The 57,671-nt window shown below is 61.8% G+C and carries 42 protein-coding genes (2 of these 42 cut by a window edge); 25 read left to right on the plus strand and 17 right to left on the minus strand.

Annotated features, from left to right (window positions below; translation table 11 throughout):
• Both HY696_02270 and HY696_02275 read right to left on the minus strand, forming a co-directional pair.
• Positions 1-155: the 5' end (the start) of a CehA/McbA family metallohydrolase gene (locus HY696_02270; protein MBI4237228.1), read on the minus strand. 3,175 nt of this gene lie to the left of the window's left edge; 155 of the gene's 3,330 nt are visible here — the first part of the coding sequence; its start codon is at positions 153-155; the stop codon falls past the left edge of the window.
• Between the two features lie 68 nt (positions 156-223).
• Entirely contained in the window at positions 224-1,435 is a 1,212-nt protein-coding gene (locus HY696_02275) for a hypothetical protein (GenBank protein ID MBI4237229.1), read from the minus strand.
• 156 nt (positions 1,436-1,591) lie between these two features.
• Between HY696_02275 and HY696_02280 the strand changes: the two genes are divergently transcribed.
• The 5 genes from HY696_02280 to HY696_02300 all read left to right on the plus strand — a co-directional run bounded on the left by HY696_02280 (position 1,592) and on the right by HY696_02300 (position 6,282).
• Positions 1,592-2,215 carry an HlyD family efflux transporter periplasmic adaptor subunit gene (locus HY696_02280; protein ID MBI4237230.1) on the plus strand — a complete coding sequence of 208 codons (624 nt, stop codon included), beginning with the start codon at positions 1,592-1,594 and terminating at the stop codon, positions 2,213-2,215.
• Positions 2,216-2,218: 3 nt separating this feature from the next.
• Positions 2,219-3,469 carry an ABC transporter permease gene (locus HY696_02285; protein ID MBI4237231.1) on the plus strand — a complete coding sequence of 417 codons (1,251 nt, stop codon included), beginning with the start codon at positions 2,219-2,221 and terminating at the stop codon, positions 3,467-3,469.
• The gene (locus tag HY696_02290; protein MBI4237232.1) at positions 3,469-4,131 is read left to right on the plus strand and encodes an ABC transporter ATP-binding protein; all 663 of its coding nucleotides are present in this window, start codon (positions 3,469-3,471) and stop codon (positions 4,129-4,131) included. Before HY696_02285 ends, HY696_02290 begins: the two co-directional genes overlap by 1 nt.
• A 79-nt stretch (positions 4,132-4,210) precedes the next feature.
• Positions 4,211-5,425 carry an ATP-binding protein gene (locus HY696_02295; protein ID MBI4237233.1) on the plus strand — a complete coding sequence of 405 codons (1,215 nt, stop codon included), beginning with the start codon at positions 4,211-4,213 and terminating at the stop codon, positions 5,423-5,425.
• A 110-nt stretch (positions 5,426-5,535) separates the two neighbouring features.
• On the plus strand, positions 5,536-6,282 hold the full coding sequence (locus HY696_02300; protein ID MBI4237234.1) for a ribonuclease Z: 747 nt from the start codon (positions 5,536-5,538) through the stop codon (positions 6,280-6,282).
• On the opposite strand, the gene ftsY is transcribed toward HY696_02300, so the two are convergent.
• Complete coding sequence (gene ftsY, locus HY696_02305; GenBank protein MBI4237235.1) at positions 6,272-7,210, minus strand: signal recognition particle-docking protein FtsY; 939 nt, start codon at positions 7,208-7,210, stop codon at positions 6,272-6,274. The two genes, HY696_02300 and ftsY, sit on opposite strands and share 11 nt — an antisense overlap.
• 180 nt (positions 7,211-7,390) lie before the next feature.
• Between ftsY and HY696_02310 the strand changes: the two genes are divergently transcribed.
• Entirely contained in the window at positions 7,391-7,837 is a 447-nt protein-coding gene (locus HY696_02310; GenBank protein ID MBI4237236.1) for a nucleotidyltransferase, read from the plus strand.
• An 80-nt stretch (positions 7,838-7,917) separates the two neighbouring features.
• Positions 7,918-8,838 (plus strand): hypothetical protein, encoded by a 921-nt coding sequence (locus HY696_02315; protein MBI4237237.1) that lies wholly within the window; start codon positions 7,918-7,920, stop codon positions 8,836-8,838.
• A gap of 149 nt (positions 8,839-8,987) precedes the next feature.
• Here HY696_02315 and HY696_02320 read toward each other — a convergent pair whose 3' ends face one another.
• Positions 8,988-11,252: a hypothetical protein gene (locus HY696_02320; GenBank protein MBI4237238.1), complete on the minus strand. Its 2,265-nt coding sequence runs from the start codon at positions 11,250-11,252 to the stop codon at positions 8,988-8,990.
• Between the two features lie 278 nt (positions 11,253-11,530).
• Between HY696_02320 and HY696_02325 the strand changes: the two genes are divergently transcribed.
• Positions 11,531-12,178 carry a transposase gene (locus tag HY696_02325; GenBank protein MBI4237239.1) on the plus strand — a complete coding sequence of 216 codons (648 nt, stop codon included), beginning with the start codon at positions 11,531-11,533 and terminating at the stop codon, positions 12,176-12,178.
• Between the two features lie 78 nt (positions 12,179-12,256).
• Here the strand turns inward: HY696_02325 and smc are convergent, their stop codons facing one another.
• Complete coding sequence (gene smc / locus HY696_02330) at positions 12,257-15,856, minus strand: chromosome segregation protein SMC (protein MBI4237240.1); 3,600 nt, start codon at positions 15,854-15,856, stop codon at positions 12,257-12,259.
• Positions 15,857-16,018: 162 nt separating this feature from the next.
• Between smc and HY696_02335 the strand changes: the two genes are divergently transcribed.
• From HY696_02335 to HY696_02355, 5 genes are all read left to right on the plus strand, one after another.
• Entirely contained in the window at positions 16,019-17,389 is a 1,371-nt protein-coding gene (locus HY696_02335; protein ID MBI4237241.1) for a hypothetical protein, read from the plus strand.
• Between the two features lie 14 nt (positions 17,390-17,403).
• Positions 17,404-19,059 carry a Na/Pi cotransporter family protein gene (locus tag HY696_02340; protein ID MBI4237242.1) on the plus strand — a complete coding sequence of 552 codons (1,656 nt, stop codon included), beginning with the start codon at positions 17,404-17,406 and terminating at the stop codon, positions 19,057-19,059.
• 136 nt (positions 19,060-19,195) lie between these two features.
• Positions 19,196-19,984, plus strand: a complete 789-nt coding sequence (gene pyrF, locus HY696_02345) for an orotidine-5'-phosphate decarboxylase (GenBank protein MBI4237243.1) — start codon at positions 19,196-19,198, stop codon at positions 19,982-19,984.
• Positions 19,981-20,604 (plus strand): phosphoribosyltransferase, encoded by a 624-nt coding sequence (locus HY696_02350; GenBank protein ID MBI4237244.1) that lies wholly within the window; start codon positions 19,981-19,983, stop codon positions 20,602-20,604. Before pyrF ends, HY696_02350 begins: the two co-directional genes overlap by 4 nt.
• A 99-nt stretch (positions 20,605-20,703) precedes the next feature.
• Entirely contained in the window at positions 20,704-22,113 is a 1,410-nt protein-coding gene (locus HY696_02355; GenBank protein MBI4237245.1) for an ATP-binding protein, read from the plus strand.
• Between the two features lie 16 nt (positions 22,114-22,129).
• Here the strand turns inward: HY696_02355 and HY696_02360 are convergent, their stop codons facing one another.
• Together HY696_02360 and HY696_02365 are read right to left on the minus strand one after the other, a co-directional pair.
• Entirely contained in the window at positions 22,130-22,786 is a 657-nt protein-coding gene (locus tag HY696_02360; GenBank protein MBI4237246.1) for a hypothetical protein, read from the minus strand.
• Positions 22,787-22,899: 113 nt separating this feature from the next.
• Positions 22,900-23,919: a hypothetical protein gene (locus HY696_02365; protein MBI4237247.1), complete on the minus strand. Its 1,020-nt coding sequence runs from the start codon at positions 23,917-23,919 to the stop codon at positions 22,900-22,902.
• Positions 23,920-24,086: 167 nt separating this feature from the next.
• Between HY696_02365 and HY696_02370 the strand changes: the two genes are divergently transcribed.
• From HY696_02370 to HY696_02385, 4 genes are all read left to right on the plus strand, one after another.
• Positions 24,087-24,482 (plus strand): HEPN domain-containing protein, encoded by a 396-nt coding sequence (locus tag HY696_02370; GenBank protein MBI4237248.1) that lies wholly within the window; start codon positions 24,087-24,089, stop codon positions 24,480-24,482.
• Positions 24,461-24,775, plus strand: a complete 315-nt coding sequence (locus tag HY696_02375; GenBank protein MBI4237249.1) for a nucleotidyltransferase domain-containing protein — start codon at positions 24,461-24,463, stop codon at positions 24,773-24,775. The genes HY696_02370 and HY696_02375 overlap by 22 nt, the downstream gene beginning before the upstream one ends.
• Positions 24,776-24,833: 58 nt before the next feature.
• The gene (locus tag HY696_02380; protein ID MBI4237250.1) at positions 24,834-31,259 is read left to right on the plus strand and encodes a hypothetical protein; all 6,426 of its coding nucleotides are present in this window, start codon (positions 24,834-24,836) and stop codon (positions 31,257-31,259) included.
• Between the two features lie 73 nt (positions 31,260-31,332).
• Positions 31,333-32,676, plus strand: a complete 1,344-nt coding sequence (locus tag HY696_02385) for a putative DNA binding domain-containing protein (GenBank protein ID MBI4237251.1) — start codon at positions 31,333-31,335, stop codon at positions 32,674-32,676.
• 6 nt (positions 32,677-32,682) lie between these two features.
• On the opposite strand, the gene HY696_02390 is transcribed toward HY696_02385, so the two are convergent.
• The 3 genes from HY696_02390 to HY696_02400 are packed head-to-tail and all read right to left on the minus strand — an operon-like array spanning position 32,683 to position 36,009.
• A complete protein-coding gene (locus HY696_02390; GenBank protein ID MBI4237252.1) occupies positions 32,683-33,174 on the minus strand; it encodes a hypothetical protein in 492 nt (163 codons plus the stop codon).
• Between the two features lie 8 nt (positions 33,175-33,182).
• Complete coding sequence (locus HY696_02395) at positions 33,183-33,569, minus strand: hypothetical protein (GenBank protein ID MBI4237253.1); 387 nt, start codon at positions 33,567-33,569, stop codon at positions 33,183-33,185.
• Positions 33,570-33,606: 37 nt separating this feature from the next.
• Positions 33,607-36,009, minus strand: coding sequence for a hypothetical protein (locus HY696_02400; GenBank protein MBI4237254.1), 2,403 nt, complete (start codon positions 36,007-36,009; stop codon positions 33,607-33,609).
• Between the two features lie 142 nt (positions 36,010-36,151).
• Here HY696_02400 and HY696_02405 point away from each other — a divergent pair, with 142 nt between their 5' ends.
• Positions 36,152-37,531 carry a tryptophanase gene (locus HY696_02405; protein MBI4237255.1) on the plus strand — a complete coding sequence of 460 codons (1,380 nt, stop codon included), beginning with the start codon at positions 36,152-36,154 and terminating at the stop codon, positions 37,529-37,531.
• Between the two features lie 9 nt (positions 37,532-37,540).
• Positions 37,541-37,987 (plus strand): tRNA (cytidine(34)-2'-O)-methyltransferase, encoded by a 447-nt coding sequence (locus HY696_02410; GenBank protein MBI4237256.1) that lies wholly within the window; start codon positions 37,541-37,543, stop codon positions 37,985-37,987.
• A gap of 33 nt (positions 37,988-38,020) precedes the next feature.
• On the opposite strand, the gene HY696_02415 is transcribed toward HY696_02410, so the two are convergent.
• Both HY696_02415 and HY696_02420 read right to left on the minus strand, forming a co-directional pair.
• The gene (locus tag HY696_02415; GenBank protein MBI4237257.1) at positions 38,021-38,767 is read right to left on the minus strand and encodes an ABC transporter permease; all 747 of its coding nucleotides are present in this window, start codon (positions 38,765-38,767) and stop codon (positions 38,021-38,023) included.
• Positions 38,764-39,492 (minus strand): ABC transporter ATP-binding protein, encoded by a 729-nt coding sequence (locus tag HY696_02420; GenBank protein MBI4237258.1) that lies wholly within the window; start codon positions 39,490-39,492, stop codon positions 38,764-38,766. Before HY696_02420 ends, HY696_02415 begins: the two co-directional genes overlap by 4 nt.
• Before the next feature lie 179 nt (positions 39,493-39,671).
• On the opposite strand from HY696_02420, the gene HY696_02425 reads away from it, so the two are divergent.
• Both HY696_02425 and HY696_02430 read left to right on the plus strand, forming a co-directional pair.
• Complete coding sequence (locus HY696_02425) at positions 39,672-40,481, plus strand: prohibitin family protein (protein ID MBI4237259.1); 810 nt, start codon at positions 39,672-39,674, stop codon at positions 40,479-40,481.
• Positions 40,481-43,495, plus strand: coding sequence for a PD40 domain-containing protein (locus HY696_02430; GenBank protein MBI4237260.1), 3,015 nt, complete (start codon positions 40,481-40,483; stop codon positions 43,493-43,495). The genes HY696_02425 and HY696_02430 overlap by 1 nt, the downstream gene beginning before the upstream one ends.
• 16 nt (positions 43,496-43,511) lie before the next feature.
• On the opposite strand, the gene HY696_02435 is transcribed toward HY696_02430, so the two are convergent.
• The 3 genes from HY696_02435 to HY696_02445 all read right to left on the minus strand — a co-directional run bounded on the left by HY696_02435 (position 43,512) and on the right by HY696_02445 (position 46,728).
• On the minus strand, positions 43,512-44,282 hold the full coding sequence (locus HY696_02435) for a fibronectin type III domain-containing protein (GenBank protein ID MBI4237261.1): 771 nt from the start codon (positions 44,280-44,282) through the stop codon (positions 43,512-43,514).
• A 205-nt stretch (positions 44,283-44,487) separates the two neighbouring features.
• A complete protein-coding gene (trpS, locus tag HY696_02440; protein ID MBI4237262.1) occupies positions 44,488-45,504 on the minus strand; it encodes a tryptophan--tRNA ligase in 1,017 nt (338 codons plus the stop codon).
• 57 nt (positions 45,505-45,561) lie between these two features.
• Positions 45,562-46,728, minus strand: a complete 1,167-nt coding sequence (locus HY696_02445) for a hypothetical protein (GenBank protein ID MBI4237263.1) — start codon at positions 46,726-46,728, stop codon at positions 45,562-45,564.
• A gap of 276 nt (positions 46,729-47,004) precedes the next feature.
• Between HY696_02445 and HY696_02450 the strand changes: the two genes are divergently transcribed.
• A complete protein-coding gene (locus tag HY696_02450; GenBank protein MBI4237264.1) occupies positions 47,005-49,671 on the plus strand; it encodes a hypothetical protein in 2,667 nt (888 codons plus the stop codon).
• 109 nt (positions 49,672-49,780) lie between these two features.
• Here the strand turns inward: HY696_02450 and HY696_02455 are convergent, their stop codons facing one another.
• Together HY696_02455 and HY696_02460 are read right to left on the minus strand one after the other, a co-directional pair.
• Positions 49,781-49,975, minus strand: a complete 195-nt coding sequence (locus HY696_02455) for a hypothetical protein (protein ID MBI4237265.1) — start codon at positions 49,973-49,975, stop codon at positions 49,781-49,783.
• A gap of 11 nt (positions 49,976-49,986) precedes the next feature.
• On the minus strand, positions 49,987-50,322 hold the full coding sequence (locus HY696_02460) for a hypothetical protein (GenBank protein ID MBI4237266.1): 336 nt from the start codon (positions 50,320-50,322) through the stop codon (positions 49,987-49,989).
• A 246-nt stretch (positions 50,323-50,568) separates the two neighbouring features.
• Between HY696_02460 and HY696_02465 the strand changes: the two genes are divergently transcribed.
• The 3 genes from HY696_02465 to HY696_02475 form a co-directional block, all read left to right on the plus strand.
• Entirely contained in the window at positions 50,569-55,614 is a 5,046-nt protein-coding gene (locus HY696_02465) for a hypothetical protein (GenBank protein MBI4237267.1), read from the plus strand.
• Positions 55,615-55,706: 92 nt separating this feature from the next.
• Positions 55,707-56,924 carry an ATP-binding protein gene (locus HY696_02470; protein MBI4237268.1) on the plus strand — a complete coding sequence of 406 codons (1,218 nt, stop codon included), beginning with the start codon at positions 55,707-55,709 and terminating at the stop codon, positions 56,922-56,924.
• Between the two features lie 92 nt (positions 56,925-57,016).
• A protein-coding gene (locus HY696_02475) for a hypothetical protein (GenBank protein ID MBI4237269.1) crosses the window boundary here: on the plus strand, positions 57,017-57,671 show its 5' end (the start). The gene runs 8,690 nt beyond the window's last position; only the first 655 of its 9,345 coding nucleotides appear in the window; its start codon is at positions 57,017-57,019; its stop codon lies beyond the right edge, outside the window.

The following is a 57,671-nucleotide window of genomic DNA, read 5'->3' on the forward strand; positions in this document are numbered from 1 at the left end:
CCGCCGATCAGCTCCGCTGCGGACTTCGCGGCATATGGATTGGACGTCGGCGCGGGCGCAATTAGCGTCAGCGACGGCTGATCGGACGGCAGCGTCCCCCCCGCACACGCGGACAACACGAACCCCAGCACCCCGACATAGCCAATGCGTCGCACACTCCTATATCGGCAGTTGGTGGAAGAAGTTGCTAACGAGCGAGTGGGGGTGGTGTCGCGGCGGCTGCTTACGCCTGTTCGATATCCTCTGCGGTATCGCCCAGCTTGCGCCCGACTGCCGCGGCGGCATTTTCGATCTCTTCGAGCTGGTCAGCATCCATGCCGTGGGCGGAGAGTCGTGCCGCCGTGTGCCGACAGAGTTGATCGATGTCTGTGATGTTGCGTTCCTCCAAGACCTCCGCGAGCACAGGGCTCATCCCGGGTAAGTCGCGGACCGGCCAGAGGACGGGGTCGTCGCGCAACGTCAACCCGTATCCCCCCAAGGTGCGTCGGAGCGCGACCAGCGCGTGGCGGCCAAATCCACGCGGTCGTCCCGCCGCATCCGGTATGCGGATGCTCCTGGTGACACGGAAGAGGCCTGCCGGTGATTGCTCGCAGAGTTGCCGCAGCGTGGTGATGTCCGCTTGGCCGAGGATCGCCGCCGAATGGTCGTTGATTCCGAACTCCCACAGCGAGACGTCGCCGAGCAACGGTCCGCGCCACGCCTCAAAGGCAAAGGGGATGACCGCGAGCGGATACTCCAATGCCTCGGCCGCGCGTCCGGTGTATCGGAGCACGCCGAAGTAGCCAAGGGAACAGAGGGCAACCAACAAGTCGTAGTCGAGTGGAAACTGCGTGTTTCCCTGTTCGTACGCCAGCACTAGCGCGCTGAGGATCGGTTCATAACCCTGGCCCGCGAGCGGGACGACGCCCCGTGCGACATAATCGGCCGTCGATGCGACGATTCCCTGCAGGGCCTGGGCCGCATTCGCGCGTGTGACAGGGGCTTCGGAGGCGCCTCGCAACATGCGCCGCAGATACGTCAGTCGATTGCACGTCTGCGGATTCAAACAGCGCACCTCTCCGAGGATCGTCGGTGCGATCTCCGTCGGGCTCCGGGTTCCGGGCGCCCATGGCGTTCCCGCATCCGTGTCAACCTCCGACAACATTTCAAAGACGGAGAGACAGGCGGCTAACGAAATGCTTTCTCGTCCCTGCACCAATAGCTGGAGCGTGTCGCATTGCCCCGAAGTCAATCGCGGCTGAATGTCGGCCGCGAAGCGCGAGCTTCGTACCATATCGATCGCGCGGGCCCCGGCCGAGCCGACGAGCCATTGGATCGATTCCCGTCCAGCGGAGGTCTGGCGGGGAAGCAGTGGCCGGCGTGCCAAAAAACGGGCGATGACCGGATCGGTCGCGCGCGCGACGCGCGGATACCGTGCAAATTGGATGGGACACATCCTGCACCTCCTGTTTTTAGTTGTCGGTCATTCATCCATCGGCACGCCGCCAAAAAGGTTGCTAACAAAATGGGTATTCAATATTCAGGGCCTGCGCAACCGCTACGACGTGCTCGCATCCTTGCCAAACCGTGCCTGGGGTTCTACAAGCGGCGCATGGCTGGTCGGCGTCGGTGGTGGGGGAAGGGGCAAATGCGGGGGGCGGTCGCGCTGGCGCTGTTGGCGGGCATTGCCGCCGCGTGCGCACGAGCGGCCGCACCGGTGGACGCGCCACCCGCGGCGGCGGAGGTGGCAGCCGTGTATGGGATCGGCACCGTCACTGCGACGCATACGTTTCAACTGAAACTCGCCGACGCGGCCACGCTGAAGACGCTGCATGCACAGGAAGGGGACTGGGTCGCGGCGCAAGCGCCGTTAGTCACGTTGCTCGACGGGCGCACGTTCCGCGCGCCGTTTCCCGGCACCGTCACGGCCCTGCCGTTCAAGCCGGGGGAAAACGTCTTTCCGCAACTCCCGATCGTCACCGTGACCGATCTGCAGGATCGCTACGTGCTCGTCTCGTTGGAACAACATGGCGCGCTCCGGGTCCGGGAGCGGCAACCGGTGCGACTCAGCTTCGAAAGTCTGCGCGCAGCGCGATTCACCGGCACTGTCCGCGCCATTTATCCGCACGAGGGCCAATTCCTGGTGCACATCACTGTGGCCGAGTTGCCGCCGGCCATCCTCCCCGGCATGACCGCCGACGTGGCGATCGAAGTGGATCGATCGTCCACAGAGTAGCCTATGTGGTTTCTCGCCGTTCGCTATTTGTGTTCGCGGAAGCGTCAGTCGGTGCTGATCCTGATCGGCATCTTGCTCGGGAGCGGCGCGTTCGTGACGATCTCCGGGATGATGCTCGGGTTCCAAGAATTCCTGATCGAACAGCTGGTGAACAATGACGCGCATATCCGCATCTCGGCGCGCGAGGAATTGATTACGCCGGACGCGCTGCAACCGCTGCTATTCCCGGAACGCGCGCGGGTCGCGTGGATCGTGCCACCGTCGGGACGGCGCGATTACGCGCGGATCGATCATCCGCAAGGCTGGTATGACCGGCTGGAAGCGGAGCCGAACGTGGCGGCGTTTTCGCCGCAGTTCGTGGCGCAAGTGCTCGTGCGGCGCGGCGTGGCGACGCAAACGGGCCGGCTGATCGGCTGCGATCCGGAACGGCAAACACAGGTGACCAATTTCGCCGACTACATGATCGACGGCACGTTCGAAGCGATCGGTCGCAGCGGCAATCGGATTATCGTCGGGGAAATGTTGTTGCAACGACTCGGCGGACGGCTCGGCGAGACGCTGCTGGTGTCGGTCGGGAAGGGCGTGCCGGCGCCGTTCAAAGTCGTCGGCGTCTATCGTACCGGGATGCAGCAGATCGACGAAGTCGCGCTCTTCGGGAGCTTGAGCGACGTCCAGCAACTGCATCAGACGCCGAGCTACGTCAGCGACATCGCGGTGAAGCTCCATGACTACACCACGGCGCGCGCGTTGGCCGCGCAGTGGCAAGCGGCGAGCATCGACCGGGTGCAGAGTTGGGACGTGATCAATTCCGGGACGCTGTCGATCTTTCGCACCCAGAATTTCGTCCGTTCGTTAATGACCGGCTCGTTGCTGTTGGTTGCGGGTTTCGGCATTTACAACGTGCTGAACATGATGATCGCGCAGAAACGCGGCGAAATCGCGATCCTCCGCTCCATGGGTTACGAGGCCGGTGACGTGCGGCGCTTGTTCCTCTATCAAGGATTGGTGTTGGGGATCATCGGCGGGCTGGTCGGTCTTGTGATCGGCTATCTGGCGTGTTGCTACATCGCGACGATTGAAGTCGATCCGGGTCGGTTCAATCGCGGCGGCCGGATGCTCGTCTCATTCGATATTTGGATCTACGTCCGCGGGATCGTCCAGGCCGTGGTCGTCGCGATCTTCTCCAGCCTGTTTCCTGCGCGCTCGGCGGGACGGCTGTCCCCGGTGGAAATCCTGCGCGCGGAGGTGGGTTAATGGCGCTGCGCCTCCAACAGATCGAAAAGGTCTTAGGTGATCCACCGACCACGATCTTGCATGGGATTTCGCTCGAAATCCCGGCGGGAAGTTTTGTGACGATCACCGGCCGGTCGGGATCGGGCAAGACGTCGCTGATGTATCTGATGAGCACGCTGGATCGGCCGACGCGCGGCAGCGTGGTGATCGATGATCGCGACATGGCCACGCTCTCCGCGAGCGCACTGCACCAATTTCGCAATCAACAGATGGGATTCGTGTTTCAATTTCATCATCTGTTACCGGAGCTGACTGCATTGGAGAACGTGTTGCTCGCGCCGCGTAAGGCGGGACAACTTGCCGCGCAGCGCGACTGGGCCGTGGAACTCTTGGCCCGAGTCGAATTGGCCGACAAACAGGAGCGATTGCCGAATCAACTCTCGGGCGGCGAGCGCCAACGCGTCGCCATTGCGCGTGCGCTGGCAATGCGGCCACGCTTCGTGTTCGCCGACGAACCGACCGGCAACCTCGATTCGCAGAGCGGCGACTTAGTGATGCAGATTTTGCGCGACATCAATCGAGACCTCGGCACCACGGTCGTCTACGTCACCCACGATCCCGACTACGCCGCGCTCGCCGCCCGCCAGATCCATTTAGTCGACGGCCGCGTCGTCCCGATTTGAAGAGTGCCCGCCAGTGGGAGTGTTCATATAAGGCTAAAAAAGTCGTGACTTTTTTATTGGTATATGAAAACATCCGTGCATGCCACTGCGCTATGCCGCGCCGTTGATCCAGCAGTCGCTCCACGATGACCGCGTGATGGCCTTCCTCTGTGGGCCGCGCCAAGTCGGCAAGACGACGCTCGCGAAGGCCTTGCTCCGCACCGCAGCTGCCTATTTCAATTGGGACATCGCGACCGATCGACAGCGCATCATGGCCAACCCCGAACGCTTCTGGGAAATGGAAGCCGGCCCCGGTCAGCGCATCGTACTCGACGAGATTCACAAATATCCGCGTTGGAAGCGTTTTCTCAAGGGGTTGTTCGATGCCGTCGCTCCAGAGATCGAGATCCTCGTGACCGGCAGCGGTCGGCTGGATGTCTACCAACGTGGCGGAGATTCCCTCGCCGGCCGTTACCATCTGATCCACCTCTATCCTTTCACGGTCGGAGAGCTTCTGCGCGCGGATCGTCAGAGTCTCCGCACTCCGGACGAGGCCTTCCGGGCCATCTTCGACCATGCCCCACCAGCCGGCAACACGGCTGCCCTGAACCAGATCGATCGTTTCAGCGGCTTCCCCGCCCCCCTCTTCGCCGCCACGGAGACCCGATTGCGTCGGTGGCGCCAGACCTATCGACAGGTCGTCGTGCGCGAGGACCTCCGTGATCTGACCCGCATCCGTGAACTGGGCCTGGTCGATCAACTGATGCTGCTTCTACCCCATCGAGTCGGCGCCCCTCTCTCCATCAATGCACTCCGCGAAGAGCTGGCGGTCGCCTTCACGACCGTTCAGTCGTGGTTACTCGCCCTCGCGCGGCTCTACGTGTTGTTCGAATTGCGCCCCTTCGCCGGCAAGCTCGCCCGCACGCTCCGGCGGGAGGGGAAGATTTACCTCTTCGATCACACCCTCCTCGAAGATCCCGGCGCACGGTTCGAGAATCTCACGGCCCTCCATTTGGCCAAGGCCTGCGCGGCCTGGACCGACGCCGGATTTGGTGAGTTCACCCTCCACTACGTGCGCGACAAGGAACAGCGCGAGGTCGACTTCCTCATTTGTGAGGCGCGCCGTCCGTACGCCCTCATCGAATGCAAGCTGAACGATGCCGCGCCATCCCCCCATCTTCGGTATTTTCACGAACGGTTGCGCCCGAAATACGCCCTCCAACTCCTTCGCCAACATGCCACCCCGAACTTCCTCAGCCACCGGAAGCCCCTGTGGCTCTGCACCGCCGCCCGCTGCTTCGCCCAGTTGCCGTAGTACCAGTGGAGATTGGTCATGAAGATCGTAGGCATGGATGGCCGCGTGGCGTGAGAGGGTGAGTGATTTTTCTGATGCAGCGCCGCGATTTTTCCGGCATAACGCCGACGATGCAGATCCATTTCCTTGGCACCAACGGGTGGTTTAATGCGGAGACCGGAGAAACGTCCTGCGTGCTGGTCGACGCGCAAGAAGCGTATGTCATCTTCGATGCCGGCAACGGACTCCGTAAATTAGAGCGGCATATTACCGATCCGGCGAAACCGATCTATCTCTGCCTCAGCCATTTTCATCTCGATCACGTCTACGGCCTGCATATGTTGCCGAAGTTCCGCTTTCCGCAAGGGATCACGATCCTCGGCCAGCCGGGGACGGAGCGGACATTGCGTTCGCTGCTCGGCAAACCGTGGACCGCGCCGCTGGAACGGCTCCCGACCGCCGTCCGCTTCCAAGAAGTCGGCGAAGGCAATTACACCGCACCGTTTCCGCTGGTGGTGCGATTCCTGGTCCACTCCGACCCGTGCATCGGATTCCGCGTGACGCTGGAAGGGAAGACGATCACGTATTGCACCGACACCGGCACCTGCGAACAGCTCAGCGTGTTGGGGCACAACGCCGACTGTTTCATCACTGAATGCTCGTGGCGGGTGCCGCAACAGCAACCGGGCTGGCCGCATTTGGCCCCGGAAGATGCCGCCGCTGCGGCCCGCGCGGCCAACGCGCGCCAACTGGCGCTGGTCCACTTCGAAGGCTACACCTATCCCACGCTGGAAGCGCGCACCGAGGCCGAAACACGCGCGCGCGCGATTTTCCCCGCCACCCGCGCGATGCACGACGATGACGTGATTACGTTGTAACGGCAGTGTTCCCCAACAACCGTTCGATGAAGGCGGCTGGTGTGAACGGCGCGAGGGATTCGATCTGTTCGCCGGAGCCGATGAAGTGGATCGGGAGTGGAATGGTGCGGGCCAACGTAAACACTGCGCCAGCCTTCGCGGTGCCGTCGCATTTCGTCAAGATCAGGCCGGTCAGGCCCATGCGTTCGTGAAATTGCTGCACTTGCGCGAGCGCATTCTGGCCGATCGTTGCGTCGAGGATGCACCAGCGTTCGTGCGGCGCCCCCGGCAGCGCCTTGCCGATCACGCGTTGCACCTTCGCGAGTTCATCCATTAACGGGACGCGCGTATGCAGCCGGCCTGCGGTGTCGATCAGCACCACGTCGTGGCCGCGCGCGACCGCCGCGCGCACGCCGTCGAACGCGACCGCGCCCGCGTCGGCGCCGGGAGTGCTGGCAATCACCGGCAATTGTAATCGCCCACCCCACACTTGCAATTGCTCGATCGCCGCCGCACGAAACGTATCGCCGGCCACGAGCAACGGTCGTCGCCCGTGTTGCTGAAAGTGATGCGCGAGCTTCGCGATCGTCGTGGTCTTTCCCGCGCCGTTGACGCCGAGGATTAAGATTACGTACGGCGCAGGCGTGGGTGCCGCATCGGCCGCGGGAGGCGACGGCGTGAGCGGTGCCAGCGCGGCATGCATCAAACCCCGCAGCGTCTGATCGACCGTCTCCGGTGTCTTCTCCTTGCGCACCTGCGCGAGCCATTCAGCGGTCAACGTTGGTCCGACATCGCCCGCCAACAACGTGTCTTCCAGCTCGGCGAAGAACGCCGCGTCGGTGATGCGTCGCGTGAAAATCCGTTTGAGCCGTTGCCACATCGCGCCGAGCTGCTTAGCAAACTCATGCGCCAGCGCAAGGCCCGCCTTGCGAAACTCGATGATCGACATCCCCGCGGGTCTTTGTTAGCATCGGAGTCGATATGAGCCATCCCTTCCCTCGCCTCGATCGTCGCTGTATCAGCGTTGGGACCTTGTCAGCAGGGGATGACACCAAGGCGTTTTGGGCCGCAAAATCGCCGCAGGAGCGATTGCAGGCCCTCGAATTGAACCGGCAAATTTTCTTCGCTTATGATCCAACTACCGCCCGACTTCAGCGAGTTCTTGAAGTTGTTGAACGTCCATGGCGTTAAATATCTGCTGATCGGGGGCTATGCCGTGGCCTATTACGGTTACCCTCGCGCCACAGCCGACATGGACGTCTGGATTGCCATCGATCCGACGAACGCAGAAAAAATGTGCGAAGCCGTGCGCGCATTCGGGATGTCCGGCGCGATGTTGAAGGCCGATCTGTTTTTGGAGCAGGATAAGATCGTACGGATGGGCGTTCCGCCGCTGCGTCTTGAAATCCTCACAACCATCTCTGGCGTCACATTCGACGAGGCCTATGCGGCGCGGCAATCGGTGCAGATTGCCGGGACACCTGTTTCTCTGATCAGCAAAGAGCATCTCATCCAGAATAAGCGTGCCAGTGCCCGCCACAAAGATCTGGCCGATGTGGAACAGTTGAGTTCTTGATCGATCGCGTATCTCAAGGGTGCTGAAGTCGTCTAGGCCGACTCAGGCAACATTATTGCCGGGATGCCGATAATAACCATATGCGGGTCGGATGGTCCCAGTGGCGGGCAGTCGGGCGGAGTCTCGTGGGGAGGGGGAGCGGGGCAGCCGCGCAGCCGTGCCCGGCGCGCGATGCCACGCGGCCGGCAGCGCCACAGCCCTCCGTGGCACGACACCCCGCCACCATCGAGCGCATTGCCTGTACGGGACGTGATGGCAGTCGGATTTGGCTCCCGCAGTTGACCGAAGCGGCACGGACCCAGTTGGGACTCCCGAGTGCATTGGAATGGGATGCACTTTTTCATCTGGCGTATCGTCTTTCATCACATGGCGAACCGTTGCGTCTCCAAGGTGCGCCGCAACCGCGCGTAGCCGCACTGCTCCGCTTGCTGCGGCGGCTCCATCCGGATCAATCCCGGCTAGTGGAACACGGGACCGGATGCGTGATCCGCAACCTGGTTGCAGCGGCCGAAGCGGGGTTTACTGACCTATTCGCCGTAGAATCTCGTGACACAGATCGTTCGTATCTTGAGAGGACTCTCCCGACGGCCGACGTGCTCCCGGACACCTGCTCGCTGACGGCCATGGACCCGGATGACTACGACGAACGTCCCGCTGCGGCCCGCGACACGGCCGTCAGCATCTGGACCCACCCAGCCATCCAGTGCGCGCTCGACGGCAGTGAATACCCCTATCTCGGTCCCTACATGCGCCGTCATGTCCTCCCCGGTGGCGATGTGTTGCTGCAAACCGATCTGCCGGAGATGGTCTGGGCCGTGGTACACGGCGCGTTCCCGCTCCAACGTCCGCGGTGGTGGCAACGGTCGCGCCCCGAGCCCCTCGAATGGGTCGTTGTCCACACCGCCCGCGATCCGGTACTCGGCAGTCCGTATGCCGAACGCGGCGTGTGGGTGATATGGCTCCGCCGCTTAGCGGAGCCGACGGTGTTTCTGCCGGTGTAGGGTCCGGGTCCGGACGAGAAGGCGATAGCAGCGCGTGCCGCGCGCTCAGCAGATGTTGGCCCACATTCTAAATCATCAGAGCGGGGACAGGTACCTTCAAATGGCCGATCGATCGGCATTTGAAGGTACCTGTCCCCATTCAAATGAAGTTACGCGGCGGTGGGTGACGCCGGCAACGCGACCAAATCGGCCGGCACTTTGGAACCGGCGGTCCATGCAGTATGCAGCGCAGGACCGAGCGGGTGATCACGGTTGATCCGGATAGCGCAGGCGGCGAAAAATCCGTATGGCCCGACATCTCGGACGATCTCAAGCAGCAGAACACCGCCGCATTGGAGCCGGATCCGTTCGGGGAAGCGCGCGGCGGCGATCTCGGCATCGATGGCTGAGGGGCGACTGGCGCGGATGACGCCGGCGAGCATCCCTCCAAGCACCCACAGATGCCCAGTGCTCGCCAGCCACCATGGAAAGGCCACGTAAGATTGCGCGAGCAGCTGAAGACCGCCGAGTGCGATGCCGCCCAGAGCCCAATGGGCCATCGGGCTGTGCAACATCTCGCGCCGGACCTGTCGCTGCACACCGGCCTGCAGGTGTCCGCGATCGTGTGCAATCGGGGCCACGACCGCCCAGATCGCTTCGAGCATACGCGGCACGGGCTCGCCCTCTATCGCGAGGTCGATCGTGACATCGAGCGGGCGCGGCAGCTCGATCGCCAGCGCGCGCAGTTCCGCATGGAGCGCGGTCCCCAACGTGGCGGCGGCGTGTTCCGCAGCCGGGAGGTCGTGCTGTAGCCGCACGGGTGGGGGATACGTGGCGTGCGCTTCGAAGATTGTCGGCGCGCTGCGATCGTTGCGGTCCAGCAACAGCAGTGGCGGCAGACCGCTGCATTCCATCAGTCGTGTCAACTGTTCCCGCAGTGCCGGTGTGACGCCAGCCGGATCGGTCGTGAATGCAATGCCGTCAAGCCCGAGCGACACCGGACGATGGGCATCCGGATAGGCAAGCGCGCCGATTGCCTCGATCCACGCGGGAATGCGCGCAACGTCCGCCGCATCGGCCAAATCGATCCGCCACCAACGGTTGCAGTGCATATGGACCCGATCGCGATGGCTCCGTTCGACCTGGAGGCGGCCGTATGGTGCGACGAGCTGTTGGATCGTGTCGGACAGCGGCGTTGCGACAAGTTCTCCCCGATACAAATCCGACGTGGGGAGCGCCGGCTGCCCTGTCGTGGGAAGCGATGCGACGAGCCGCGCGCGTGCTTGCAGTACGGCAAGTTGTTGGAGCTGTCGCTGCAATTGGCGCCGCAGGCTACGGGCGCGACGACCGGTGGTCTCGAGTAACAACGGGGCCAAGGCCTGCCGCGCGGCCGCCGCATGGTGTCGGCCGATCGCTTCCAGTGCCCGCTCTGCCGCGCGTTGAATGCCGCGCCGCGTGTCGTGTCGGCGGATACGATGCAACGCCGGAATCGTTGCTGCGGCATACGCGTCCTGCGCCATCGCAATCGTGTGTGCCAGTTGTCGCCGAGTTAAGAGTTCGGGCCGCGCCAACAACTGGAGCACCTCGTCGTCGCGTTGACCGCGTGCCGTCTGCAACCATGCGTCGAGTTCCGACATCGTGCCGACGCGGTCCAGCAGGTCCTGACATTGGAATGCCCGCGCAAGCCCAACCAGCGCTGGGAAGCGATCGCGCTCGGCCTGCCAGACATAATGCGCGGCCGCGTCAAATTGGGTGTCGAAATGTCCGGGCAAGGTCTCGAGCGCGTCACGCAGCAGTCGTTGCGGACGATGCTCAGTGGGGATGGCGTCCGAGGGGGCGAGCAAACGGCTGCTGCCGTAGATCGCCAGTGGCACGTTGCCCCACGGCGTGTTGATGGCGACGCGCGTGTCTGTGAGGACTGCGGCCAGCAGCGTGACGGCCGCTGCGCGATCGGCTCCTGTGGCCGTAAACGCCGCCGTCTCCAAGACCTCGAAGAGGGCCAGCAGCTGCGGGGCGTCGTGCTCCACGCGCGTCGCAGGCCACCAGGTCGCGTGGATGCGTGCCGCGCCTGCCGCGCGATCCTGCGGTGCCGCAGCGGCCAATGCGCTCAGTTGCCCGGTCAGGAGTGCGGCGTGGTGTCCAGTGGAGGCGAGATGTCGTGCGTCAGCGGGGACGACGGCCGGCGGCGTAATGCCGATGCCGCCTGCAGCCGACACAGTATCCAGCGATTCGCCCGCCACGTCGCCGCGTAGCGCTGTCGGTTCGTCGACGCGCGTCATCCGTAACGGGTCCCCACGCACCGGTCGCGGCGCCCGCCGGTCCTGGGGACCCAGCGATCCGCCCGCCATCGCATAGGCCGGCCGCAATCCTCCCGGCAGCGAAATCAATTCATGAATTGCCCGACGAAGCCGGGGGAGCCCCACTCGCACCGCCATACCCTTTCCTCACTCCCCCGCGGCCCTCTAACAGAGCCCACCCCCGCATGTCCAATACATTGCAGGGGGACAGGTACCGTCAACAGCCCATTTTATCGGCATCTGACGGTACCTGTCCCCCTGCAATGACTATGTGATCGATTTTCGAACGGTGGGGTCGTGTGATTGAACAATGTTGTGCGTTCCGCGCGGACAATCATAGCGGGTTGGTGTGAATACTAGCTGGGATTTGCCCGGTGTCGCCGTTGGTCCCGTTTCTGCAACAGGGTATCTCTGGTATGGCTCGATTCCCTCGGTCGCTGCTGTCGGACCTCACATCGCACTTCCATGTCATCTGTCGCGGCAATAATCGCGGAAAATTATTCCTCGCGGAAGAGGACTATGAGCAGTTTCACGGGCTGATGCAGCGGGCCTGTGCCCTGTGGTCGGCCGAGATTTATCACTATGTCTTCATGACAACGCATACGCATTTCTTATGTTGTGTCCCGACCATTCAGACGTTGTCGAAGATGTTTCATTGGATCCAGCTCTTGTACTGCCAATATTATCAGCGAAAATATCCCGCGATTGGTCATTTGTGGCACAGCCGTTTTCGTTCGATCCCTATTCTTGCAGAATCCCATCTGTTGCGGTGTGGGCGTTACATCGAGCTGAATCCCGTAGCGGCCGGATTAGCCCTGCAGGCTGCAACGTATCGGTGGAGCAGTTATCAACGGTATGCCTGCGGGAGACCCGACAATTTGGTCACACTCAGTCCTTGGGTCTTGGCGATGGGTGAAGATGTGGGCGAACGGGCATTCGCTTATGCGGCGTATGTGGAAGAGGGGGCCACCGCGGGCAGTGACGAAGATGCGCTGCTGTTCGAACAAAAGACGACTCCCAGACTACCGGAGCAACCCCGCATTCCCAAATGGTGCACGCGTTAAATCATCAGAGCGGGGACAGGTACCGTCAAATGGCCGATTGATCGGCATTTGAAGGTACCTGTCCCCATTCAAATGAAGTTACGCGGCGGCGGTTTTGGTGTCGCGGTCGGTGCGGTCGCGGGCGTGGGCGCCGAGTTTGACGGAGACGATCTTGGAGATGCCGGCCTCTTCCATCGTGACGCCGTAGAGCGTGTCGGCCAGTTCCATGGTTCGTTTGTTGTGCGTGATCAGGATGAATTGCGCGTAGTCGGTCATCTCCCGCACCATCTCGTTGAACCGGTCGATGTTCGCGTCGTCGAGCGGGGCGTCGACTTCGTCGAGCAGGCAAAACGGCGATGGCCGCACCAGGAACATCGCGAAGATCATCGCGACAGCGGTGAGCGCCTTTTCGCCGCCCGACAGCAGCGTCATGTTCTGCAGCTTCTTGCCCGGTGGCTGCGCGATGATTTCCACGCCGGCCTCCAACGCGTTGGATTCGTCGGTGAGCACCAGCTTCGCGTTGCCGCCGCGGAACAATTTGGGGAACAGTCGCTCGAAGCGTTCGTTGATCGCGGTGAAGGTTTCCACGAAGCGTTCGCGACTGACGCGATTGATCTTTTGAATGGCACGCTGCAACGTGGTCAACGAATTTTCCAGGTCGGTGGCTTGGCGGACCAAGAAGTCGTGGCGTGATTGCAGCTCTTCGAATTCGGTGATTGCGTCGCTGTTCACGCCGCCGAGTTGTTGCACTTTGGCGCGCAGTTCTTCCGCGCGCGCGCTGGCGGGTTCCAGCGCGAAGTCGTCGCTGAGGTATTGCGGCGCGGCCTCGGCAATTTCCACGCGATATTTTTCCATGATGTCGTAGCGGAGGAAATTCTGCCGTTCCTGCTGTTGCGCCACTGTCAGTTCGATTGCGTGCTTCGCCTGGACGGCCGTTTCGTGGCGTCCACGAAGTTCCTTCAAGCCGGCCTCCCGGTCGCGCACTTGTTCCGTGGCATCGTGAAATCGCCGTTGCACATCTTGTTGCGCTTGCAACGCGGCCTCGGCCTCGCGTGCCGCGGCGGCGCGCAGTTCCTGCAATTGGGTGCGTTGCCGCTCCGCACTGGCCACGGCCGCTTCGCCGTCACAGATCTCCGCCGCCTTCCGTTCGCTCGCGGTAATCGTTTCGGCGATCGAGTTGGCCAGTCGTTCGATGTCCCGTTCGCTCGCGCGCGCGCGTTCCTGTTGCGCCGCAAGGTTGGCGCGAATCCGCGCCAGTCGTTCGTTGGTCTGTTCGAGTTCTTGTCGCAACGCCGTTTCCCGTTCACGGGCCTCGGTCAACGCGCCGGTGGCGGCGCGACATTGCGTATCGAAATCACTACGCGTGGTGGTCAACGTGGCGGCTTCGGTGCCGGCTGTGTCGCGTTCCGTCTGAATGCGGAGCGTCGTCTGCTGGGCGTCCGTCTGGGCGCGTTGGATCCGCTCGCCTTCCTGTTCCAAGTGGCGCAGCTGTTGCCGATATTGGGCGAGCTGCACTTCTTCCGCATGATGATCTTGGGAGAGCGCCGTGACGCGCTGTTGGAGGCCGGCGATTCGTTCCTGACAGCGCCGCTTCAATTCCTGCGCGGTCTGTAGCGCGGTCTGCGCCGTCGTCGCCGTGACGCGCAACGTTTCGCATTCCCGTCGTCGCGCGAGCAACAACTGCCCCGTCTCGTGGTCGCTCCCCCCTGTGACGATTCCGGCAGGGCTGAGCACTTCGCCGTCCAGCGTGACAAACGTCGTGGTCGGGTGTTCCTCCCACAGCCGAACGGCGTCCGCGAGACTTTGCACGACGACGACATCCGCTGCGAGCAGCGGAACTAACGCCGTAAACGGTTCCGCCGCCGTGACGAATTGGGTCAGCGGGCCGAGCACTCCATCGCCGCTGAACGCATCGCTGTTCAGCGTGCCCGTACGTCCCGCCAGCGGAATAAATGTGCTGCGTCCATGTCCGCCGTGTTTCAAATAGTCGATCGCCGCCGCGGCTGCGCCGATCTCTGCGACCACCAGCGCCTGCAGCCGTTCTCCCAACACCGCAGCCACGGCGGTTTCATATTCCGGGACGACTTGGAGGGCATCGGCCACCGTGCCGCGCAACCCAGCGCGCACCGGCTCTTCCACTGTGGGTTGGAGTAAGGCCTTGACGCCGACGCCATAGCCTTCCAAGTTGCGTTGCAATTCCTCCAACGAATGGAGTCGCGATTGCGCTTGCTGCAGCACCGCTTGGCGCGATTCCACTTCCGCTGCTTGCCGTGCCAATTCGGCTTGTTGTTCCGCAATCGTGGCTGCGACGCTGCCGCGCTCTTCCCCGAGTTGCAAGAATTGTTGTTCGCGGGCGGCGATCGTTCCGCGGACTTCGGCCAGCGTTTGCTGCGTGGTCCGTTGTTGTTTCGCCAGCGTGGCGGTTTCTTCTTCCGCACGGGCCAACTGGGTCGCCAGTTCCGCAGTGCGACGTTGCAAGGCCTCCGTTCGCGCCGTGACGGTGGCCAGTTCCCGCTCCGCGTTCATTTGAATCTGTTCTTGCGCGCGGACTGTTTGATGGACAAGTTCGAGTTCCGCGCGCGCCGCCTGACTGGCGGTCTCGCCCTCGCGCAGTTCGTCGTCGGCGCTCGCCACGCCAAGATCCGCCGCGAGCTTCGTGTCATTGGCGTGATGCAATGCCTCGCGCCAGGCCGCGACACGGGCCGCGGCCTCTTCCTGTGCCAGGCAAGCCGCGACGCGTTTCGCTTCCCATTCTTCCACTTCCTTCGCGCTGAGCGCCAAGCGGGTTTCGTACAAATGGAGTTGGTTCTGTAATGCGTAGCTGTGTTGTTGCGCGGCGGACAACGCGGTCTCGATGGCGGCCATTTCCAACCGCAACTCCGCAATCGCTGTTTCTTGGGCATTCAACGCAGCCGCAGCGCTCGCTTCCGCCTCGCACTGTTGTTGCAACTCCGTCGCGGTCCGCGTCTGTTCGGTCTGCGCGAGCGTCCATTGATGCGCAGCGACGCGTAAATCGATGGTGCGGAGTTCGTCGGCCAGTTCCCGATACCGTTCCGCCTTCTTCGCCTGGCGCTGCAACGCCCCCAACTGGCGCTTCAGTTCTTGAATCAGGTCTTGCAGCCGCAGCAAATTTTGCTGCGTGGCTTCCATCTTGCGTTGCGCGGCCTCACGCCGATGGCGAAATTTGGAAATTCCCGCCGCCTCTTCCAATAAATAGCGCCGTTCCTCCGGTTTGGAAGAGACGATCTGGCCGATTCGGCCTTGTTCGACGATCGAGTACGCCTTGGTCCCCGTTCCGGTCCCGAGAAACAGGTCGATGATGTCTTTCAATCGGCACGGGGTCTTATTAATGAAATATTCGCTCTCGCCGGAACGATAGAGTCGTCGTCCGACTGTGATTTCGGCGTAGTCGGCGAATTCGGCCGGGGCGCGGCCGTCGCTGTTGTCGAACGTGATGAAGACACTCGCCATCCCCATCGGGGCGCGGGACTGGCTGCCGGCGAAGATCACGTCGAGCATTTCCCCGCCGCGCAGATGTTTGGCGGATTGCTCGCCCATCACCCAACGAATCGCATCGACGACGTTGCTCTTCCCGGACCCGTTCGGTCCGACGATCCCGGTAATGCCGCGTTCAAATTGGATGATGGTCCGGTCGACGAACGACTTGAATCCGACCAATTCGATAGATTTCAGATGCATAAGCAGCTCACAAATATCATGGCCTTTTGTGTCGCGTAAAGAATTCTCTGCATAATCCTATTGATTTTTCTCGGGGAAAGCAGGTACGAGGGCGGAACTTCATCGGGGGCAGGGAATATTTTCTAACATTAATATTGTGCCACCGGCTAACAGGGGGATTCTATGCGACAGAACGACAACATGCAGTCAACGGTCTGGGGCGCAGTGCGGGCATGCGGCGCGGCGTTGTTGCTCGTCACGGCGGCCTGCGGCAGTAGCACCGGCACCGACACGAGTAGCAGTAGTGGCGGATCGAGCAGCAGCAGCGGCGGGAGCTCCACCACCCGCAACGTGACCGGTTCGGTCTCGCTCAGCTCGCTTTCCACCTCGCTGAGCGCCAAAGGGGCCAAGACCGCAGTCGATGCCTGTACCTCGGTCTCCATCTGTTGCACCGGCTACACCGGCGAATCCTGGACCGTGGCCACGTTGAACAGCGATTGTACCTTTACATTGGCGTTGCCGCTGGAAAACTACTGCTTCTGCGGCTTCTTCACCGGCACCGACGCCGACAGCGACAACTGCCCCGACACCTACGCCAACTACGTACTGGAAACCATCCCGGTCTTTGAAGACGTCGGCGGCGCGGTGGACGACATCGACCTCGGCGAATGCGACGGCGACGGCTGCGCAACCGATGTCGACACCCAAGTCGACGTGGACCAAGACGGTATTGCGAATAGCGACGACACCGACGACGACGGCGACGGCACCGCCGACACCGACGACGACTACACCGACGATGGCTGGCTCAACGCGTGGCAAATCGACCTCGACGGCGACAGCCTGCCGGACATCTTTGAAGATCTCTGGGCCGACTACACCGATGCCGACGACGACGGGATTCCGAACTTCCTCGACTTCGACATCGACGGCGACGGTGAAGACAACCTGACCGACACCGACGACGACGGCGACGGGACTGCGGACGACACCGACACCGACGACGACGGCGACGGCATCGCCGACAGCGAAACCTGGGACGACGACGACGGCGACGGCGTCTGGAACTTCCTCGACGGCGACAGCGACGGCGATGGCCTGTTCGCCGACTTCGACGACGACGACGACAACGACGGCACGGACGACACGACCGACACCGACGACGACGGCGACGGCCTGACCGACGCCCAAGAAGAAGACGATACCGACGGCGACGGCTTTCCCGACATGATCGACACCGACGACGACAACGACGGCACGGCCGACACGGCGGACGACGACGACGACGGCGACGGCACGCCGGACGCCTCCGATCCGGATGCTATACCGGACGATGAACAGGGATCGCCCTCGTGCTCGGACGACTTCTCGTGTCAACAGATCGTGGAGGAAAATTCCCCGATGCTTGGTGTGATCGGCGCCACGTCATGTAATGATTCGAGCCGGTGTCAGACCGATTGCAACCAACTGACGTCGACCGAAGAGGTGTCGCAATGCACCGCCGGATTCGAATCGGCCGGGAACACCTGTACGGATAACATCTGCACCTTCTAACCAGCTAGGGGGCTATGACGTTCACCTCCACAGGCGAGCTCCTCGGCGGGCTCGCCTTCTTTTTCTTCGGACTCCATTCCGTGCGCGAGGGGATGCAGCTCTACGCCGGCGATCGCCTGCGCAATATCCTGTTGCGACTGACCGACAACCGCGTGAAGGCCTTCAGCTTCGGCGCGTTGGTCACGATGATCCTGCAAAGCAGTTCGGCCACGTCCGCATTATTAGTGGGACTCGCGGATGGCGGATTGCTCACGCTGAACCAAGCCTTCGCCGTGATCCTCGGCGCCGACGTCGGGACTACGGCCGTCGTCTTTCTGTTGGCCGCCCATTCCGTGCACGCGTATGCGTTAGTGGCGATCACGATCGGATTCGGACTCTATCTCGTCGCGTCGCAGCGTTCGTTGCGCTACCTCGGCCAAATCATCTCCGGGATCGGACTGGTATTTTACGGCATCGCGATCACGGTGCACGCGATGGAGCCGTTCCGCGAGGCGCATTGGGTCCAAGAATTGCTCGCCGCGTTGGCCGTGAATCCCTTTTGGGCCGTGGTCGGTGCGGCGCTCTTTACAGCCTTAGTGCGCTCGAGTGCGGCCACGCTCGGTATCGCGCTCAGTCTCGCGTATTCCGGAATTCTCACCTTGGATGGCGCGTTGCCGTTCGTGCTCGGCGCCAATCTCGGGACCACGATCACGGCAGCGATGGCCGCGGTCGGTGGCAACGTGAACGCGCGCCGCGTGGCGGGCGCACATCTCGTCAGCAAATTAATCGGCGTTGTCATCGTGTTCCCGTGGATGGGCGCGGCGGCCGTGGGGCTGCACACGCTATCCGGCCTGCTGCGTACCTGGCAAACGCCGTTTGACGGCGGTGTCGGACTCGAAATCGCGCTGGCGCACTTTCTGTTTAATTTCGGTGTCACGTTGGTCTTTCTGCCGCTGCTGCCGATCGGCGTGCGCCTCATTTGTCGCCTGATTCCGGAAGGGATCCAGCCGGAACGCTACGGCCCGCGCTATCTCGACGAACGCGCGCTGGAAACACCGTCGTTGGCGCTGGCCCAAGCCGCACGCGAAGTGTTGCGGATCGCGGGGCTGGCGCACGAGGCGTTTCATCACAGCATCGCGCTGTTCGAACGCGGTCCCGATTTCTTTGCCGTCGTGGAGCGCATTGAGGCCGTCGACGACAAACTCGATTGTCTGGATCGCGGCGTGCGTTTTTTTCTCGCGAAGATGAGCCAAGAACTGCTGACCGAAGAGCAAGTGAAGGCACAGTTGGGCCTCCTCGACATCGGGTCGAGCTTGGAAGAAGTCGGCGATATCGTCTCGAAGGAAATGATCCAGTTGGGCCGCAAGCGTCACGATCGGCAACGCACATTTTCCGATGAAGGACTCGACGAGCTGCGCGTGTATCACGCCAAATTGGAAGATTTGTTCACGATCGTCATCGGCTGTCTCACTACGCACGATCCCGTGTTGGCGCGCGATGCCGAAGGCCGGAGCCGGATGCTGATTTCGATGGAAGAAGATCTGCGGCTGGCGCATTTGCGGCGCTTACACGAAGGGGTGAAAGAGAGTATCGAAACCAGTTCGATCCATATCGACTTGCTGAGCGACTTCAAACATGTGGCGCAGAAATTGGGCCATGTCGCGCGGATCAGTCTGGAACCGGGCCGATGAGCGCTGAATCTCGCCCTCTCCCGTTGGGGAGGGTAAGGGCGCGGCGACTGAGTCGCTGCATGGCCCGCGGCAGTGGTGACAACGATGCGACGAGCAGGAGCATCGTTCACCATTAACAGAAGGGTGAGGGGGAGGCGTGAAGAAGAATCCCATCTTCGTCGCACTGGATCGTCCCGACCTGGATGCCGCATTGCAATTGGCGCAGGAGTTGGCGCCCCACGTCGGCGGATTCAAAGTCGGCTTGGAATTGTTGAACACCGCCGGCGCTCCGCATGTCGTCGCTGCACTTCGCGATTATGGCCTCCCGATTTTTTTCGACGGCAAATTTCACGATATTCCAAACACGGTGGCCGGCGCAGTGCGTGCCGTCGCGCGGCTCGGCGTGACGTGGTGCAACGTACATGCGGCCGGCGGTTCGGCGATGATGCGCGCGGCCGTCGCGGCGGCGCATGAAGGCGCCGAGGCCGCAGGCGTGGTGCCACCGGCGGTGTTGGCGGTCACTGTGCTGACGAGTCTGACCGTAACGGATTTGCAGCAACTGGGCGTGTGGCAGATCCCGAACGACGCAGCATTGCAGACGGCGGTCGTCACGCTGGCCGAACGCGCGCAAGCCGCGGGATGCGCCGGCGTGGTGGCCTCGCCACAGGAAATCGCCACCATTCGTGCTGCATGCGGTCGCGAGTTCCTGATCGTGACGCCCGGTGTACGGCCGACGTGGACCGGAAGCCAAGACCAAGCGCGCATCATGACGCCGCACGACGCGCTGGCCGCCGGAGCGGATTATCTCGTGATCGGCCGTCCGATCACCAATCCGTCGCCGGATGTCGGCACTCCGGCGGCTGCAGCGCAGCGCATTCTGCAGGAGATTGATGGTACCCCCCCTCTCCCCGTTGGGGAGAGGGGAGGGCGAGGGGGAGGCCTATGACCGCTGACGACATCTTCCGCCGCTTTGAAGAGCTCGGCGTGTTGATCACGAACAACCATTTCGTCTACGCCTCCGGACGTCATGGCAGCGCATATGTCAACAAAGACGCGCTCTATCCGCACACCGCCGCCGTGCGCGAACTCTGTCAGAGTTTGGCGGGGGCCTTTGTCGGCCATGGCATCGAGGCTGTGGCCGGGCCCACAGTCGGCGGCGTGATCCTCGCCACGTGGACCGCGTATCTGCTCTCCCAAGCGGAGTTGCGCGACGTGTTGGCGTGTTATGCGGAAGAGCGCGTCGGTGCCGACGGCCATAAAGAGCGCTACTTCGGACGCGGCTATGACCAGCTGATCCGCGATCGCCGCGTCCTGATCGTCGAAGATGTGTTGAACACCGGCGGCTCGGTGAAGCTGGTGGTCGATGCCGTTGTCCGGGCCGGCGGCACGCCGGTCGCCGTGCGCGCGCTCTGTAATCGCGGCGCCGTGGCCGCCGAAGACGTCGGCGGCGTGTCGGTCAGCGCGCTCGTCGATCTCGCGCTCGAAAGTTGGCCCGCCGACGCGTGCCCGTTGTGTCGTCGCGGTGTCCCCGTCAGCCCGCTTGTCGGCAAAGGCGCGCGTTCTTGAAGCGCGTCCCCCGTGTAAGGGAATATGTTTTTAGCCTAATTTAAAGACGCCTTAACAATATCAGTTGCCAATAAGCCCACTAAATATTAGGCTAATTTCATGGAGGACAATTTCGCCGATCGGGATCGGGAGCTGGCGTTGCTGGATGGCTTGTGGATGAAAAAGCCGGCCCAGCTGGTCGTGGCCTATGGACGGCGGCGCATCGGCAAGACGGCCTTGCTCGATTACTTCGCTAAGCGGCGCAAACTGCTGCACTGGATCGCGTATCGTTCGACCAGTCATGAATTGCTCTCCAGTTTTTCCCAAGCGTGTTACGCGTTCTTGCATCCGGGCGAACCGACGCCGCCGGATTTTACGTACGGGAGTTGGCGCGTCGCGCTCGACACGTTAGCACTGCATGCGGAAAAGCAACGCGTCGGCATTGTGATCGACGAATTTCCATATCTGATCGAGGCCGATCCTTCCATTCCATCGCTGCTGCAAGCCGAATGGGACAAGAAATTATCTCGAACCAGAATCTTTCTTGCGCTGTCCGGATCGCGGATGGGGATGATGCGCGACCAAATCTTGGCGCCGCGCGGTCCGTTGTATGGACGCAGTACGGCGCTGCTCCACCTCGAGGCGATTCCGATCACGGCCCTCCACGAATTTTTCCCTCGCTTCAGCCCGGTCGCGTTAGTCGAGGCATACGCTGTCACCGGAGGCGTGCCGAAATATTTCGAATGGCTGCACCCTCACCAACCGGTGCTGAAAAGCGTCGAAACCGCGTTGCACGAACAAACGACGTTTCTTACGGCGGAGCCGGAGTTCCTGTTGCATGAGGAATTTCGCGAGACGCGGATTTATCTCGCGATCCTGCGGACCTTAGGGCGGCGGGCCTTGGAGGCTAGCGCGATCGCACAGGTCTGTGGCATCGACAGTAAAGTGCTCTCCCGCTATCTGGATCAACTGATGGCGCTGAAATTCGTGGAGCGCCGTGTGCCGGCCGATCAGGACCCTCGCAAGAGCCGCAAAGGGCGCTACGGCATCCGCGACGAATTCCTCAGTTTCTTTTTTCACTTTATCGCGCCGCATTTGCCCGATATCGAACGGGGGCGGCTGCAACACGTCATTCGCATGCTGCGCAAAGGCTTCGACGCGTACGTCGGGCGTGCGGTGTTCGAACGTTTGTGTCAAGATTGGGTGGCGCGCCAAGCCGATGCCGAACGGCTGAGTTTCACGCCGACGGCCGTGGGACCGTATTGGGACCGCACGATGCAAATCGATGTGCTCGGCATCAGTGCGCGGGAGCGGGCAATGCTGGTCGGCGAGTGTAAGTGGACACCGCATCCGGTCGGCGTTGAAGTCGCCGACGCACTGTTAACCAAGGCCAAACGTCTGACGGCCGCGAATGATTACCACGCGCAACTGATGCTCTTCAGCCGCAGTGGTTTTACCCCCGCACTCCGCGAAGCGGCGCGCAAAAAGCATTACCAGCTGGTGTCGTTGCCCGAATTGCTCAAGCATTGACATCGGGGCGCTGCGCCTAAATGCAAGCCGCCTTGAATTGGGTGGGGTTGTTTGCGGGCACGCCGCTACTAAAATCGCACGCGACGGTGGTCGTTCCGCCGGTTGTCGTGCAGGACGCGGCGAGGAATCCCGTGATCGTCTCCGCGGTCGGTGCGGCGATGATGGTCAGATCCACGACGAACGTATAGGTCAACTGATCCATCGTCAGGAGACATCCGTTCCCCCCGATCGCTCCGGAGAAAGTGGTCGTAAAGGTCCGGTTATTCCCGACGTCTGCATACGTGCCGCTAATGGCCATGATCCCATTTGTTCCGGCGCAATTCCCCATCTCTGCAGACAGGCTGAATGCCCCATTCTCGTCTGTACCGCTGACGCTGGCCGGTCCGCCGGATGTGCAATGCACGTGTTGGCTCAGGGATTTCGCTGTCGCTGTGATGTCGGTCGGCGTGCCGACGTTGAGCGACGTGCTGACGACCTCGGCAATCGTATCCCATGTCGTGAAGATATCGGCGGGCACATCTCCGGTCCCACTGCCGGTTGCTGGGACGCCGTCGCTCTCTTCATCCGCAGCGGAGTTGGAGGCGCTGACGTTTCCACATCCGCAAAGAACGCCGGCGACGACCCAGCACAGGAGTCTCGACGGAACCTTCATGGGAGTGCCACGGACATTCATGTCCACTGACTCCTAGCACAGTTCTCTTGTTCGATACCACCATCACTCGCTGAGGATCCATTTGAATATGAACGGCGCTTTCCCCAACCGATACGAAGTCCGCTTCCTGGCGATCACCTCGGGACATCGGGATATAATTCGGCGTCGCTACTCCAGATCTCACGGGAGAGACCGAGGGCATAATACTCGGCCGCGCTGATCGCAGGGGTCTCGTCCAACCGATGCACTTGGAGCCAGCGCCGCAGTGTCTGCATGACCTCCGGCGTCAGCAGGGAATCGTCCGCACGAGGACGTAGGCCTGGGCAATCGCCGACCAACATGGCCCCGGAGAGGAGGCACGCGGCCTTGATCTCGGGCGCGAGCACGCGATCCGCGAGCCACGGGACGACCTGGAAGCGGGGATTGGTTCGATCAATGGCGTCCTGCGGCCCCGCTTGCAGCCGAACCGCGAGTGGCGGCTCTGAGCTGGTGAGGCAGCGCCGCGGTGGAAAATCCGTTGGGAACGGCGGTGGTTCCGCCCACAATCGAACTGCGGCCCGCATTTCAAGATAATGCGCTGCGCCGGTTAATGCGGTAAAGAGGCCAAGATATCCGCTGGCCGGTGCGGCAATCTCGCCGGTTACGATCCAGCCATGGAGTTCTGAAATGCCGTCGCGCCAAACGGCTGGCACGTCCCTTGCCCACGCCGCCTCCACACGGAGTGCCTCGTAGTAGATATTGAACAGCGCGCCCGGATCGCCCTCGGGGAGGGGCTGAGTCCATCCGCCGCCGCAACGTCTTTGGAAGAGATCGCGTCCATGTTGCAAGAGCTTCGCGACGATCGGAGAATCTGCATAGAGCCATCCGGCGTGTGGCGCCACGCACTCTGAGATGGCGGACCAATATCGCCATTGGTTGTCGCCGGCAGCGATGGCATCGTTGATCACTTCGAGCGCCGGCAGTGCCTGCTCCAGTGCAGTGGAAGTGTGCGCTGCGTCGCCGGCGGCCATATGGCGGGCCAGTTCCGCGCGCCGCACCAGCGTCGCAGGCGTCATTTTGGCGCCATCGCGAATCAATGGTTGCATTGCGCGCAGTTTTTCCAACGCACGCCACTGTGTGTTCGATCGTTGCGGTGGGGGTTTGAGTGTCAACATGGGATCTCCGTTGAGTCATCTGCGCCAGCGCCCCGACGCGTTGTTTATCCGACGTGTAGTCGCAACCAAACGCCGCCCGCAAGCGAAAAAATGCCGAGCCGCTTTCGCGTGCGAGAGGCACCCCGCATTGCTTCCCTTTCCCACGAGCCTGTGTTATCGCGCCCTCCGTGACTCCACGAGACGTCGCGGCGGTAGTGCGCTATTGGCGGGACGGGGCAACGAGCGATCTCCGTTCCGCCGGCCTGTTGTTGCGCGGACGACAATGGCTGCAAGGCCTCTTTTTTTGCCATCTCGCGATCGAGAAGACGTTGAAGGCGCGGATTGTCCACGATGGGGCGGGGCATGCGCCCCATGTCCACAATCTGCTCTACCTGGCCGGGAAGACAAGACTGGCGCTCGATAAAATCCAGTTGGCATTTCTCGAAGAGATGAACCGGTACAACATCGAGGGCCGGTATCCCTCCTATCAGGCGGCGATGCGGAAAACGTTGGGACGAATGAACGCGCTTCCGTTGTATCGTCGGACGACGGAGTTTGTGACATGGTGCCAAAAGGGCTGTTGAAAAAATTGCAACGATTGCGGCAGTGTATCGAGACGGCGCGGATTCCGGTGTCGCACCTCGTGCTCTTCGGGTCGCGCGCCCGTGGCAAGCCTCGCCGCGAGAGCGACATCGATGTCTGTGTCGTTTCCCCGGCCTTGGGCAGAATGCGTATCGCGGAAGGCGTGCGACTCAGCTTGATCGCACACGAAATCGACCTGCTCTTCGAGATTGTCCCGTGTTCTCTGCACGACTGGCGCAACGATCGCCGTTCTCCGCTCCTCCACGAGATCCGTACCACGGGAATCGTGCTGTAATATGTTGCGCGAAGGCCTTCCCTTCACGGAATGAATCTGCTACGCCGCTCGCACGATCATGTCATTTCAGGGGGAGCTCCAAGGATTGTGGCGGCCGGTGCCGGAGGCACTCGCACGGGCCTGCGCCGGGACCGGACAGGCGGTGGCCGCGCGGGTGCGGATCGTGGCGCCGCATCTGACGCCGCGACAACTCTGGCGCACTGCTCGCCAATTGCGGTGGCGCCACGTGCGACACGGCGGGCTTTTGCTGCGGCGAGGGCTGCATGCGTATCGCCACCAACTCGACGTCTCATTAGAATGGCGCGCCGCCTCCACCGGCGGATTGCTCGGTGTCTTCATCCTCTTCCTGCTGTGGGCCGGGCCGCATCTCCCCAAAGGGCCGCCGCCGCGCTTGGCCACGATCGCGACGCCGGAACTCCAAAAGTTGGCCGAAGCGGCCGAACCGCCCGATCCGGCGGCAGGGTTGCATGTGCTGGCGCGGACTCCGGAAGGGCGTGTCTCGCCGCAGATCGACGGCATCAAGATATTGTTCGACCACTCGATGGTCGCGATGACCGACGTCGATCCCGACAAACATCCGACGATTCCGCTGACGATTCAGCCGCCGATCCCCGGCGAATTTATTTGGTTCGGGACCAAAGGCGTCCGCTATCGTTTCACCGATCCGCTGCCGCCCGCCACGCAATTCACCGTCACGCTCCCGCGCGAATTGCAGGCCCTCGACGGCAAGACGCTGACCCACGACGAATCGTGGACCTTTTTCACAGCGGGACCGGAAATTGTCCGCGCCACGCCGGAGAGCGGGATGGCCTATCTGCCGCTCCGCACCCCGATCCGCGTCACGTTCTCGCTCCCGATGCAACGCACAGGCGTCGAACAGGCATTCCGCTGCGATCAACGTCCCAGTGACGATCCGAAGGCCACGCCGCGCCCCTGTGCCGTGAAATTCCAATTCAGTTGGGAGACCGATCCGAAAGACCGCGAGGTGTTCGTCGCGACGCCGGAACAGCCGTACGCAGCGGGCGTCGATTATGTATTTTATCTCCCCGCCGGATTGTTGCCGGAGCACGGCGTGCAAGGGACCGCAAAACTCCTTTCGGTGGACGCCTCCACGGCCGGACCGATGCAGCTCAGCACGGTGTCGATCGCGCATCCATTCCCGGCGAACGACGAGATCGCGACAGAGCTCTATGATCGCGAACAAGATGACGCGCCGAAAGGAAAAGCGTCGAAGTTCGAGACCCGCTACGCGACCGGCGACCTCTGCTTCGCGTTCAGCAATCCCGTCGATCGCAAGAGTTTCGAAACCGCAGTGCAAGTGGTGCCGCGCGGCGCCGCGAAGCCGGACCCGACTTTCCGCGTCAGTTACTATTACGAAGACGAGGTCGAGGCGAGCGACGACGATCGCGCGGCTGCGCAAACGCCGGCCGATCTCCCGCACCGCACCGCGTGCATCACCGCCGACCTCCGTTTCAATACCGCGTATGAAGTGCGGCTTGCGCGCGCGATCTTGGATCGCGACGGAAAGCCGGCGGACTTAGGCAAATTCCCGCAGCCGCTCCGCTTCACCACGTCGCACGCATGGTTGGAAGGGCAACTGACCGTCACGAAGTCGTTGCTCAATGCCCGGACGCCGCCGTCGCTGCCGTTCACCAGCATGAACGCGGAGAAAGTCGAAGTCACGTTGGTTCCGTGCGATCGGGCACGCCTGGCCGCGATCTTCGGAGAAGGAACGGCGTGTCATGAAGGCGACGAGGACGAGGAAGCAGAAGCGGAGTCGACCGAATCGGACGATGAAGGCGATGGCGACGCGGCGAATCCGCGCGCCGAGAAAAAGAATCCATGGGAACGGACGATTCCGATCGACAGCGAATACGACGTCTATCACCACGGCCGGATCGACATCGCCGGACTCTATCCGGACTTGAAGCCGGGCCTCTACGAAGTGCGCGCCACGTTCCACCCGATGTCCGAGATCACGCTGAAGCGCAAACGCGTGACGCTCGGAATCGAACACGAGGCGCTCGTCGGTTCCGATCCGGTGACCGATTTCACGCAAGTGTTGCTCACTGAAACCGCGTTGGCGCTGAAGCGCTTCGAAAACCAATTCCTCATTTGGGCGGTCGATATCCAAAACGGCGCGCCGCGCGCCAATCTCCCGCTCCAAGTCTGGAACTTCGAACAACTCGTCGCGACCGGCTGGACCGACGACCAAGGCCTGTTTCGTTTCCTCAGCAACACGATCGATCCGAATGCCGAGTTGACGGTGATCGCCGACGATCCGCGTCTGATCAGCGCGTTGCGGACGGAAAAAGATCAGCAAGGCATCACACCCGCCGATTTCGGGTACACCTATCAACGGCCGTGGTTCGTGAAGAATTATTATGTATGGTTCCACACCGATCGGCCGCTGTATCGTCCGGAACAGACGGTGCATTTCGGCGGCTTCCTGCGCGGCCTGCGCGACGGTGTCTATCACTTGCCGCGCGAAGTCGATTATGTCGATGTCACGATCGCCGATTCCAACGGCGACGAGATCTACGCCAAACAACTGTCGGCATCCGCGAATGGCGTGTTCGGCGATTCGATCACGCTCGGCGATGACGCCATCCCGCGCGGCCGTTATTGGATTACCGCGCGTGTGCCGACGGTCCGCTGGTCGGGCGAAGTGAGCACGCAGGCCTTCAAACAGGCGTTCTATGTTGCCAGTTATCGGAAGCCCGATTTCACCGTAGGCCTCACGCCGGAGCGCGCGGAAGTGGTCAGCGGCGAGCCGATTAAACTCACGGCGTTCGGCCGCTACTTCTTCGGCGCTCCGTTAGCCCATGCTGAAATCGCGTGGGCGATCCGCCGCGAAGGCTTCCGCTTTACCGCAAAAAAGTATCCCGACTTTACGTTCGTGGATGAAGAAGCGATCCAGCACGCCATTCAAGTGCGCACGGAAGCTGGTCGCGTCGAGCACGACGAATCGGAATATTACGACGGCGATGGCGACGACGTGTTGGCCGGCGTCTACGCGACCGATTCGCACGATCGCCACGACGATCCGAAAGTGAAGATCGAAAAAGGGGCAGGGCCGTCGAAGACCACGCTCACCGGACGTGTAGTGCCGGGCACGGAAGCGGGGCTGGATGCGGATGGACTGTTCACGATCGAATACACGCCGACGCTGCAAGACGATTTGACCTCGCAAGTCTATACCGCTTCGATGACGGTCAAGGAATGGGGCCAGGAGCTGACCGCCGTGGCCGATCTGCGGATCCACAAAGCGGGCGTCTATGTCGGCCTCAAACCGGCGCGGCGCGTCTATTTGCGCGGCGAATCGATGCCGATCGCGCTCGTCACGCTCGATACGGCCGGCAAACCGATCGCACAACAGCGCGTCACGTTGACGCTGGCGAAGCGCGATTACATGACAATCAAGAAGCGGACTCCCGACGGCGATTGGGTCTTCGTCTCCGAACCGAAAGACACGGTCGTCGAGGAAACGAGTGTCACGACCGATGCCAAAGGGGAAGCGACCTACACGCCGCTCGCGGCGGAAGGCGGCAGTTATCGGGTCACTGCCACGACCGCCGATACGCGTGGCAACGCGATGCATGCCGGCTTGGAAGTGCGCGTCGGCGGCGCCACCGATGCGGCCTGGCCGATGCACACCGAAGATCACGTAGACCTCGTCCCCGATCGCGCTGCGTATCACGTTGGCGATACGGCACGCATCCTGATCCCATTCCCGACCGAAGGGACGCGGGGATTGCTCACGATCGAACGCGCCGGGATTCGTGAATCGCGGCTGATGGAATTCGCTCCGGGTGAAAACGTGATCACGCTCCCGATCCAGGAAGCGTACGTCCCGAACGTGTACGTGGGACTGTTATTGTTCCGCCCGCAGGGCGCCGAATCCGCCGTGATGAAAGTCGGTTTGACCGAATTATCGGTCGATGCCGATGCGAAACGCGTCGCGGTCGACTTTACGCCGAATCAATCGGTCTATGCCCCAAAAGACACGGTGCGACTTGGGATCCGCACCACCGATCAAGCCGGACACGGCATTCCGGCCGACTTGATCGTCAGCGTCGCGGACGAATCGGTGTTGCGTTTACTCGATTACCAAAGTCCCGACTTAGTCCGCCGTTTCTATTTTCCCCGCCATCTCGGCGTGCTGACCGCGGAGAACATGCTCCATTACAAGAGCGGCGATGTCGGCGATGCCGGTGTGGAACAGAAGAAACGCAGCAAGTTCCTCGATACGGCTTTTTTTACCGCGCAAGTCCACACGGACGCGAACGGGCAAGGAACGGTCGAGTTCACTTTACCCGACAACATTACGACTTGGGTGGCGGAAGCGTTCGCTATTACCGCAGACACGAAAGTCGGCTCCGCCTTCACGACCTTCCGATCGGTATTGCCGACGTTCCTCCGTCCGGCGTTGCCGCGTTTCTTGGCCGTCGAAGACACCACCAACGCGCCGATCTTTTTGGAAAATCCGTCGAAGGAACGTTTCAGCGGCGAGTTGAGCGTCCAGACCACGGCGCCGTTGCGGCTGACCGGCGCGAAGTCCTGGCCGGTCGTCGTCGAGCCGGAGGGCCGCACCACGGTGCTGCTCGGGCTCGAAGGAGTGAAGCCGGGACGCGGCACGCTGATGCTGACCACGCGCGACGCGCATGCCCGTCCCGTGGATGTCTTAGAGTTGCCGCTGCAAGTATCGGATCGTTCGATCCCCAGCATTTACAGTGCCGTCGGTGCGACGCGCGCCGAGGCGCGCGAAGTGTTCACGCTGGACGTCGGCGCACGGCCGGAGCGCGGCGGTCTGGAGGTGAGTATCGGCACCACGCCGCTCAAGGTGTTGCGCGATGCGCTGCAATATTTATTCGAATATCCGTATGGCTGCGCGGAGCAGCGCACGTCGGCGTTGCTCGGACTGTGGCAATTGCTCGACCTGTTGCCGGAGCGGGCAGAAGGTGCGGCCTCGCCGGTCTTGCCGCCGTTGTTGGCCGATTTAGTGGTGCAACAATACAAAGTGAAAAAGAAACCGGTCGATGTGGCTTGGCTGCAAGAGCGGTTACACCGTGGCCTTACCAGTCTGTACGACTTCCAAATGGCAGACGGTGGCTTCGCCTTCTGGCGCGAAGACGGTATGGCCGACCCAGTGCTGAGTGCTGAAATGGCGCGGGCGTTGGCGTTGTTCGAAGCGGTCGGTGTCGCAGTGGACACGAATCAACGCGACAAGCTCGCTCGCTATTTAGAAGATTTGTTATCCCGTCAGAAACCCTTCGTGGAACCGAAGCCCGGAAAAGTCGATCGCCGACAGTTCGACGCGGACGGACGCGCGCAATTGGTCTGGGGCTTGGCCGCGCTTGACGCGAAGCGCGCCAAACCGGCGCTGGCGAGTCTGCTTGAAGTGCGCGATTTGATGAGCGCGCGTGGTTTGGCGGCGCTCGCGCTGGCGATGCACGAGATGGGCGATGCCGCGGATAGCGGAGAGAAAAAGGCCACGGTGAAGCGGCTGCGGAAGTTGGCGCAGGTGACGAAAGGCGAGCGCGGTGAACAAGCCGCGTGGGCCGATCCGGCGCGGGTGTGGGACGGCACGACCATGACCGCGATTGCGTTGGAGGCATTACTGACGCGGGATAATGCCGGAGAAGATCTGGTCGACGCCGCAATGCGCGCGGTCATGAGTCGCGCGCGCGGCGGGGATTTCGGCCATACGCGGGCCACGCGCGAGGCGTTAATTGCGTTGTGGCAATACAGCCAATCCAGCAAGACCGAAGAAAGCGGGATCGCGACCACGTTGCAAATCGGCGGACGGACGCGCACCGAGTCGTTAGCGGCGTTTTCTCCGACCGCGTGGCTGCACGAACGGCTGAGCATTGCGGAATTGTCCGCCGAGCCACAGCCAACGCCGCTCGTGATCCGCAAATCGGCGGATGTCCCCGGAGCGCTGTATTATCAAGCGCTCCTCACGACCTATTTGCCGATGGAACAAGTCCCGCGACGGGAAGACGGGATCATCATCGCGCGCGAATTTTACGCGATGGACGACGTGCGCGAAGCACGCCCACTGGCCACATTTACCGTAGGACAAAGTTACAAGGCCGTGCTGACCGTGATGCCGCTGACTGCACTTGATCAACTCGTCGTGGAACATTTGATTCCCGCCGGATTCGAGCCTGTCGATTTCAGTCTGGCCACTGCGAATCCGGAATTGGCCGCCGGGTTGCGCGACGCGGTCGATGCCGATATCAAGAGTCCCTCGCTGGTGCCGCCGGACTTCAGTCACGAAGAAATCCATGACGATCGCGTGATGTGGTACGCGCGCGTCGCGAGTGCGGGCATTTACAAATTACGCCACGTGGTGCGCGCCGCAACGGCCGGCACCTATCGCGCTCCCGGCGCGACCGCCCAACCCTTCTATGACGCCGCCTACGGCGCCCGCAGCCGTTCCCTGACAGTCACCGTGACTCCTGCGGGTTCGCAAAATTGACGCTTCGCGAATATTCGCGAATATTCGCGAATGCGCGATTGACAGGCGTCGCGCCTTTCTGTACTCTAACAATATGAAATTAGAAGAGATTCTCTCTGAAGGCGAGGGGTATCGCCAGGAATTCAAAGAGGGGCTTGCCCGGATTGACCGCGCGATGGTCGGATTCGCGAACGCCGGCGGCGGAACCATTTATGTCGGCGTGCGTGACGACGGCACGATTCTCAAAACGCCGCTGAACAACCGATTGCGGGCGCAGATCGCAAATATCGCGGCGGAGTGCGATCCGGCCGTCCCGATTACCATTGCCGCGATCGGGCCGATCGTGGCCGTGTCAGTCCCGGAGGGAGAAGACAAGCCGTACAGTTGCAAAGATGGATTTTTTCTCCGCAACGGCGCGACGACACAAAAGCTGACCCGCCAAGAGATGCTGGAATTCGTGGTGCGCGTCAATCGCGTGCAGTTCGATCGCCTGATCGCCGCCAGTGTCATCTACCCTCGGGACGTCGCGAAGGCCGCAGTACGGCGGTTTGTCGCGGAGGCCTCGTTGGAGACCGTGCTAGCCGACGTCGGCCAGGAACAATTTCTCCAATCGCTCGGGGTGGCACAGCGGCAACGTGGGCGGCTGTTGCTCAATCATGCCGGCGTGCTCTTTTTCGCCAAGCATCCCCAGTTGGTGATTCCCCACGCCACGGCCGGATTCACGCGTTATCAAGGCGTGGATAAAACGACCGTCGTGGAACGGAAACTCTATCGTGGGACGCTCATCGAACAAATTATGGAGCTGCTGCGAGATCTGCAACGCGCTATTCCCACCGGCTACGGATTCGATCGGGAACTGCGGCGCCAGGACTTGCCGCACTATCCGTTAGTCGCAGTGCGGGAGGCGGTGCTCAACGCCGTGATGCATCGTGACTACTTCGAAAACGGCGCGGAGATCAGCGTCGATCTCTATGCCGATCGTCTCGAGATCACGAATCCCGGCGAATTGCTCCCGGTACTTTCGTTGGAAACCTTGGGACAGCGATCGCTGCGCCGCAATCCGTTGATCGGCGATCTCTTGTATCGCTGTGGATGGGTGGAGAAACTCGGTTCCGGAATCCAGCGAATGCGACGCCTGATGGACGAGTGGCGATTGAAGCCGCCGTTCTTCACGTCCGGTGGCGGCTTTTTTTCGGTGACCCTCTTCGGCCCCAAGACGATGATCGACGTTACGGCCTTGCCGCAGTTGGCGGAGCGCGAGCGACAATTCCTTGCCGAGCAAAATCGGATCGACGAGCCGTTCGCCTCTCGTGTCTATCAATCCCGCTTCGCCGTCACGTTGCGCACTGCACAAAAAGACCTGACCCATTTAGTCCAAACCGGCCACCTCACGCGCGAAGGCAACGGCAAAAACGCACGCTATCGGTTTCGGTCGTAAGATTTGTCAGGATGACGGCCTACGCGGCTTGGTCGGAGACTTCGTCGGCGGTGTGCTCATCAGGACTTGGCGGTCAATTAAGACCCAGACTTCGTCGATGGCGGATTTATTGATGCGCTGTTCGCCGTTGCGCGCGGTCTTGACGCGCACGGAAGTGGATCGCTTGTTTTCCGGCTGAATCAGCAGCGTAATATTGTCGGTGATGCTCTTTTCACGCCAATGGCCGGGATGATGTTCGGTCCCGGAGACCCATTCGTTTTCGGTATGCTGTTTTTCTCCCAACAGCACGCCGGATGAGCGTTCCGAATGTTTGATTAAATAGCCTAAATCGAACAATGCCTCGGTCGCAGCAGTGAAGACGACATCGACGGGGGCGTTAATCGTGCGTGTCTCGAGCTGCTTGATCTCCGCCTGACTCATTGGCGGCGTGCTACTGAAGAGAAACGCGCAGCCGGAGAGCGGCAGCGCCAGCCAGCATAACAGGAAATATTTTTTCATAGATAGTCCTAGAAACTCGCAGCGCTCAGTCGATAGTCTTGTACGAGTTCTCGTTTATTGAAGTAAACGATCAGCATCGTGGAGCGGCGATGCGAGCTGACCCGTTGGCGACCATAGCCGGCCAAAATGATAGTGAGGAATCCGCCCGACGACGTAATTTCTTGCGACACTTGGTCGTAGGTCCAGATCTCGACGCCGTCTTTATGCGTGACGAGATTGGGCGGACCGAAAATTTCCAGCACCTCAGTCTGCGTGGTCTTCCCCGGCACGATGAATTTTTTCGTCATTCCGGGTGTCAGATTGCTCGGCCGCGTCGCGACCGATTCGGTGACACAGCCGACCGGGAGGAGGGCAGCGCCGACACACAGCAGGAGCCATACGCGACGTATTTTCATACGCCGGCCCTCTATCAGGAGGCGACCGCGATTGCAATCACCGCCGTGTCGCGCGATGTTTGGCCAGGACGGCAGCGGCCAGGGCGTGCCATTGCGGATCGGAACTGGTCGTGAGTGCTTCGACCGCGGCGACTTGGGCGGCCTGCTCGGATGGGTCGCCGAAGATGCCGCTGTGCAGCGCATACAGGGTCCCGCGGCGCAACAATGGGTCAGGCGAGCGCAAGCCTTTCACCCACACCCGTTCGGTCGCTATGCTGGGACCACAGCCCAAGGCTTGGCGGCAAAAGACTTCGAACAAATCCTTGAGGCTGCTGCGGGCATGCACGGGGGCATCGGACTGCGGATCGAGGCGTGTCAACAGCTTGCGTAAGTGGCCTTGCCGTGTGCTGGCGTCGAAGAGCGGCAGCAAACGCGCTAAACCTTGCTGCGCCTGATAGTCGATCCCTTGTACTCCCAGTTCGGCGCGGGCGAGCAGCGACACGACCGCCTCGTGGGCGAGTTCCATCGGGAGTTGTGGGGCCAATGCGGCCACGACTTGCGCCGCAGCTATGACTTGCAGTATGGCAGGACCGGTATCGTATCGGTTGGTGGTTCGGCTCAACAACTGCAAACTCCATCGACCGCCGGCGGTCGCTTCTTGCGCCGTCAACACGCCGGTCGTCGTGAGTGCGGCATAGGCTTTCAGATTGGTAATGACGCCGGCGGAATCCGGAAGCATCGCCCGCGTCCGTAGCCCTTGGGCCGCACGATTGGCACGCGCCGGATCCTTCGCGATCGCAGCCGCGAAGTCGGGAACGAGCTCCGCTGCTGCCTCGGCCACGCGCGCATCAGCGTCCTGCGTGAACGTCGCAATCCGCGCGGCCATGGTTTCGTTGCGGCGCCACGTATCCCGCAAGCCGGTATCATTCGCCCGCACTACTCCGCGATAGGCCTGGAGCAACGCGGCAGTCGTCCGAGCCGGCGGATCGGCCAGTAGTGCGCGCACGGCCTGCTCCTCGCTCCGTTGCGCGTTCGTGGTCAATGCGAGGACAGTGGCCGCATACTCTCGACCGACGGTCGCCGCGCCACCGCTGCGGACCAATAATTCACGGAGCGCTGTGGCCTCGCGCGCGGCCATCGCTGGTGTGGGATCCGTATATTTGACGGCCATCCGGTACAGATGGTCGGCGACGTCCGCCATTTGCGGATTCCACACGCAGACCGCTAATAGTTCGCGGGCCACGGCCAGTTCCCGGGCCAACGCCGGTTTCGGCAATGCGGCCACGAGCTGACCGTAGACCGATTCGGCGATATAAAATCCATCACGGTGCGGAGCGCTCAGGAACGCCGTGCGCAACGCCTCGATTTCCGCGATTAATTGGTCGGGCGGCAGCGTCTTTGCGAGGCCGACATACGTGTGTCCGGCCGCCTCCCACTCGCTGATGGAGCGATCGGTAATCTTCGCGCGAAATGCCGCCAGCCGCTGCGCCGTCGGCACATGAAACTTCCCCAGATGTTCCGTGAACTGGTCGTGTTCGTTGGGTGGAACGAGGTACCGATTCCCTTCTCCGTCGACGAACATAACCGTCGGAAAGACGGTGGCCCCGTATTGTTTGGCCAACGCCTCGTTCTCGGTCCGCAAAAAGCGGACTTGCCCTCCAAGGGCCTTCGCCTGCGCGGCAAAGGCCGGCGCGAAGGTCTTACACGGACCGCACCAATCCGCCGAAAACAGCACGGCCGCATATTGTCCCGGCTGCAATTTTTTCAATGCGGCACGCAGTTCTGCAGCCGTCTTGATGTCGCCGACCGTCGTCGGGAAAGTCGGCCGGCCCGCATCCAGAAATCCTGCGCTCCGGACAAATTGCGGAAACGAGGCCTTCGTCTTGCCTTGGGCGATCGCGTACGCATACCGCTCCTGCCAACTGGCGGTGCCGTCCCGATTCAAATCCGGGACTTTGCTACTCCAGAAATGCGGCGCGAAATCCTGACAGCAGACCGTTTCCCCTTTGCTGCCGGCCGCGATAAAGAGCGTGCGCGGATCGTCGGCAAAGCGATGGCTCCAGTTGCCGCTATAACATTGATCCATCACGACCACGCGCTGACCGTACGGCAATTCGTCCAGAAATTGGTCGACGCCCGGTGTCTTGCACCCCGTCGTGAGGCAGAGGCTTCCGGTCTCCTTTTTTTGGTCTCCGTGGCCAGTGGTATAAATAACGAGCTCGTCGTTGTCGTCGAGTTGCGCGCGTGCCCCAGTCAGCAGCGTCTTGATCCCCTTCAAATCGGCCTTCGCATAGTGGTCGTCGGGTCCGAGCGGCGTGGTCGGACGCTGCGGACTCGCCACATGGACGGTATATCCCTGGGCTTTCAGCGTCCGGATACTCCGCTCGACATTCTCGAGATGTCGCCCTTCGGTGTCGCCGTTGATGATCACGGCATGTTTTTGGATCGGCGTGGTGTTCATAATGACGTTCGGAGACTCCTCTCTAATGATATCGGCCGTGGACAGAGGGCAAGTTGCCCGCGGGCCGCGCAGAAAAACTCCGCTGTTCTTCAGTGGTTCCCGCTTGACAGCGCGGCGGCAGACGGTTCATGTGGCCCGCGCTATGTCACCTGCCGCTCCCTTCGAGTCCTATTGCACCTCCGTCGTCCGGCCGTTGGCGCAGACGACGCGCGTGGAACGGGAACGCCTGATTGCCGCGGCGCACTATAATTTATTCCGCCTCGCGTCCGACACGGTCACGTTCGATCTGCTCACCGACTCCGGCACCGGCGCGATCAGCAACCAACAACTTGCGGCGTTGATCATGGGAGACGAGAGCTACGCCGGCTCCACGTCGTTCGAGCAAATGAAGTCGGTCATTACGGAGCTGACCGGATTCCCGTTTGTGATCCCGACCCATCAAGGTCGCGGTGCCGAGAATGTCCTCCATTCGGCGTTAGTCCACGCCGGTGATGTGGTTCCCGGCAATACCCACTTCGACACGACGAAAGGCCATATCGAATTTCGCAAGGCCCACGCGATCGATTGCACCATTGAAGCAGGCAAAAATCCAACCAGCGATCATCCGTTCAAAGGCAACATCGATCTCGCCCGGCTGGAAGAAGTGTTGCAAGCGCATCCGCGGGAGCGGATCCCGTTTGTCCTCATTACCGTCACTTGCAATTCCAGCGGCGGACAGCCGGTCTCACTGGAAAACATCCAGGCCGTGAAGACGCTGTGTCATCGCTACGGTGTGAAGGTCTTTCTCGATATGGCGCGCTTTGCGGAGAATGCGTATTTCATCAAGACGCGCGAGGCCGCGTATCGCGATTGGACGATCCGCGCGATTTGCCGCGAAATGTTCCGCGACACCGATGGCGCGACCATGTCGGCGAAGAAAGACGCGATCACCGCGATGGGCGGATTCCTGGCCCTGCACGACGAAGACCTGTATCGCCACTGCGGGACGTTCAGCATCTTATTCGAAGGCTTCCTGACCTATGGCGGAATGACCGGCGGCACGATGGCCGCAGTCGCCGCCGGCCTGCAAGAGGCGACCGACTTCGCGTATTTGCAATCGCGAGTCGAACAAGTGGGGCGTTTCGGTGCCTGGCTGCAACAAGCCGGCGTGCCGATCGTGCTCCCGGTCGGCGGCCACGCCGTCTATCTGGATGCCTCGCGCTTCCTGCCGCATCTGCAACCGACCGCCTACCCCGCGCAAGCGTTGGCCGTCGCCGCGTATGTCGCCGGTGGCGTGCGCGGTGTCGAAATCGGCACTGTCCTCGCCGACCGCGATCCGGAAACCCGCGCCGAACGCCATCCACCGATCGAACTCTACCGCTTGGCCATTCCGCGTCGCACATACTCCGACAATCACTTGCGTTTTGTCGCCGACACCTTCGCCGCCCTACTCCAACAACGCGACACCATCCCCGGCCTCGAAATTATCTGGGAGGCCCCAATCATGCGCCATTTTACGTGCCAATTCCGAATTCAAGGGTAACGAATCTGTATGCACCTCGTCCTCGTCGCGCCGGAAATTCCACCGAACACCGGCAACGTGGCGCGGCTCTGTGCCGCGACGAACACGCCGCTCCATTTAGTGCGGCCGCTCGGGTTTTTTCTCGATGACCGTCGGTTGCGCCGCGCGGGACTCGATTACTGGACGCATGTCGAACTCCGCATTCACGACTCGCTCGATGCGTTGTGGTCGGTGCTGCCGATCGCACGAGCGTACTTCGTCAGCACGAAGGGGACGATTCCGTATACGCAAGTGGCCTTTGCAGCCGACGATGTCTTGGTCTTCGGCAGCGAAGGCGCGGGACTGCCTGCGCCGCTCTTGGCCGCGCACCCGGACCGCACCATCACGATCCCGATGTCCGGCCCCGTTCGTTCGCTGAATCTCGCCACCGCCGCCGCGATCGTGTTGTTCGAAGGTCTGCGGCAGCAATCCCGCTGAATGCGGGGCGCATCAGAGACGGCGAGTGCGCGATTATTGCAACAGTCGGCGTCCGCTGCGAAACAACAGGGCACACGCGATAGTCGACAACAGCCAGACGGTCAGCGCGCCAAGCAGCGTGATCGGGACCGAGAGTTCGGCATGGCCGGAAAACCCGAAACGAAGCACCGTGCTAAAGTGCGAAAATGGATTTGCATACAACAACCAATGGTAGTGCGCAGGAATGTGTTCGAGAGAGAAAAAACAGCCGCTAAAAAAGAGGAGCGGAATGATGACGTAATTTTCCATCACGCCGAACGAATTCCAATTTTTATAACTACACGCGAGCAAAATGCCGATGGACGCGAACGTGAATGTCATGAGCGTCCACCCGCAGATGAACATGATCGGATGCGCCGGCGGCTGTCGAAAAAAACAGAGCATGCCGGCTCCCAGCAACAACAGCGAGACGAGCAATGCACGCAAGACGGCGGCGAACAGATTGATGACGTAGAGATGGAGGCGCGAGATCGGGGCGGCGAGCAGATATTGTAAAGTTCCTTCGATGCGTCCGACGAAGAGCGCCATGCGCGCATTACTGGCGACCACGGTGAAGGTCGCGTACAGGATCACGCCGGGGAGCACGAGCGCGATTTTCGTCGGATCCACGAAGTACAATACGGTCAGCAAGAGGAAATTGGAAAAAACCGTATTCAATATGGTTTGCAATGGGCTTTGTAGGTAACGCCATATTTCGCGTTCGAGGCAACCAACGAAGGCGCGCCGTGCGGATGCATTCATAGATCGGCTCCGGCCGCGGGAAACACGGTGCGATACGTCTGGTGCAGCACCTGCGCGGCTGTAGTGGTGTTGGGGATCGGGAGGTCGCAGGCAATGACGCCCTGCGAGAGGAACAAGGCCCGAGTGCAGAGTGTTGCCACTTCTTCGAGGTTGTGGCTCGTCAGGATAATGGTCTTGCCTTGCTCACGATGGAGTCGCCGGATCATCGTGTAGAGAGTTTCTTTCAGATCCAGATCGATCCCGGCCGTAGGTTCATCCAAGAAAATGAGATCCGGATCGTGGACCAGCGCGCGCGCGAGTTGCAGCCGCCGTTGCATGCCGCCTGAAAGGGTTTCCGGGCGGCTGTGTTGTTTCGCGTGCAGTCCCACTTCGGCGAGGATGATCGCGGTCCGCTGTGTCGCCGGCGCGCGCGCCAATCCGTTGTAGCGGGCATGGAAGCGGACCGAAGCGTCGGTCCGAAAAAACCGATCCACGATCGTTTCCTGAAAACAGGTGCCGATGCGGTGTTTGGTCTGTTCGGGATGGTCGTGGATCGAGACGCCTTCCAGCCTCATTTCGCCGCAGTCGGGACGGACGGTCCCACAGACGCACCCGATCAACGTGGTCTTCCCGACCCCATTCGGACCCAGCAATCCGACGCACTCCCCACGGGGAATGTGCATATCGAGGCCACGCAGGATATTGGCGGTGCCATAGCTTTTGGATAAGCGTTCGATCGTTAGCATGGGGTACCGTCTGTCGAGCATTCCACATGCGGCGATTCGAAATCAAGCGCCGTTCACCTGCCTCCACGGTTACAATGATTCCGATTGTGCTTTCACGCCAATTTTCGTAAGAGCGGCTCCAACAATTACGAAGGGGAGGGCGTATGGGGACGGTCGTGGTAATGCCGCAGGGGGGGGCTATGCGCTACAAGAAGCATTTGAATGTGATTTTGGGGGGCATCCTCGTGCTGATGATCCTCCTGATGATGAGTCCGTTCGTGCAGGTTGGGGCCGGGGAGCGAGGCATCGTGTTGCGGTTCGGCGCGGTGGAAGATCGCATTCTCGATGAAGGGCTGCATTTCGTGATCCCCTTCATGGAGACTGTGCAAAAAGTCGATGTCAAGATCCGCAAACTTGATGTCGAAGCGCCGTCGTATTCGCACGATACGCAAAATGTGCACACCCGGATCGCGCTGAACTATCACGTCGATGCGACGCGAGTGAACAAACTGTGGAAAGAGCTGGGGCGCGATTTCGAAGACCGGATCGTCAAACCGGCGGTACAGGAATCGGTGAAGGCGATCACGGCCCAATACACGGCCGCGCAACTGATCGAACAACGAGCCCGGGTGCGTGACGAAATCAAGGCGATTCTCCACGAACGGCTTGGGGGACGGTTTCTCATCGTCGATGAATTCTCCATCGTCGATTTCGAATTTTCCGACACGTATGAACACGCGATCGAAGAGAAGCAAGTGGCCCAGCAACAGGCGTTGAAGGCATCGAACGAATTGCAGCGGATCAAGATCGAGGCCGAACAACGCGTGGCGACGGCCACGGCGGAAGCGGAATCGATCCGCATTCAAGCGCAGGCGTTGCTGCAAAACCCGCATTTAGTCCAGCTCGAAGCGGTGAAAAAATGGGACGGCAAGATGCCGCAATACATGATGGGCGGCGAAGGCGCGTTGCCGTTCGTGAATATCACGCCGTCCCGTGAGGGATCGCGCTAATGCGTCTCGGTCGCCTGGTGCGACATGCTGGATGTGGGTTCCGATTCGTCATGTGTGTAGTTGCGCTGCTGAGTTTCGCGGCGCGGGTGGACGCCGCCAGCTTCGATCCGAAACTCAAGTGGCATCAACATAAGACTCCGCATTTCATGATCTATGCCGCGCGTTCGCTCGACGGAATCGCGCAGCGCGTCGGCCAATTGGCCGAAGAAGCGTACGCGATCTTGCCGCAAAAGTTCGACTGGAAGCCGCTCGGCCGAACGGTGGTTGTTCTCACCGACGTCCAAGATGTGGCCAACGGGCTCGCGACCGTGCTGCCGTACAACTATCTCCATCTGCGGGTCACCGCGCCGCGTCCCGACACCGCGCTGGCCAACTACGACGATTGGCTGCGCACGCTGATCATGCACGAGTTCACGCATATCATTCATATGGATCAAGCGCGGGGCGTGATGAAACTCCCGCGGTTTCTGCTCGGCAAACTTGTCTCGCCGAACGGCGTGCTGCCGGGCTGGATGCGCGAGGGCATCGCCGTGTACGAGGAAACACAACAGACGCAAGGCGGACGCAATCGCGGCAGTTTCAGCAATATGTTGATCCGCACGGCGGTGGACCAACAAAAATTCCCGAAGATCGACCAAGCCGACGGCCTCGGTTGGCGCTGGCCCGGATTCCTGCCGCAGTACATTTACGGCGGGAAATTCCTGGAATGGTTGGCGAACACCTACGGCGAAGACAAATTGATCCGCTTTCAAAAGAAGTCCGCAGCCAGTCCGCTCTTTTTCATGAACAACCTGTTGGCGAAACAGGTCTGGAAAAAGAGCTTCTACCAACTCTGGCGGGAATGGCAGGCCGAAGTCTCGAAAACCGCACAAGCCGAAATCACTGCGGTCCGCGCGGCAGGAGAAACGCCGTTGGAGCCGGTGACCGACGACGGCACGCATCTCTCCGCATTGGCGCTGTCGCCGGATGGGACGCATTTGGTCTACACGACCACCGATCCGCATCGGCCGACCGAAATTCGGCTGCGCGATCTTCGCAACGGCGAAGAACAGCGGATTCGTGCGAAGCAGGGGGCGACGCAGGCCGCGTTCGATCCGAGCGGGAATCTGATTGCGTATGCGGCGTATACGGCGAATCACGGCTATCGCTACTATTCCGATATCTTCGTGTTCGATCGGCGCGACGGCAAACTGCGCCGGCTCACGGCGAGTCGCCGCGCACAAGACCCGAGTTTCGCCCCGGACGGAAAATCGCTGCTCTATGTCGTGGAAGACGCCGGCACGCAGCGCTTGGTCCGCTACGATTTGACCACGTGGAAGGAGCAGCCGCTGCCGATTCCGCACGCGCCGTTCACGCGCTTTAGTCATCCACAGTGGTCGCCGGACGGCCAATGGCTCGCGGTGTCGTCGTGGCAAGCGGGACAGCAAGATATCTATCTCTATCGGCCGGATGGCAGGCGCGTCCAACGGATCACGAACGATCGCGCGCTCGATTTGAGTCCGTCGTGGGATCGGACCGGGCGATATCTCTATTTTTCCTCCGACCGCAGCGGGATTTCAAACGTGTACCGTTACGACATGCGCCGCCGGCGCGCGGAACGTCTGACGAACGTCGTCACCGGCCTGTTCGAGCCGCAGCCGGCGCCGGATGGCAAGACGCTGTACGCGCAGTATTATCACGGTGCTGGGTTTGGAATTCGGAAGTTGGCGATCGAAGGGGTGGCTGGTGACTGGGGGCTGGTGACTGGGGATCGGACCATGGGTCACCAATCGCCAGCCACCAGCCACCAGCCACCAGTCACGAATCCCCAATCCCCAGCCACCAGTCACCAGTCACCGCTTTCCCCGTCACCCTTCCCCAGCAAGCGCTACCACGGTTTGAGTCCGCGGCTCTTTATCCCGCGCTACTTCATTCCCGGCTTTGTCGCGACGGGGAGCGGTGTGTTGCTCAGCGCGGTGACCGGCAGCAGCGATCCGCTGCGTTGGCATCTGTGGCAAGCGGGCGGCACGTATCGAACCGATGCGAAGTATCCCGGGTATTTTTTCAATTACACGCTGAATCGCTTCTCGCCGATCATGAATTTCGGCGTACTCAATTACGCGACCGACTTCGGGAACCTGACCTTCCTGCACGCCGACGGCACGCTGCGGACCGTGCATATGTATGAAAAACGGCTGCGCGGCTATGCCGGCATCGCGGTGCCGTACAAACGCCAGATCTTTTCGCTCCAATATTTCATGGAGAATCGGGACAACATTCCGGCGCTGACGGCGGAAGAGCGCGCGTTGCTGAATCTGGACCGTTTCGCCGGATTCTCCGCGACGTATGGCTGGGGACGGCAGGAACAATATCCGGCCTCGATCAGTCCGGAAGAGGGGCATCGGTTAGTGATGAACTTCACGGTCACCGACAAGATCCTCGGCAGTAACGAACCGAACGAACAACAAATCTTCTCCGGCGATTTCCGCGAATATATCAAACTCCCGTGGCGGCATCATGTGCTCGCATTGCGCGTGAAGGGCGGCAAGACCTGGGGCGATACGCTGGTCCAAGGCACATTCGGCATGGGCGGAGCGCTCGGCGAAGGCGCGCTCGGCGGCGGGGGCGGCTTCACGTATTTCCCCTTGCGCGGACTCCCGGCTGCGGCGATGTCGCGCGCTAACGCGATGTTGATGTCCGCCGAATATCGCCTGCCGCTCGGTTCGCCGCAACGCGGGCTCGGTACCACGCCGTTCTTTTTACAAAACATCCATGCCGCATTGTTTGCCGATTTCGGGAATGCGTGGAACAACGGCGAAGACACCGGCAAATGGTTCTTCGATCGTTTTTTCCTCGGCACGGGTGTTGAACTACGCGGCGACTTCGTGGTCGGCCACGGACTCCCAGTCCAAGGTCGGCTCGGCTACGGCGTCATTGCCGTCAATCGTGGACGGCTCGGCGCCCTCACCGATTCGCTGCTCGGCAACCAAGTCAAATACGGCACCCTCATCCTCCAATTCGGCGCCCAGTTTTAATGCGGTCAAGTCGGGTTTACTCAATCGTCTCTTTGCGGACGTTGCTGCCGAGAGAGGCGCCGTTGGCATTGGTGGCCTGGACACGGTACCAGTACGTGCCGGCGCTGACCGATTCGCTGTACGTGGTGGTATTCGCGCCGACGGTCCCTACTTGGGTGTATGTGCCGGTCAGGCTGTCTTTACGGAGGATGGAAAATCCTGTCTCGTCGCTACTGTTGTCGGTCCAAATGATCGTGACCGTGCGGCCGCTGACCGCCGTCGTGGCGCTACTCGGTTCCGCCGGCACGGTGTTGAGCCGAGTGACGCGCAGCAACCGGTACGCGCCGTTGGAGAGGAGGAGGCTGTTTTGCGATAACTCCACGACGATCCACGAATAGCTGGAGATCCGCATGGGATCGCCTTCTGGTGCCTCAGAATTGGGATTGTCCGTGATGGCAATAAGCCCGCGGTTGCCGACCACTTTGAACCGTTCAAAGACGCGGGTCGGTGTCATCCCTTCATTCTCGATCCCGAAGATGCAGACATCATTCGCATCGCTGACATTTTCGTAATCAATGTCGGTGAGCGAGTGAATAGTCAAGATCCCGGTGCCTGGATTATCGACATCATCGGCTGTTTCCTCATCCCAACACTCCGTGGTCCACGTGCTGCCGACCAGGACCTCCGTGAGGTCTGGCTCGATGCGGTTGATCCGTTCATTGAGATAATCGGCGGAGACGATGTCGCCCGCTTGGAGCGACAAATCGATACCTTGGGTTGTGGAGATCGCTGCGCATGTCAGGACCATACACGTGGAAGCAAACAACCAGCGATGCGATGTGCGGCGGCCCATACCAGTCCCCCCTCGGCGAAGTATCCCACGGACTGAAAAGAGCAAATGCCTTGCCAGCGGGTGGCGCAGTAAATGTGGAAAAATGTCGGCAAGTTGCCGCGGGCGGAGATGTGTAGTGTCAGCAAATGCCTGGGTCACGGGGTACTGGATGGGGCCCTTCTCACCCGGCGGAACCGTGGGCTGTGCCTTGCCGGGGCACAAACCCGATCGCTGCGTAGACGCGATCGAGCGTTGACTGTGCGATGGCGCGCGCCCGGGCGGCGCCTTGTTGTAAGACGCGGTCCAACTCAGTGCGGTCGCGCAGCCATTGTTCGGTCCGTTCCCGAATCGGCGCGACGGCGCTGACGATCAATTCGGCGGTGTCGAGTTTCAGTGGGCCGTATTGTTTGCCCGCGTATGTGTTGACGATCTCAACCGGCGGGCGGCCCGTGATCGCCGCTTGGATGTTGATCAAGTTGCGCACGCCCGGTTTCGTTTCGTCGTAGGTGATTTCGGTACCGGAGTCAGTCACGGCGCGCTTTACTTTGCGGCGAATCACGTCGTCGCTGTCGGTGAGGCTGATGGTTCCTTGCGGATCGTCGTCCGACTTCGACATCTTCGCGGTTGGATCGCTCAAGCTCATGATCCGTGCGCCGACCGGCGGAATGAATCCCTCCGGCACGACAAAGAGATCGGTGCCATAGCGGTTGTTCATTCGGATCGCCAAATCGCGCGCCAGTTCGAGGTGTTGCTTCTGGTCCGCGCCGACCGGGACGAGATTGGTGCGATATAACAAAATGTCCGCAGCCATCAGCGCGGGATAGGTGAACAGGCCGACGGGAATGTTGGCGCCGGCCGTGGCGGATTTGTCTTTATATTGCGTCATCCGATTCAGTTCGCCCATATAACTGGCGCAGGTCAGGACCCACGCGAGTTCGGCGTGTTGCGGGACGTGCGATTGGCAACAGAGGATGGCGCGCGCCGGGTCGATGCCGGCGGCGATATAGTTTGCGGCGACGCGATACGTGTGCTCGCGCAACTGCGTCGGATTGTGGGCCACGGTGATCGCGTGCAGATCGACGACCAAAAAGATGCAGTCGTACTGCGCTTGCAACGCAACCCAGTTGTTGATCGCGCCGAGCAGATTGCCCAACGTTAAGACGTTAGTCGGTTTCACTCCGGAGAGGAGAGTCGGCATACGGACAGCTATAGAGAAACTTAGCGGTCACGGCCAGGATTTTTCACGGACGCGCGTTCAATCCGGCGCGGCAGTGGCGAGGGCGAGCAGGCGCGGCAGTGACATCGCGGCGCGCGCCGTGCAAGGGCTCAGCGAGAGGGCGGTTGCGGCGAGTCGGTGAATGAAGGCGGTCGAGCCGTCGGTGTCACGATTGTAATGCGCGAGTGTCTGTTCGTAAGCCAGCGCGAGCAAAGGATGCTCGGGATGTGCGCGGTGGGCGGCGTAGCTGTGCTCGAGCGCTTGTGAGTCGTGTTCATCCAGCATCAGCGCCAATGTGTACTCGATGTCGCCGAGCGGGGCGGGGCGGCACGGTCGGGCCAAGTCGAAGTACGTGGATGGCTGGCCGAGCGACCATGTGTTGGCGACGGCGAACATCGCGCCGGTGTCCAGATCGTTGTCGGCCAGCGGCGCGGTCATCGGATAGAGGGCAAAAAAGACGTTCAGTGCGGACGGCATCGCGATGCCGCGGAATGGCCATTGGATCAACGCGGCGACCATGCCGATTCGTGCGACGTTGCGGGCGAGCGCGGCGGTCTGCGGAGTCCAGGGCACGGTGAGCGCGCTCCACGGCTCCGCGTATTGGTGCACGATATGCGTGAGCAAATAATCTTGCAGCAACGCATCCATCGGCGATTGTTGATGGACCCGCCGTTCCGTCCCGCAGGCCAAACGCGCCGCGTTTCGCACGATATGGCGGCACGTACTGGCTTCCGCAAAAGAAGGGGTGAGAATACGGGTGAGGAGATAAAGCCCTCCCGCTACTAAGACGTAATCGGCCGGTTCGAGTCGCGAGACGCCTGTGTTGTCAGCGAGGAGTCCGAAGGCCCACAACGTCTTTCGCAGATGGCGCGCCTGTAATACTGACGAGTCGCCGTCGCGCACGGCGAGGTGGGCGATGGCCAGCGAGTTGCATGCGGTGCGAAGCCGCATCGGGGTTTCGGGCCGTCGCCCAACGATCTCCAACTTATGCAGGAGATTGAGTTCCCAATCGGCTAATGGCACGCTGCCGTGATCCGGTGGACTCCCCGGCGGAGCCGCGCCGCGACCTGCGGGCGACGACGCCCCGCCTCGGCCGGATTTGTTGGACGCGCGGTCGCCGCAGACCAGTCGGTGCCCCGGTGCGTGTGGGGTCCCCGGAAGAACGCAATGCGGAGGGCGAGCGCCGCTGGTGATGAATCGCGCCATGGTCGGGTCGGTTGCTCCTTACATCACTTGTCGGCCGGCGGCGGAAAAAAGTTGCGTGTCTCAACGTGTGGACAAAGCCAAGCCCCCCAAATACATCCGAATGGGGACAGGTACCTTCGAAGGTGCGCCAAATGGGCATCGCATGGTACCTGTCCCCACTGGGATGCAGTTGGGGGCGCAACTTTCTACGCGCGCTGCCGATGAACGGAGGCGAAGGGGTCCAAGGGAACGAGCATGCGGCGAGTGGGTTCACATGGGTTGGGAGTGCATCCGCGTATGGCAGCGCGACCGGGTGCGGTGCGGCAGGCGGACGCGGTGTATGACCACGCGCTGCGGACTGGGGGCACGGTCACGGAGGCGTGGCGCGCGGTGCGGGAGGGGCAGCATCAGATCTGCTTCGTCACTGCGGGGGATGACCCCGAGGCGGACGTCGCGGCAATGGCCACAGCGGGCACGAGTGCCGCACCGCTCACGTGGCCGCATCTCCTCGATGCGAGCGGGATTGGGAATGCGTTGGCCCAGTTAGCAGGGCGAGATGCGCAATCGGTGCAGCAATCGGTGCGTTTGGACTTGCGTCCGAAGCAAGACACTGCGGCCGTGTTGCGTGCGTTCCAGGTCGCCGCGACGACCAGTGCCAAAGTGGGGGATACGCGCGGAGCATGGCAGGCGGTCGTGGAATTGTACGATCATCAGCATACGCTGCTCGTGCGTTACGTCCCGGCAGCGGTGGACCAACCGCCCCGCTTCGAATTCCCGTTGACCGCGACGACGCAGCTGGGAAAGGCGCTCCGCGACTTCGTGCGCGGACGGGCGGAGCCACTCGGCGCTGCATACAGCGCGGAACGGATCGAGATCCTGTTGGCGGTCGAGTGCAGCGCGTTGCGCGAGCATGCGCGCCAGCAACTGCAGGAGGCCGCAACAGCAGTACTCGAACAATGCTGCGCCGCCGGATGTCAGAATGTTGTGATTCGAGACGCGACTGCAACGATGACTGCGTTGCGCGATGGTAGAATGGTTGGGCCGAGCGGAGCCCCTGTGGTTGTAGAGACGGCAGTATCTGCTGTTCCCCCGCCGACCACACCATCTGCCTCGCCGGCCTCGCTCGACCGTCAACGGATGGAAATCGCGCGTCTGCTCGATGCAAACGATCCGCCGTGGCCTGTGCCGACTCGTTTGCCCGTGCCGCTCACAGCGCGGGAACGGTGGCTCGCATACGGCGAGCCGGAGGAGTTTACCGTACCGCAAGCAGCCACGAGCGTGGCCGCAGTGGTGGGCACGATAACGGCTCGCGCGCGTACTGCCACGCGTCCGTTGAAGATCGTTTTCCCTTGTGTGTCGACGCAGGCGCTCCAGATATTATTATTAGTCAAAAGTCCGGTGCCGATCCTGATCCAGGACGGATCGAAAGTCGAGTATTGCCGATATCCGGATCGGGGCGATGTCTTGGGCGGCATCGACGTGGCCGATATTGGAGAACATCTCCACCTGACCATTTTGGCAATCGAGGCGTTGGCTACTACAAAAACAGCTGAACTGTTGCAACTGTTCCCGCTCTCGATTACGCTGACCCCGTCGCTGCTCGCGCCGACCCGCGCGCAACAGGAGTGGGCCGAGGCGATGGTCGCACGACTGGCGTTGGCTGGCTGGGGTCGAGTCGTGGTGCGGACGGACGCCGGCCAGGTGCTGGCGGCCGGGTATCACCCCATCGCAATGCCCGCCGCCTTCTGGCCCGAGCCTCTCTTTCAACGGGTCGACCCGGTCGATCCTGTCGTGGATGCAGGTGACGCGATCTTGGTTGACGGCGAGCGGATCGGGATCGAGGCGCTGCGTCGTCTGGTCGCTGCGCCGGCACGACCGATTGAGGTCTATTACACAGACCCTGAATTCCCTTCCGAAGTCGCAGCCATGTTCCCGGAATTGGAAGCGGCGCTGAGTGACGATGGGGATGTGTTGGTCAGCTTTTCTACCCCAGTGCGCCAAGTGGCCTTCGGGCGCTCGGCGATTATTCAACGCTACGCGACGCTGGCATGGGTGGTGCTGGATGCCGTCGGCGTGAAACTCAGTGCGCCCGAGGCGGTGCGTGTGGCGGAGTCGTGTCTCACGAATTTCGGGATCGAATCGTTGTCGGCACGTGGGCGGGAACTCTACTTCCAAGGTGTGCGGGGTTCCGTGGCGCAGCTGCAACAACAGCGACGGGACTTTGGTTTTGCCGTTCCATCCTTTGCGGCGCTGGCCGGGGCGCTGCGCGAGGCCTATTACGCGCTTCGTTTCGGAGATGGCCGGAGCGCACGCGAACTTTCCGTAACCCTCGATTTGACGGCCGTGTCGTATGGCTTGTTCCCGCATGTGCATCACAACGATCCGGACAAGCGCTTTCCCGCGTTTGAGCGGGCGTTGTCGAACCCACAGCCCAGCGCGGTTCCGCCAGTAGGGTTGCTCTCGTTGTTGGAACAATTCCCGCGACTCCTGCAACTGGCCGCGCGAACGTTGCAAGGCACGTGGCAGCTGCTGTTGCAGGAGGCGATTGTCGATCCGCCGAAATACGTCCGCCGCTTTGCGGGGAGGGTCTCGCGGCGCGGGACGATCGCGCTCGACAACCCGAGTGCGGCCGACGAGGCGATCCGCATCGCGCTGCTGGCACTCGCACTGCAAGAAATTCCAAACGCCACTGCACGGCAAGTCGCGCGGGCGTATCGCGCGGTGAGCGTAATCGCAGTGCCGCAGCAGAGCACACCCGCCGAGTTGGCCCGACCGCTCCGCGCGGCGCATCATCCGTGGCACGCGGCGTGGGCAGTGGCGCGCGCGGTGTTGACCGAACCTTCGTCATCGGGCGCCAGAGGGCTTTATCTTAGTGGAGTGCTGATCCGCGCCGATCTCGATCCAGTCACCGCCGCGTTACTGGACCAACTGCTCCCGCCGCCTGCTCTACGGCGCAAGGGGTAGTGTCTTCATTGATCACGGCGCACTATTTACAACGACTTCAGATAGCGTCGTACGTCGTCGTGATTGCCAATGCGGTGGAGCACGGCAGTTTTGTCGTCGAGTAGTAAGATCAGCCGCAAATCGCGGCCGCAGCGGGCCTCGAAGATGCCGCTGGGTGCAATTTGCGCAATCCGAGCCCCGCGTGTTGATGCGGCTGGCCGAAGGCGGCCGGCAGCAGCAGAATGGCGTCAAAGAGCTGTTGTCGTTGGTTCGCAGAGAGTTGGCGAACGTCTCGTTGGAATGATTCGGTGAACAGGATTTGCATATAGAGAACGGCTAGCGGATTTTTTGAAGTGCGGCCGCGGCGGCCTTTGCCGAGCGGAAGGCCTTTTTGGGACCGGCCGCAGCCTCGGTCCAGAGTCGTTTGGCCTGTCCGTCGGTTAGTGCGGGCGCAACATCGAGATCTGCCTCCGTGAGCGGGCGGATCGTCGCGACGATTTTGGAATGGCGCAACAAGACGACATCTTCTCCGGCGATCGCCGCGTCGACCAACTGATTCAACTTCGCCTTGGCCTCTTGGAGCGCAGTGAAGTACTGGAGATTGGCGACAAAGCCAGCGGCGAAGGTCGCCGCAGACTTGTATATGGTCGAAATTGTTGAATGAAATGTCATAGGCGGTCAATTGAAAGTTTGATTTTTAATTGTCACAGTGTGACGCCCAGTCCATCTCCTCAACTCCATCCTAGGGGGACAGGTACCGTCAAATGTGCGCCAAATGGGCATCGCATGGTACCTGTCCCCCTAGGATGTACTGGGAACGCAACTTTTGGCGGGTGTGGCCGATGAAGAGAGGCGAAGGGATCTCAGGGAACGAGCATGCGACGCGTCGGTTCACATGGTTTGGGAGTGCATTCGCGTGTGGGAGCGCGTCCGGGCGCGGTGCGGCATGCGGATGCGGTGTATGACCACGCGCTGCGGACTGGCGGCACGGTCGCCGATGCGTGGCGCGCAGTGCGGGAGGGGCAGCATCGGATCTGCTTCGTCACTGCGGCGGGGGAGGACCCCGGGGCGGAGGCCGCTGCGCTGGCCTCTGCGGGCAGGGTCTCGGCGCCCCTCACGTGGTCGGAGTCGCTCGGCGCAACGGGGATTGGCAATGCACTGATCCAGCTCGCCGCGCGTGAACCCGATGCGGCGCAACGGCCGGTACGGCTCACGTTGCGACCGAATCCCGGCGACGTAGTGCCGGCATTTTTCCAAGCCGTGACGACGAGCGCCAAACTCGGTGACACGCGCGGGGTGTGGCAAGCGGTCGTGGAGCTGTACGATCATCAGCGTGCATTAGTGGTTCGCTACGGTCCGGCCGTTGCGGATCAACCGCGCCGCTTTGAATTCCCGCTGACCGCGACGACGCAAGTGGCGAAGGCCTTGCGCGACTTGGTGCGCAATCGGGTGGTGCCGCTCGGCGCCGCATACGGCGCGGAACGGGTCGAGATCCATTTGGCAGTGACGCTCGACGCGTTGCGCGAACATTCGCGGAAACAATTGACAACTGCGGCGACCGAGGCGCTCGAACGATGTCGCGCTGCCGGATGGCGCGAGGTCGTGATCCGGACGCTGCAGGAAGTCGTCGCGGCGTTACAACAGGGTGTCGTGGTTGCGAACACGGGACGTGCGCCGCATCCGAGCGGCACGGCCGTTGGGCAGGTCGACGCTCCGGCGTCGATGCATGCGATAGTCGCGTTGATGAATCGAGCAGAGCTCGATCCCTGCTCCCTCCCGCTCCTGCCGCGTTGGGCTGTGGCACTGCCCATGGAGGGCTTCGCCCCGCCGCTGCCGGTGGAGACTCGCATCCCACGAGGCCCTTCACTGACGGCAACGGATGTGGCGCGCGAGTTGTTATCGGCCACGCCAGCCGGGGAGGGATGGACGGCTGCGCTGCTCCAGTCGACACTGCAGCAGCAGGCGCGGGATCGGCGTCGTGTCTATGCGCTGCTGCGGCCCTTCGCCGTGCCTCCGTTGCAGTTACTGGCCACGGTGGAGAGCGATGCCTCGTTCTGGTTGCTGGCGACGGACGGGATGTATCTGCGACATGTCGATGCGGCCGGACAGTTACGAGGCTATCAATATTGCACCGACGCCGACCGGGCCGCGCTCGTCGTGGAGGAATTATTGGCGATGGCTGCAGCGCCGGAATTTGAGTGTTTGCGACAGACCCCGTTCGAATTGCAAATTGCGACCCGCGGCGTCCCCGCCGATCGGCACCTACAGCAGTGGGCGCAGTCTGTGGCCGCGTGGCTCCGCGACGCGGGCTACGAGCACGTCATCATCACGGCAGAACGAGGCCCGATTTTGGCCGCGACCGATATGCGGTTCGCAGAGGCCGCGACCGATGAGCCCGCCCTCTTGGCATCGCCGCCGACCGATGCCGTGGAACTCGTGATGCCATCGGCCGCTGCCGCCGTGCGCGAGGCATGGGACGCGCTCCCGACGCGTCTGCCGCCGGCCGGGGCGTGCGTGATCGACGGTAGTGCGGATACCGCAGCCATGGTCTCGTTTTGGCTATTCGTACACGGGCTTTGGAGCGCCGCGAATCCGCGCCGTGGAGACGTGTTCTTGCGAGTCAACGGCCGCATCGTGGCGCACGCATTGTTCGATACGGCGAGCGGCGCGCCGTTGGGGCTGGAGATCGACGGCGCTGCCGTCACGGTAGCACAACTTCGTACGGTGTTGATCACTGACGAGGAGTTAGAGGGCGGGAAATCCCGATTGATCTTTGCCCCGCTTTTTGCGCCGGTCGAGATTCGCTATCGCACGCCGACGCTTCCGGCCGGTGTGGCAGCCCTCTTCCCGTTGTTGGAGGAGAGCTATCATGACATGGGGTTTGCGGCGCTCGTCTTTTCCACGCCGCTGCGCCAATTCGAATTCGGCACCGCGGCCAGTATCGGACGATGGACGCATTGGCTGACCACAATGGCGGCGGCCTTCGATATCCCACTCCAACCCAACGAAGCGCGCAGCGTGGCCGAATATTTTTTGTGGCCGTTTGGCATCAAGCCGCTACTCCCGGCCGTCGCAACCATGCTCGGCGCGGATCGGGGTCGGATTTCTCGAAATGCGGAAGGCTATGGCACTCCACTGCCCGGCAGCGTCGTGGAGAGCTGCCGGCGGGCATTGGCGGAGCTGCGGCTGCTCCAAGTCGCGGCGCGGAGGCAAATTCGCGTCGTGTCGCTGGGTGGCACGGACTTGCCCGGATGGGTCGCGCAGCAAATAAAAACTGCGGAGGCGTTCGATGCCGCGCTCATGACGGCTCCTGACGACCCACGCAAATTGCCGTTTCTGCTGCTCTGGACGTTGGGCTTGATCCCCGATTCCCGATTTAGTCGACTCAGCCCGTTATTGCAAACGGTCTGGGATGCTGTGGTCAAGGGCATGGCTGATCCACGGTCGTATCTCCGCCTCTTTACCTTGATTTGGATGGTGAACACGGGAAGCGGGAAGGCAAAGGCCAAAGGTCGAAGACGGCTCGACCTGCCCGAGGCCGGACGCGTCGAGGTCATTCGCTTGCAACTGATCGCACTGGTGTTGGAGCTGGCGGACCGCGCCGTGGCCCCGGAGATCATCCGAGGACTGTATCAATCGATTCATCTGTTGCCGGTGCCGCTCGAGCTGGATAGTACGGCACCTCGTTATCCGCTCGCGTCCTCCCAGCACCCGTATGGAGAGCTCTTTACCACGCTGCAGCAAATGCTGCCGCGACTCGAACTCGCTGCGCAAGTCGCAGCGACCGTTGACACCGAGACCTTGTTGGCCGAGACTGATCAGCCCGCGTTGCCGGTCACGACGGCGTTGTCACTGCTTCCTACGATGGCTGCGCAGTTGTTGCACGCAGGTCTGGCGACGCCGGTCGATGTCGGCGTCAATCGGACGCCGCTGAGCGATCGGGCCTGGCGCGCGACGGCTGCGCGCGTGCAACAGCGCTTGCGGGTCTTGGTTCCACCGACGGGCAACGGCGCGGTCGTTACGCTGCCGTGTGCCTCGCGACAATTGTTCGCCGTGCTGGACGGACTCGATGTTTCGTACCCGCTCCTGTTGCAGATGCCAGGTGCGATGTCGCTCCATCGTGCGGTCGATCCGGCCGGGCGGGTCAGCGGTCTCGAGTTCGTCTGCGCACTGGACGCCATCGGCATCGTGGCTCGCATGTTACTCGAACACGCCGATATGGCGGTGCAAACGGGAGTGGCCCTGCGCGGCGTTCCAATCACGCTGACGCTGAGCACGACCCGCACGCGCCTGTCCCGTGCGCTGCAGCGGCGCATGGAAGCGGGACTGCGGCAATTACGGGACTTAGGCTTCCCGCATGTCGTCGTGCGGACCAGGGACGGCAATGTGCTTGCGGCCACGGATGCGTTGCCGGCGCCGGATGCCGTAGATGCAGAGCCGGCGGCCCATGCCCCGCCCGCCGAGCTGATTGGGATCGCGGCGGAAGGGCGCGCAGTGATTGCCGGACGTACTATGGTCACGACGTCGTTGGAACCGATCGAGGCCTGGCGCCGCGGGGACTGCGAGGCGGTGTTGTTGGACTGTACGACGGAACATGGGGCCCTCAGCGTACTCGAAGATCTGTTTGGCCAATACGAGTACCACTCCGAGCCGGTCGGTACCCCGCGCGGCGACGCCTTTATTCGCGTGGCGGGCCAGATTGTGGCCCATGTGTCCGTGGATCCGCAACGGCGGGCGGTGCTGCGTGTGTGGTTAAATGGTGCCGTGATCGACGCGACGCGGTTGGTGTGGTGGGTTTTGCCACCCGCTGAGCAAGACAACGTGGGCGGCACAAGCCGCGGAGAAAAAATATATGCCGCCTATCCCGTGGAGATCCACATTCCGACATTGCAATTGCCGTCGCTCGTCGCAGAGGCGCTCCCTGCGTTCGAACAAGAATTTCGCGACCGACTGATTCCTGGGATCGTATTACGCACGCCGCTGGAAGAATTTGCGTTTGGGCATGCGGCCACGTTGGCCCGCTGGGCCTCGATATTCGTGGCCACGGCGGAGCCGCTGCAGATGGAATTTGACGGGGCTCTCACTCGAGACCTGTGCGTCGCGGATTGGCTGGCGCTCTACGGTGTTGGGGTATCGGGTTCTGGAGAGCTGCCATCGGCCGGGACCGATCGAGAGACGCTCCTGTATCGCCGCCACGAGCGGGGCTATGCCCTCCCGCGGCCGGAGTTGGTCACCGATCCGCTGATAGCTTGGATTTGGGCCGAGAGTCTGCAGGGGTGGCTGCAGCGGATCGGGACGCCGGTGACGACGGCGTCATTAGTCGATCTCGCAAGGCTGGGCGGTATCCTGACGGCCGCACAGGGGCGCAGGCGTGAAACGCCGACGCCCGAGACCGTGCGGCGCGAGCTCCCGGCGCCGCAAGCGGGCCCGGTGCCGCCACTCGGGCTGCTGCTCACGCAGGCCGGAATCGAACGGCTGCCCGCCCCGGACCCCGACCTCTTCCTGGCCGTCTGGGACGCGATGCGCGTGGGGCACCTCGACCAGCGCACGTGGGCTGCACAGTTCGTGGTCGAAGACCTCCAACAACTCACGTTCTCCGAGGCCGCACGGCAGACCGCGCTGCGGATGCGGCTGCTCTGCTTTGTCGTGGAACATGACCAGCTGGACGAGCCGCCAGCGGAACTGCTGCGCCGTCTGTATGGCGCGATCGCCACGCTCCCGCTCCCGGTCCGCGTGGAGGCGGGTACGATGCGTCGCCCGATGACAGACCCCGAGCATCCGTACTACGCCCCGGTCCATGCGATGCGCACGCTGATCGCGGCATGGCGTGCGGAAGCGGCACAAGCCGCACCCGCCGCTGTGTCTCCACCGGCCGTACGCCTGTCATTGGGTGGTCTGTTGATCTGGTCGGACCTGGATCTGGAAGCGGAAGTGGTGGAGCGATTACTGCGGGAACGGGAGTGAGTGATGATTGCTGACCGACATTGCCAAAACGACATCCGATGTCAAATTGGGAAAGGCTTGTCTAAAATAACATCCGATGCTATTTTGAGCATATGCCGCATGAACGGCGCCGCGACGCGATCGATAATGTGCGTCGCATGCTCAAATATTCTCCGCTGGTCGGAATCCTGGGGCATCGGCAAGTGGGGAAGACGACGCTCCTCTCGCGCTTGGTGAAGCGCTATGTCACCTTTGACGATGCGGCCGAACGGGCTGCCGCCGCAGCGGACGCAGCCGCATATTTGCGGCGCCAAGCGTCCGCCGGCTGTGTGGGACTCGATGAATGCCAATTCGTGCCGGCGCTCTTTCCGGCGTTGAAAGAGTGGGTGCGTTCGCATCCGCGACCCGGTCAATTTCTGTTAAGCGGCTCGGTCCGGTTTACGAGTCGGCATGCCATCCGCGAATCGCTGACTGGCCGCCTCGTCACCCAGGAACTGCTGCCGTTCACCATCGGAGAAATGGCGCAAGAGCCGTTGGCCGGCGGACTGCTGCGGGTGATCGGCCGGTCTTCTCTCGATCAGATCGGCACGCAGTGGGTGATGCCGCGTGCGCTGTGGCAGCGCCGCACTCGGGATATTGCGCTCTTTATAGAACGGGGCGGTTTGCCGGGCATTTGCATGATGCGCAATGCGGTGATGCGGCAGACCAAAATCGGGGCACAATTGCAAACGTTGTTGGATCGAGATCTGCGCCTGATTGTGCCCACTTCGTTATCGTATCAAACGGTATACGACGTGGCCGCGTATGTCGCGACCCATGTGGGGCAACCGATCAACTGGTCGGATATGCAGCGGGCCGTGCATGTCACGCCGCCGACATTGAAGAAATTACTCTATGCGCTGGAAGCGATTTTTATTGTGCGAACCGTGCCGATCGAAGGATCGTCGAGCGGGCAGGTTTATTATTTTGAAGATGTGGCGGAATGGCAGTCCCTGTGTGGCGGCCACGTGCCGCAGCCATGGCTCCTCGCGCAGTTGATTTTTCACCACGCGCGCGTGCAGTGGATCTATCAACTCGAGCGCACTGCGGCCTTCTTTCAATATCGGACGCGGGGTGGCGCGCTAGTGCCGGTGTGTATCCGCAGTCCCGAAGGCGTGGTGGGGCTCTTGCCGATCGCCGCCGCGGAGCCGAATCGTTCCGAAGTCGCCATCGCGGCAAGTTTTCTGAAAACCTATGCGCAGGGCAAGCTGCTCTATCTGACCGAAGCAACCGCAGTGCCCCGAGGCAGCAGTCGCACCGCCATTCTCCCGCTGGCCGCGATTACGTTCTAAAGGGATCTCGAAGCATGAGCGCGTCTGTGCACCGCTTGCGGTCCGCATTTTTTTAGCAACCTTTCTGCAGCGGGCGCCGATATAAGAGCGCGATGACGCGTCCTATTGGAAAAGGGCCTGGTCTGGGTGGTGCACTGCCGCCCGGACTCACGCGCGGTCTGGCGCGTACGCCGACACCGTTGCGCGGGCCGCTCGGGAGTGGGATTGGCGGACGCCAACCGCTTGGGGCTGGGATTGGGACCGGATCCGGTCGAGGCGAGCGTTCGCCGTTGTCCTCGCACGGCGACGGGCCATTCGGGATGCCAAGCCGCGCATATCGTTTTTTGCTTCCTGGCGCTCACCATTTTTCCGCACATCATCTCGCCATCGAGTGCGCTAGCGGGCGGAAAGGTCCGCCGGATGGATCCGTCGGGAGTGGGAGTGGAAGCAGTAGTGATGCGCCGCAGGTCACGCGCGAGCCATCGCTTCGTCATGGTAAAGCGATCAAGGCCGGTGGGATTGTCGCCGCGCTCAATGCGTTGGCCGATCAAGATGCGAGTCGGACACGTGCCGTCATCGTGCGGCTCAAACCGCAGGCCTTGAGCGGACCTGAACAATGGGCCGTGTTGTTGGCGGAACTCGGCAGGGCTGTCTGGCACGGGACGGTGACGATTCTCGACGCCGAGAATCATCCGATCGTGCGCCGCGCGGCCCGTCCCGATGCGCGGCCGGCGCCATTCATTTTCGCATTGCATCGCGAGAAAACGC

It is taken from the genome of Deltaproteobacteria bacterium (assembly GCA_016210045.1).
Lineage (GTDB): Bacteria > UBA10199 > UBA10199.

What these genes read in the sequence shown, in the direction of transcription:
- HY696_02275 (MBI4237229.1), bottom strand. Translation starts at nt 1,435, where the DNA reads ATGTGTCCCATCCAATTTGCACGGTATCCGCGCGTCGCGCGCGCGACC.
- HY696_02280 (MBI4237230.1), top strand. Translation starts at nt 1,592, where the DNA reads ATGGCTGGTCGGCGTCGGTGGTGGGGGAAGGGGCAAATGCGGGGGGCG.
- HY696_02285 (MBI4237231.1), top strand. Translation starts at nt 2,219, where the DNA reads ATGTGGTTTCTCGCCGTTCGCTATTTGTGTTCGCGGAAGCGTCAGTCG.
- HY696_02290 (MBI4237232.1), top strand. Translation starts at nt 3,469, where the DNA reads ATGGCGCTGCGCCTCCAACAGATCGAAAAGGTCTTAGGTGATCCACCG.
- HY696_02295 (MBI4237233.1), top strand. Translation starts at nt 4,211, where the DNA reads ATGCCACTGCGCTATGCCGCGCCGTTGATCCAGCAGTCGCTCCACGAT.
- HY696_02300 (MBI4237234.1), top strand. Translation starts at nt 5,536, where the DNA reads ATGCAGATCCATTTCCTTGGCACCAACGGGTGGTTTAATGCGGAGACC.
- ftsY (MBI4237235.1), bottom strand. Translation starts at nt 7,210, where the DNA reads ATGTCGATCATCGAGTTTCGCAAGGCGGGCCTTGCGCTGGCGCATGAG.
- HY696_02310 (MBI4237236.1), top strand. Translation starts at nt 7,391, where the DNA reads ATGATCCAACTACCGCCCGACTTCAGCGAGTTCTTGAAGTTGTTGAAC.
- HY696_02315 (MBI4237237.1), top strand. Translation starts at nt 7,918, where the DNA reads ATGCGGGTCGGATGGTCCCAGTGGCGGGCAGTCGGGCGGAGTCTCGTG.
- HY696_02320 (MBI4237238.1), bottom strand. Translation starts at nt 11,252, where the DNA reads ATGGCGGTGCGAGTGGGGCTCCCCCGGCTTCGTCGGGCAATTCATGAA.
- HY696_02325 (MBI4237239.1), top strand. Translation starts at nt 11,531, where the DNA reads ATGGCTCGATTCCCTCGGTCGCTGCTGTCGGACCTCACATCGCACTTC.
- smc (MBI4237240.1), bottom strand. Translation starts at nt 15,856, where the DNA reads ATGCATCTGAAATCTATCGAATTGGTCGGATTCAAGTCGTTCGTCGAC.
- HY696_02335 (MBI4237241.1), top strand. Translation starts at nt 16,019, where the DNA reads ATGCGACAGAACGACAACATGCAGTCAACGGTCTGGGGCGCAGTGCGG.
- HY696_02340 (MBI4237242.1), top strand. Translation starts at nt 17,404, where the DNA reads ATGACGTTCACCTCCACAGGCGAGCTCCTCGGCGGGCTCGCCTTCTTT.
- HY696_02350 (MBI4237244.1), top strand. Translation starts at nt 19,981, where the DNA reads ATGACCGCTGACGACATCTTCCGCCGCTTTGAAGAGCTCGGCGTGTTG.
- HY696_02355 (MBI4237245.1), top strand. Translation starts at nt 20,704, where the DNA reads ATGGAGGACAATTTCGCCGATCGGGATCGGGAGCTGGCGTTGCTGGAT.
- HY696_02360 (MBI4237246.1), bottom strand. Translation starts at nt 22,786, where the DNA reads ATGAATGTCCGTGGCACTCCCATGAAGGTTCCGTCGAGACTCCTGTGC.
- HY696_02365 (MBI4237247.1), bottom strand. Translation starts at nt 23,919, where the DNA reads ATGTTGACACTCAAACCCCCACCGCAACGATCGAACACACAGTGGCGT.
- HY696_02375 (MBI4237249.1), top strand. Translation starts at nt 24,461, where the DNA reads ATGGTGCCAAAAGGGCTGTTGAAAAAATTGCAACGATTGCGGCAGTGT.
- HY696_02380 (MBI4237250.1), top strand. Translation starts at nt 24,834, where the DNA reads ATGTCATTTCAGGGGGAGCTCCAAGGATTGTGGCGGCCGGTGCCGGAG.
- HY696_02385 (MBI4237251.1), top strand. Translation starts at nt 31,333, where the DNA reads ATGAAATTAGAAGAGATTCTCTCTGAAGGCGAGGGGTATCGCCAGGAA.
- HY696_02390 (MBI4237252.1), bottom strand. Translation starts at nt 33,174, where the DNA reads ATGAAAAAATATTTCCTGTTATGCTGGCTGGCGCTGCCGCTCTCCGGC.
- HY696_02395 (MBI4237253.1), bottom strand. Translation starts at nt 33,569, where the DNA reads ATGAAAATACGTCGCGTATGGCTCCTGCTGTGTGTCGGCGCTGCCCTC.
- HY696_02400 (MBI4237254.1), bottom strand. Translation starts at nt 36,009, where the DNA reads ATGAACACCACGCCGATCCAAAAACATGCCGTGATCATCAACGGCGAC.
- HY696_02405 (MBI4237255.1), top strand. Translation starts at nt 36,152, where the DNA reads ATGTCACCTGCCGCTCCCTTCGAGTCCTATTGCACCTCCGTCGTCCGG.
- HY696_02410 (MBI4237256.1), top strand. Translation starts at nt 37,541, where the DNA reads ATGCACCTCGTCCTCGTCGCGCCGGAAATTCCACCGAACACCGGCAAC.
- HY696_02415 (MBI4237257.1), bottom strand. Translation starts at nt 38,767, where the DNA reads ATGAATGCATCCGCACGGCGCGCCTTCGTTGGTTGCCTCGAACGCGAA.
- HY696_02420 (MBI4237258.1), bottom strand. Translation starts at nt 39,492, where the DNA reads ATGCTAACGATCGAACGCTTATCCAAAAGCTATGGCACCGCCAATATC.
- HY696_02425 (MBI4237259.1), top strand. Translation starts at nt 39,672, where the DNA reads ATGCGCTACAAGAAGCATTTGAATGTGATTTTGGGGGGCATCCTCGTG.
- HY696_02430 (MBI4237260.1), top strand. Translation starts at nt 40,481, where the DNA reads ATGCGTCTCGGTCGCCTGGTGCGACATGCTGGATGTGGGTTCCGATTC.
- HY696_02435 (MBI4237261.1), bottom strand. Translation starts at nt 44,282, where the DNA reads ATGGTCCTGACATGCGCAGCGATCTCCACAACCCAAGGTATCGATTTG.
- trpS (MBI4237262.1), bottom strand. Translation starts at nt 45,504, where the DNA reads ATGCCGACTCTCCTCTCCGGAGTGAAACCGACTAACGTCTTAACGTTG.
- HY696_02445 (MBI4237263.1), bottom strand. Translation starts at nt 46,728, where the DNA reads ATGGCGCGATTCATCACCAGCGGCGCTCGCCCTCCGCATTGCGTTCTT.
- HY696_02450 (MBI4237264.1), top strand. Translation starts at nt 47,005, where the DNA reads ATGGCAGCGCGACCGGGTGCGGTGCGGCAGGCGGACGCGGTGTATGAC.
- HY696_02455 (MBI4237265.1), bottom strand. Translation starts at nt 49,975, where the DNA reads ATGCAAATCCTGTTCACCGAATCATTCCAACGAGACGTTCGCCAACTC.
- HY696_02460 (MBI4237266.1), bottom strand. Translation starts at nt 50,322, where the DNA reads ATGACATTTCATTCAACAATTTCGACCATATACAAGTCTGCGGCGACC.
- HY696_02470 (MBI4237268.1), top strand. Translation starts at nt 55,707, where the DNA reads ATGCCGCATGAACGGCGCCGCGACGCGATCGATAATGTGCGTCGCATG.